Origin of the sequence: Aeromonas sp. 602658, from assembly GCF_049173005.1 — a bacterium.
Classification (GTDB): Bacteria; Pseudomonadota; Gammaproteobacteria; order Enterobacterales; family Aeromonadaceae; genus Aeromonas; species Aeromonas veronii_A.
Genome location: NZ_JAAKRF010000011.1, coordinates 1 through 55,757 on the forward strand (window position 1 = coordinate 1; position 55,757 = coordinate 55,757).

The window sequence follows — 55,757 nt, forward strand, 5'->3', positions numbered from 1 at the left end:
AACATCTGCGGCGTCAGGGCATGCCAGAGCTGCTCGCGCTCGACGGTGGCGATGATATTGCCCTCCCCATCGGAGCGTTTCATGGTATCGCGCACCCGGCTGCCGAGAATGGCACCGCCGCAGTTCATGGCCGCGGCAATCAGCGCATCGAGATCGCCGTGAGTCAGACAGGGGCGGGCCGCATCGTGCACCAGCACCCACTTCCCTTGCGCCACATGGAGACCATTGAGGACGGAAAAGGCGCGCTCGGCGCCTCCCTCTACCCGCACAATGCGCGGGTCGGCCGCCACGGGCAGTGCCTCGAACCAGCGATCATGGGGCGCCAGCGCCACGATCACCTGGGCGATGGCCGGGTGGGAGAGCAGCCTCTCCAGGGTATGTTCGAGAATGGTTTTACCCGCCAGTTGCAGGTACTGTTTGGGGCAATCGGCCCCCATTCGGCTGCCGATACCGGCGGCAGGGACGATCGCCGTCAGGCCGGATACCCGGCTGGCATCAGTCATCGTAGGGCTCATCGTCCGGCGCTGTCTCTTTGTCTTTCTCTTTGGGGATGATCCGGTAGAAGGTCTCCCCCTGCTTGATGTAACCCAGATCGTTGCGCGACAACTCCTCGATGGCCTCGAGGCCAGAGGTGAGATCATCTATCTCGCGGTAAATGAGGTCGTTACGATCCTTGAGAGTCTGGTTGTCCCGCTGTTGCTGCGAGATGGCCTCCGACAGGTTCTGATAATCGGATAGCCCGTTCTTCCCCAGCCAGAGGTCATATTGCAGTCCCCCCAGCAGGAGGATCAGGATCAGGGTGAATAGCCGCATGCACTAGGTCTCCTTCAGGCGGCCTAGTGTCCCATATTCGGTGCCAAGACAAAAGAAAGCGAGCACACGGGAGCCACCGGCCGAACATAAAAAAGTGCCCAAGAGTGAATCAGATAGCACAAAGCCCCGCCAAACCGGTGCAAGGATGGCCAACCAGGGCGCTCCTTGTCCGGGGGCGGGGCTCTCAATCAGAAAGCGGTAAGGGGGATCAGTTCACCGCGACCGGCTCTCCCGCGCTCTCGGCCGGGGTGTTGTACTCCTCCTCGGCATCGCGGAAACGCTCCAGCATCGCTTTTGAGGGCGCTTCGCCCAGCAGACTGCCCACCACGATGGCCAGCAGCGCAAACAGGAAGCCCGGGATGATCTCATACAGCCCCAGCCAGCCGAACTGCTTCCAGACGATGACGGTGATGGCACCGACCAGCATGCCGGCCAGCGCGCCGTTGCGGGTCATCCGCGGCCACAGCACGGAGAGCAGCACCACGGGGCCAAAGGCGGCACCGAAACCGGCCCAGGCGTAGCTCACCAGCCCCAGCACCCGGTTTTCCGGATTCATGGCGACGGCGATGGCAATCACCGCGATCAGCAGCACCATCAGGCGACCCACCCACACCAGCTCACGCTGAGAGGCGTTCTTGCGCAGGAAGGGCTTGTAGAGATCCTCGGTGATGGCGCTGGAGCAGACCAGTAATTGACAACTTAGAGTGCTCATCACCGCCGCCAGAATGGCGGAGAGCAGTACACCGGCGATCCAGGGGTTGAACAGGATCTTGGAGAGCTCGATAAAGACCCGCTCCGGGTTGCCGGTCACCCCAGCCGCCACTTCTGGGAAGCGGGCGAAGTAGGCCAGCCCGAAGAAGCCGATGGCCACCGCGCCTGCGAGGCAGAACACCATCCAGGTCATGCTGATGCGACGGGCATTGGCCATGGAGTGGTGGGAATCCGCCGCCATGAAGCGGGCCAGAATGTGGGGCTGGCCGAAGTAACCAAGGCCCCAGGCCATCAGCGAGACAATGGCGATCACATCCAGATTCTTGAACATGTCGAGGTTGGTGGCGCTCTTGGCGGCCACCTCGATCATGGCGCTGTCCACCCCGCCGACGGCGATGATGACGAAGACCGGGGTCAGGATCAGGGCGAAGATCATCAGGGTCGCCTGCACCGTATCGGTCCAGCTCACCGCGAGGAAGCCGCCGAAGAAGGTGTAGGTGATGGTGGCGGCGGCACCGACCCAGAGGGCGGTGTTGTAATCCATGCCGAAGGTGCTCTCGAACAGACGAGCACCGGCCACCACGCCGGAGGCGCAATAGATGGTGAAGAACAGCAGGATCACCAGCGCCGAGAGAATGCGCAGCACCTTGCTGTGATCTTCAAAGCGATAAGTGAAGTAGTCCGGCAGGGTCAGTGCGTTGCGGTTCTTCTCGGTATGTACCCGCAGGCGGCCCGCTACCCAGCGCCAGTTGAGGTAGGCACCGATGACCAGACCGATGGCGATCCAGCTCTCGGAGATGCCGCTGACGAAGACGGCGCCGGGCAGCCCCATCAGTAACCAGCCGCTCATGTCGGAGGCGCCGGCAGAGAGAGCGGTAACCCAGCTCCCCATCCGGCGACCGCCCAGAATGTAGTCATCAAAGTTGCGGGTGGCGCGATAGGCGACGAAGCCGATCAACACCATTCCGAGGATATACACCAGGAAGGTGATTAACATGGGTGTGCTAGCTGTCATGCAAAACTCCGTTTTGTGTCATTTTCTGCCCGCTCTGGTGACGGGCTCATCCCTAAAAAACCGGCCTAGCTTAATCAGCCGTTCGCGCCAGCTCAACCACTTTTAACAAACACAAAACACAATAAAAACCTTTGCGCATCAAATCATCTGCCGCATCAAGAGGATGGCGCCAGATTTCCTGCCGTGGCCGTGACGGCCATCTCGCAGCGCCAGCCGCTATTGAGCGTTATGTTTTCACATTTTGTTACTATCCATTTTTTTACAAGCCAGCGCCCCGCTCCTACACTCCCCGCCCTGTCTCATCACACCAGTCAGAGGTCGGCACCATGTCATCTCATCTGTCACACCTGCGAACCCTCGCCCGCCGCCTTCATCCGGTGGAGGAGTCGGGTCATCTCATCCGACGGGCCAAGTATGTGGGGCGTCTCTGGCTCAATCCCAGCGCCCGCGCCCTCTATCGCCAGCAGCAGGAGCAACCGCTGCTGGCGCAGGCGATCAGCCGCTTCCCCGATATTCTGGAAAAGCCGATCCACCCCTATCGCCACAAGGGGCTCAGCAAGCGCCTGCGAGCCGGGCTTATCAGCGGCCACTACCAGCAGCTGGCACGTCAGCTGCCCAAGGCGCAACAACTGGCAATCTACAGCGGGCGCGGCCTGCTGCTGGCCCAGTGGCAGAGCGACAAGCTAACGGCACCGCTGACCCTGCAACTGGATTACCAAACCCACATGGGCAAAGAGGGGGAGATGAGCCTGACCCTCAAGCTGGGTGACGCGGCCCTCTATTACATGGCCCTCAATCTACGCCCCGCGCCGAACCCGACCCTCGAGATCTGCTCGCTGCAGGGCGGCAAGGGGCAGAGCGAGGAGATCAAGCAGGTCACCAAGGCGTGCGGCGGGCTGCGCCCCATGTCCCTGCTGGTCTATATGGCCGCCGAGCTGGCCCGGGGGTTGGCGTGCAAGAGCCTGCTCGGGATCCGCACCCAAAGCCACGTCTATCAGAGCAGCAAACGCACCGCCGATCGGGTCAAGTTCGACCTCGACGGCTTGTGGCAGGAGCATCAGGGCTGTGTGCAGGATGAACTCTGGATGAGCCTGCCGCTGGAGGTGCCCCGCAAGACGCTGGAGGAGATCCCCTCCCGCAAGCGGGCCAGCTACAAGGCGCGTTATCAGCTGCTCGATCAGCTCGGCAGCGAGCTGCAGACAAATCTGCTGCGAAGCTGAGTCAACCTAGCAGAAACAAAAAGGGCGAACAGCATGCTGTTCGCCCTTTGTCGTGACGGGGATTTGCCGTTAGCGGTTGATCGCCATCGGCATGCCGTTGCGCTGCTCCAGCGCCTGCTTCACCAGTTGGGAGTCGCTGTCGGCGTGGGCAATGAAGCGGGTCACCGCCGGGGTCATCGGCAGCGGTGCCGGCAGCCTGGAGTTGAACTCCTCTTCGCTGCGTGACAGCGGCTGATGCACTTCCAGATAGCGGACACCGTTGGGCTCGAGAGAGGCCTTGATCGGCTGGTTGACGAACTGGACGCGAGTACCGACCGGTACCTGCTTGAACAGGTAGGCGATGTCGTCGTTGCGCAGACGCACACAGCCGTGGCTCACCCGCAGGCCGATGCCGAAGTTGGCGTTGGTACCGTGGATGGCGTACATCTTGCCGATGTAGAGGGCAAACAGACCCATGGGGTTGTCCGGACCGGCCGGCCATACCGCAGGCAGGCTCTCGCCACGGGCGGCATATTCGGCATGCATCTTGGCGGTCGGGGTCCAGGTCGGGCCCGCTTTCTTGCGCTGCACGCTGGTCACCCAGTTCTCCGGGGTGTCGGTGCCCAGCTGGCCGATGCCAATGGGCAGCACTTCCACCACTTTTTTACCCTTGGGGTAGTAGTAGAGGCGCATCTCGGCCACGTTCAGCACGATCCCTTCACGGGGTGCATCCGGCAGGATCAGTTGCTGGGGGATCACCAGCTTCTCGCCGGTCTGTACCAGCAGGGGATCCGCATCGGGGTTGGCTTCGGTCATGTTGGTGAGCCCCAGCTGGAATTTGGCCGCAATGGCCTCCAGCGGCTGGCCGTTCTCTTCGGCCGGAACCACGTATTCCAGATTTTCCCCTACCAGACGGCTGTTGGCCGCAGGCAGAGCATATTCAACAGCGAAAACCGGCGCAGCGGTCAGCAGCAGGCTGTAGCAGAGTGTTGCCACACTATTGCGAAGGAGCTTCATAACTTTCCCATGATGATGACTTGAAGTGACGTCTCTGGGCTGGCAGCTGATCAAGAGGGGATCAGGGGCGCGAAGAGAAGGCCGCCATTTTTCTCCTCTGCACGGCAAATTTCAACTGACAAGTGGCGACGGGTCGATGATTAATATGCGGTTTTTTCCACGTCCTCGACCCGCCCCATTTCCCTGTTTATCCCCGTTGCCAGGCACGCATGTCGTAACCTGTGGGAGATTGGTGCAACCGCAGATGAAATTGCTCAATGATGGCGAAGATATGGTCGAAAATATCGGCCTGGATCCCTTCGTAATCGGCCCATGCGGTAGTCGCGGTGAAGCAGTAAATTTCCAGCGGCAAACCGTCTGAGGTGGGCGCCAGCTGACGCACCATCAGGGTCATGTCCTTGCGAATGCCGGGGTGGGCGCGCAGGTAGGCATCCAGATAGGCGCGCAGGGTGCCGAGGTTGGTGAGGTGACGACCGTTGATTGGACAGCTCAGGGCATCGCTCAGCTGCTGGTTGTAGGCACTCAGCTCCTGCTCCTTGCGACTGAGATAGGGTGCCAGCAGTTGGGCCTGCTTGAGCTGCAACTGCTCATCGGCCGTCAGAAAGCGCACACTGGTCATGTCGATATTGACGCTGCGCTTGATGCGGCGGCCGCCCGACTCGGTCATCCCCTGCCAGTTCTTGAAAGAGTCGGAGATCAGGGCATAGGTGGGAATGGTGGTGATGGTCTTGTCCCAGTTCGACACCTTGACCGTGGTGAGGCCGATGTCGGTCACCTCGCCATCGGCGCCGTACTTGTCCATCTGCAGCCAGTCACCGACGCTCAGCATCCGGTTGGCGGAGAGCTGGATCCCCGCCACCAGCCCGAGGATGGGGTCCTTGAACACCAGCATCAGCACTGCGGTCATGGCGCCCAGACCGCTGAACAGAAACAGCGGCGACTTGCCGAGCAGCAGGGCGATCATCAGGATGCCCACCAGAATGCTGCCTACCAGCTTGGCCCCCTGGAAGATGCCGCGCAGGGGCAAATCCCGACCAAGGCGGGTATAGCGGCTCACCGACAACAGGCAGTCGAGCAGGGCGAAGAAGGCCAGCAGCAGGAACAGCAAGATCCAGAGCTGGGCCACCATCTCGATAAGTTTGAGGCTATCCGATTGACGGGGCAGCCAGATCTCCGCCTGACCAAGCAGCACGGCCCCTTGCAGCACGAAGGCGAGCCGGTTGAAGAGGCGCTGTTGCAGCTGGGGCGGCAGCCACACCTGCTTGGCCTTGCCGAGGATCCCCACCAGCCGGACCAGCAGCACCCGGTGCAGCGCCATGTGCAGCAGCAACGAGGTGATGACGATAAAGCCCAGCGCGATCACCAGCGCCATCATGCTGGTCACTTCCACCCCAAGGCCCGACAACCAGTTAAAAAACGCCTCTTTCATTGCTCTCTCCCGAACCGGGCAGCCCGCTGGCTGCAAAAACAGTGGTGGTCAGGGTACCGCTCCCCTCCCCCATGTCAAATCGGCGTACGCCAGAAATGACAACGCCCGGCACAGGCCGGGCGTTGTTTCAAAGCGAGGCTGACTTAGCAGACCAGGCTCAGGGCATCGCGGGCGATGACCAGCTCTTCGTTGGTCGGGATCACCATAGCGCAACGGCTGTCGGCGGTGGTGATGCGACCTTCGCCACCCAGTACCGCGGCGTTGTTGGCCTCTTTGTCCACCTTGAAGCCGAACAGGGCCAGACGGTTCAGCACCATCTCGCGCACCATGGCGGCGTTCTCACCGATACCGCCGGTGAAGACCACGGCGTCCAGACGACCGTCCATCGCAGCGGCATAGGCGCCGACATACTTGGCCACACGGTAGGTGAAGACATCCAGCGCACGCTTGGCACCGGCGTCGGTGGCGTAGTTGGTGGTGACGTAGCGGCAGTCGCTGCTCGCTTCGGTCAACCCCAGCAGACCGGACTCACGGGTCAGGGTGTGGTTGATCTGCTCCACGCTGTAACCGAGCTGGTCGTGCATGAAGAAGACCACGGCCGGATCGATATCACCGGAGCGGGTACCCATCGCCAGACCTTCCAGCGGAGTCAGACCCATGGAGGTGTCAACGGATTCGCCGTTCTTGATGGCGCAGACAGATGCACCGTTACCCAGGTGGCAGTTGATGATGTTCAGCTCATTCAACGGCTTGCCCAGCTCTTTTGCCGCTTCTTCCGCGATGTAGCGGTGAGAAGTACCGTGGGCACCGTAACGACGGATGCCGTGTTCACGGTAGAGCTTGTGCGGCAGCGCATAGAGGTAGGCCTCTTGCGGCAGGGTCTGGTGGAAAGCGGTGTCGAACACGGCCACGTTCTTCTCGGACAGCTGCGGGAACACTTTCAGCGCGGCGCGAATACCGATGAGGTGGGCCGGGTTGTGCAGCGGGGCGAACGGGATAGCGGCTTCGATGCCGGCGATCACGCTGTCATCGATGCGAACGGAGCGGGAGAACTGCTCGCCACCGTGTACGATGCGATGGCCGATGGCCACCAGCTGACCGGCCAGAGACGGATCCTGCGGCAGGATGTGGCCCACGATGTGGTCGAGCGCTTCCTGGTGAGCGGCACCCGCTCCCAGCATGGCTTCGCCCTTGACCCCGTGGAGTTTCCATTTGATACGTGCATCATCCAGATTGAAGCATTCGGCCAGGCCGGACAGCATGTCCTCACCTGTTTCGGCGTCCATTACGGCAAATTTCAGGGAAGAGCTACCGCAGTTAAGGATCAGTACCAACTTGCTCATTTTCTACATCTTCCTGTGCTTCGGCTTTATGCCGACAGTGTCGTGTCATCCAAAAGAGGATGGGATTCCCCTGCCGGGGGCTTATGGTCGCAGGAGGGTGCGTCCAATTTTTCAATTCTTGCTCTTGAAAGAGTGATCGCAACTTGTGGTGCGTATCACTGGTTTCAATGCTTGCGAGTCTCAACGCATCAGCTGCGCAGGGCTCGCCTCAATGGGAATGCTCAGGCGATAGCCAGCAGATCCTTGTGTACCTTGACCACCAGCTTCTTCACCTTGGCGGGCTGGTTGAAGGTACAGAGCGGGCGGTGCAGCTCGCCCGGCCAGAAGATGGCGAAATCGCCCGGTTGCAGCGCCAGATAAGTGGTCTGCTCGTCATCGACAAACCAGAGGTCGGGATGGGGATGGTCGGCGTCGTCGCTCACGTAATTGTGGGGGCCCACACCAATCCACTCTTCACCGCGCAGCAGCAACTGGATATCGAGATACTGCTGATGGAATTCGCCACGGCGATCCGCGGCTGGCTCGGTCAGATCCTCGCTCACCAGACAGAACAGGTTGAGGCCATCGATCTCGGTCTTGCCGAGCGGAGCGTCACCCCAGTGAGCCACGCTCTTCACCACCTCGGCCATGATGCGGGCCAGCGGGGCGGGCAGCGGCGTCCGCTGCAGGGTGTTCAGGCTACCGGTGATCATGGCGTCTGTTTCCTGTTAGGTATATCTGGGCGGCATCTTTTCCCGCCAATGAAAAAGGACCTGTGACAGGTCCTTCAATAATGCCGTCTGCAATCCGTGCAAACCGGTTTAGAGCTTTTGCTCATGTTCAGCTATATGGGCACTGTTACACACTCGTCAGCACCTTGCCAAGAGACATAATCCCATTTTCATAGTGATCGTACCAGCTGAAACCATATTATTCACCACCCTTTCCCCCTCGACTTTGACCAGACGCAAAAACGGGCGCATCAGCGCCCGTTTTTTTCGCAAAACCGTTTAACAACCGGTTTCATTCAAGCCTTCTTGGCATTTTCCACCGGTTTGGCGTACATGGCCCGCCAGATCGCCTTGTGCTCTTCCGGCACCTCTGACTGACGGGTCAGGAAGGCCGCCTGCTCGATGGTATTGGCCTTGCCGGAGACATCTGCCGCCAGATAGTTGCTGGGGAAGAGGTGGTAGCTGCTCCAGATCGCCTTGTCGATCAGCGCGGCCAGTTCGTCCGGATCGCTGAAGCCCTCGGTGATCGGCGCACCGAAGGAGACATGTACCCGCCCCTTCATGCCGACGATACCGGCGACGATACTCTCGATATCCTCGAACTCTCCCTTCTCGTAGCTGCCGTTGACCGACTTCTCGTAGAGCTCGCGCGCCTTCGCTTTGTCGGTCGGGTCCAGCTCATAGCTGATGCTGACCGGCACGATATTGAGGCTGCGCATGTAGTCGACGAAGTCGATCTTCTGCTTCTTGCCGTCGACGTAGAACATCTTGAGGATGGCGGGATCTGTCTTGTCATCACCATTCTTGGCGCGCCCTTCCTTCTGGGCGATCCAAATGGAGTGACCTTCGTGGACCGAGTTGCCAATATAGGCAGACAGCTCGCCGAGCGCCTTCATCATCTCTCGCGGCCCCTTGGCGGAGCGTTTGACGATAAAGCTCTTGTTGAGCTTCATCAGCTCGGTGGCACAGGGTTTGCGCAGCAGGTTGTCACCGATGGCGATACGCACGGTATCGAAACCGTGGGTGTGCAGCCCCCAGTTGACGAACGCCGGATCCATAGCGATGTCTCTGTGGTTGGAGACAAACAGATAGCCCTGCTCTTTCTTCAGATGCTCGATCCCGGAGAAGGTCACCCCCTTGGTGGAGGTGGCGATCATGCGGGACATGTACCGGGTGACCCCCATCTGGACCTGATGCACAGTGGTCACTTTTGACCATTTGCGGCGCAGGAACAGGCGGATCATCGGGCGGATGGCCCAACCCAGCCAGCTCATCAGGGAACCGAAACGATACTTGGCGATGGCGCCGATAAATTCATCATCCTGGATCAGCCGTTCGATGGCTGCCGGCACTTCTTCATCGCGGTAGGGGCGAATATCCGCGAATCTATCTACTTCAGTCACAATGTCAGCCTTGCATGCTAGGAAACCGCAGCCAACCCGCGTTGGCCGGGGAAAATTCAGGGCGCAATTTTACACGCTTTTATGGCAAGGGGTATGAGACAAGCATGAATAGTGAGATCTGACCAGTTTATTAATCGGATGCCAGTGCCTGCGCGACCGCCGCCTCGGCATGGATGGCAGTAGTGTCGTAGAGCGGCACCGCCGCCCGGGCATCCCCCACCAGTAGGGCAATCTCGGTGCAGCCGAGGATCACCGCCTCGGCGCCAGCGGCCGCCAGCCCCTCGATAATGGCCAGATACTCGGCCCGCGACGATGCACGGATCTCCCCCAGACAGAGCTCGTCATAGATGATCCTGTGTACCCGCTCCCGCCCGGCCTCATCGGGTACCAGCACCGCCAACCCGAAGCGCTCCTGCAAGCGCCCCTTGTAAAAATCCTGCTCCATGGTGAAGCGGGTGCCGAGCAGGCCGACCCGGGTTATCCCGTCCGCCCGCAATTTGGCCGCGGTAGCATCGGCGATATGGAGCAGCGGGATATCGATGGCGGCCTCAATCTCGGGGGCGACCTTGTGCATGGTGTTGGTGCCGATCAGCAAGAAATCGGCACCGCCATCCTGCAACTTGCGCGCCTCCGCCGCCAGCAGACGGGCGGTAGCGGGCCAGTCACCGGCATGCTGCAACCGCTCGATACCGGCAAAATCGACGCTGTTGAGCAGCACCCGCGCCGAGTGCAAACCGCCGAGCTGCGCCCGCACCCCGCGATTGAGCGCCTGATAGTAACTGACGGTGGACTCCCAGCTCATGCCACCCAGCAGACCGATACATTTCATAGGAACTCCTTTCATCCCAAGGGAGGGCAGAACCACGCCACCTTGCAGGCAAGGCCACGCGGACGAGATAAAAAAGGCCCCGCAGGGCCAACAAGACAGCCGGTAAAGGCCCGAGTCAACCCCGGGCTAAATCCAGATCATCCCGACACAGGCGGCCGTCGCCAGCCCCATGCCGAGATTGAAACGCCGCCAGCCCCGGGTTGTGCGAATGATTTGCCGCACCTGGGCGCCAAAAAGCACCCAGAACGCCCCGGTATAGAGGCCGGTAATAAAGAAGATCACCAGCACCCAGAGCGCGGAGGGCCAGTAAGCCTCCCCCGCCAAGGTGAAACCGCTGATGGCGGAGAGCGCCATCATCCATGCCTTGGGGTTGAGCAGTTGCAGCATGGCCCCCTGATGGGCGGGAATGAGCGGCCGGTTGCCCTCGGCCGGGCCGCTGGCGGTCGCCACCTTCCACGCCAGCCAGAGCAGATACGCCGAACCGATAAGCTTGAGGCCATCGTGCAGCAGCGGCACCTTCTCGAACACCACGCCAAGCCCCAGCGCGGTGGCGAGGATCATCAGATTGATCCCCCCCACCACCCCCACCAGCAGCGGCAGCGTGCGGCGAAATCCCTGCGCCGCCCCGGCGCTGGTGAGCAGCATATTGTTGGGCCCCGGCGTGCCGCAGGTAACCAGGGCAAACCCCGCCAGGGGCAGTAACCAGTTCAGATCCATCTCAACCTCTTGTCGATACAACGCGCCCGTTATGGGGAAAGCCTTCTAATATGCAGAGCCAGCCCCGTGGCGACAAGTCAGAAATGCCTCTTTCTAGGCCACCTCACCAATCAGCGCAGCACGGTTCAATACCAGAGCATCACCACACAGAGTGCCGTCAGCAGGCCGAGGGATCCGTTGAGTCGCCGCCAGCCCCGATCCGAACTGATCCAGTTGCTCAGCTGATGGCCGAACAGTACCCAGACAAAGCAGACCGGCAGGGCCACCAATACAAACATGACCATCACCGCCAGCTGACTCGGCCAGTAACTGGCGCCGGGCAGGCTGAACAGACTGATGGCGGAGATCCCCATCATCCACGCCTTGGGGTTGAGAAACTGAAAGCCCAGCCCCTCCAGCATGGTTAGCGGACGGGCACGTCGGGCCGGATCACTGGGCGCACCGGCCACCGCGATACGCCACGCCAGCCACAGCAGATAGAGGCTGCCGAAGATCTGCAAACCGAGGCGCAGCAAGGGCCAACGCTCGAACAGCGGATAGAGCCCCAGCGCCAGCACCAGTTGCAGCACCGGCTGCCCCAATCCGACCCCGAGCAGATGTGGCAGGGTGCGACGCACCCCGAAGTTGGCGCCGGAGGCCGTCAGCATCAGGTTGTTGGGCCCCGGCGTACCGCAGGTGAGTACGGCAAAACCGAACAGGGTGACATACCACTCCATCGTCATATTGTGACTCCTTGCTTGCCACATTGTATCGATACAATGTGTGCTATTTGGTTGTTATCAGGTTGAAATTCACGCTATATTGACAACAAATTTTGATCAATGGATTTATTGTCACCATGACAATCTGGACACCCGACCTTGCTCCCTTCGATGGCCCCCTCTACCTCAAGCTGGTCAAAGCGATCGAACAGGGGATCGCGAATGGCGAGCTGCCACCGCAGACCCGATTGCCAACCCACCGATCCCTGGCGGATCGTCTGGGTGTCACCGTCGGCACCGTCACCCGCGCCTACAGCGAGGCGGAGCGGCGTGGCCTGCTGGCCGCCCGGGTGGGACACGGCACCTGGGTCAAGGGAGCGAACACGGATCCCGCCAATGAGTGGGTGATCCGCCAGGAGGAGGGGCACCGCATCGAGCTGTGGCAGAACCTGCCGGTGCAGCTGGATCGGGCGGCCATCATTCGCCCCATGCTGGGGGAAGTGGCGGACGGGGATCTCAACGCACTGCTCGGCTACGACAAGGAGGCGGGACGACCGGATCAGCGCCAGCAGTTTGTCGACTGGCTGGCGGAGCAAGGGGTGGCCTGCAGTGAGGATCGCCTGCTGTTCAGCCACGGCGCCCAGCACGGCATCATGCTGGCGCTGCTGGCTACCAATTGCGTGGGGGAAACCATCCTGTGCGAAGGGCTGAGCTACCCCGGTATGCTGGGTAACGCTCGCCAGCTGAAGAATCAGGTGGTGGGACTGGCGATGGACGAGGAGGGACTGCAGCCCGAGGCGCTGGACGCCGCCTGCCGCACCCGCCGGGCCAAGCTGCTCTACCTCACCCCGACCCTGCAAAACCCCACCACCGCCATCATGAGTCTGGCGCGGCGGGAGGCCATCGTCGCCATCGCCCGTCGCCACGATCTGCTGATCATCGAGGATGACGTCAACGGCCTGCTGCCCCAGCAACCTGTGATCCCTCTGGTCAATCTGGCGCCGGAGCGGGTCATCTATCTGGGCAGTCTGGCCAAGATCGCCTGCGGCGGCCTGCGGGTGGGCTTCGTGCTGACGCCCCCCGCCCTGCGCAGCGCCTTCGCCCAGACCATGCGGCTGTCGAGCTGGATGGTGAGCCCGCTGCTGATAGAGCTCGCCTGCAAAATGGTCAGTCAGCGCCAGATCATGCCGCTGGTCGAGCAGCAGCGGGAGATCCTCAAACGCCGTGGCGAACTGCTGCGCCACCTGCTGCCTGCCGCCCGCTGGCAGCCGGGCAGCATGCACGCCTGGCTGCCACTGCCTGAGCCCTGGCGCAGCCAGCAGTTTGCCGCTGCCGCCGACGCCCTTGACGTTGGCGTGGCGAGCGGGGAACACTTCGCCGCCGGTCAGTTTGCCGCTCCGCAAGGGGTGCGCCTGAGCCTGAGCCAACCCGCCACCGACGCCCGGGTCGGCGAGGGGCTGGCCCGTCTGGCCCAACTGCTGCAGGGGACGCCCCCGAGCAATCCCCTGCTATAGTCAGGGCCAACCGACCTGACCATCACGCTTCATCGTCATTGCCAAGGAGATGCCGTGCCCCCCATCAGAGCCACCCTGCTGCTTGCCACCCTGTTGCTGGGTGGCTGCGCCTCGTCAACGACCCACCAGCAGCTGGGGGCCGCGCTCAATGGACTGGAAGGGGAGTTGCAACGACTGGAAGAGGAGCTGGCGGCCATGAACTGCCTGCACTATCAAAAGGCGATCGATGCACCGCTCAGTTTGCACCGCGCACTCGGGGCGCCGCAGCCCACGCCAGAGGGGCTGGTGCCGGTGGCCAGCAAGCTGGAGGATGGGCCAATCCTGCGCTATCAATATCGCCTGCCTGCGGGTATGGCGAGTCTGCCCCAGGACAACCTCTGCCAGCGCTACGAGTTCGAGCTGCGCCATCTGGGCCGCCTCGGCAAGCTCGAAGTCAGCTGGCAAGGGAAACTAGGGAGTGGTTCACACCTGATCCGTCAAACAGAGTGTGTCTTTCTCACCGGGGTACATGGCTCCCGGTAACCACCTATAGTGCCCTCTCCCTTCCCGCGCTGACTACTGTCACTTTTCCTCCCTCCGCAGAGTTGTCGCTATGTTCCTCTTGGGTCTACTCTGATCTACTCGTGGAGTATTGAAAGGACGCGTGCATGACGATACTGCTGCTCGAAGAGGATCCCCTGCTCCGTAGCGCCATCACCAGAGAACTGACCGAACAGGGTATTCCTGCTGAACGGATCCACCACCACAGCCATCCGGGTCAGGAACGCAGCGGTCTGCTCACCCTGCTGCAACAACAGCCATTCGATGCCATTGTCTGCCAGCAAAATAGAAAACTGGGCCATGACGGCGCCCGCCTGCTGCATGAGGCACACTACCTCGGCCTGCTGCAACCCGCCTGCGTCCTGTTGTTGCTGGATGCGGACCAGAACGAGCAGGATTTTCTCCCCTCGGACCTCTACTTCTCCCTCCATCTGCCACTCCCCTTCATGGCAGGAGAGCTCACGACTGTGCTCAAGCAGTTGGCACAACTGAGCAAAATGACCCACACCCTCGCCCCTCCGGCCCTGCTGCGGGAGTGGAAACTGGCGACCGCACTCTGTGAAGACCTGCTCTATCAACGGGACAACCGCCCCCTTGCCCCCTGGCTGGATCGGTTCAAGGGCTACCTGCTGCTGCAATCCAGCGAACAGCTCACTGCCGCTCAGCATTATGCCCTCTGCGCCAACGAGTATCGGGCAAGCTGGCCAAGGGTCGGACTGTTTTACGCCATGTTGGGATTGGGCAAACTGCAGAGTGCCGAAACTGACTTGCAGCGTCATCAGGCCATATTGCCGACCGCCACCCGACTGGAGCTGCAACTCGCCAGCCAGCTGCACCAACATCAGTGGCAGGCAGCCTGGGAGACCATGGTGCAGCTGCAGCAAGTCCGCCCTCATCAACCACGCTGGCATCAGCTGGCCATGATTCTGGGACTGTTACAGCAAGACGAGAGGAAGGTACTGGAACAAGCCAGCACCCTGAATCTTCACTATTTCAGTGAGCTGCGCGTCCGGTTGGCCATCGACCACTTCATGATCAATGCCATGCTGGCGGTACTGTGGCATGCACCGTCCAGCAACCGGATCCGCTCCCTGAAACAGGAGTGGACCCACCTGCAGCGAACAGTGAACCTGCCTCCCCAGGAGTACGAGCTGTTGCAAGCACTGATGCAGGGACTGGATTACTGCTTCGACGAGGCGTTGATCCTGATCGCCCACCATCAACCCAACCAGGCGAGCGAGAACCATCTCACCCTGTTGTTGGGCTTTGCCGTCTGTCAGTTTTGTGGCCTGCCCCATCATGCCCAGCGTTATCTCGCCCAACTGGCACACTACCGTGACCGTGTCGCGCCCCACCCACTGACCCGTAAACTGTTTCACCATCTGCTAACGGAACTGGGCCAACGGTTGACGACGCGGGAGCAGCGCCTGACCAGCTTGCGCCAGACCCGCCATCAGGGGATACAAAAAGGTGATTATCAACTGGCTCTGCAGGCCGGCTTGCAGTTGCTGGAGGAGTTCCCTGCCCTGCCCGGCGATGCCTGGCAATTGCTGGAACTGCTGCAACACAGCTGGCCGACGGGCATGGCTGCCCCTAAGGTAGCGCTGCTGGTCGATACCCTGGAGCGGCGCCTCAAGCACAGCCCTGCGTTTCTGGATCAACATGCCCAGCAGTACCAGCGTACTCTGCAGGAGATCCGCACCCACTTGCAGCCGCACCTCTCCGGCAGTGGCCCATCCAGCCTGGCCAAGGGGCCCCCGGAGTCATGATGAAGCAGCAGGGGGTGCACTTACCTGCGCCACCAGCCACCACATAGAGAGAGGGGAGCCTTGGCTCCCCTCTATTCATTTCGTGTACCCTTATGGCCCTCAAGGACGGGCACAAGCAGCTACGGTGACAGATGACTGTTATGTACCCGGGCTCAGCCCAGTGCATCACTCTCCAGCGCCGCCTTGAGAAAATCTTTCCAGCTGATAATGCCGACCAGGGCGCCATTCTCCAGCACCGGCAGGCAGGATACCCCCTTCTCCAGCATCAGCTTGACGCCGTCGCGCACGGTGAGATGGGGAGCGATGGTGACGAGCTGACGACTCATGATCTGGTGGGCCCGCTTGTTGAGGGTTTCGGTATCGCGGCTCATCTCGGCTTCGGAGTCGAGATAGGGGCTGATGGCACGGAACAGATCCCGATCCGAGATGACCCCCACCAGCTCCTCCTCTTCCATCACCAGCAGGTGGCGAAAGTGTGCCTGCTCGAAGATATCCCTGATGACTCGGAGTCGATCATCCATTGAAACGGTGGCGACCCGGGTCGTCATAATATCCCTGATATGCATGCTAACCTCCCGTAACCAAACTGGTTTCTCTGTTATGGCATGTTTTTGCAGCGCCAGCCAGTGGCCAGCCCTTCGCTACAGTGCAAATCAGCGTCATTTCACGTAAGATCCGCGCCAGTTTTTCTCCTCCATTTTGAGCAAGCAGATCCCACCCATGATAGTTGCCAGTCAAATCGAACTGATCCGCGGCGGCCGCAAGCTGCTGGACAACGCCTCCGCCACCATTCACCCCGGCCACAAAGTGGGTCTGGTGGGCAAAAACGGCTGTGGCAAGTCCACCTTTTTTGCACTGGTACGGGGCGAGCTGGCCATCGACAGCGGCACCTTCAGCCTGCCCGCTGGCTGGCAGATTGCAGGCGTCGCGCAGGAGACCCCGGCGCTCGACTGCTCCGCGCTCGAGTATGTGATCGACGGCGACAAGGAGTTCCGCTCGCTGGAAGCTCAGCTGGTGCAAGCCGAGCGGGATGACAATGGTCTGCTGGTGGCCGAGCTGCACGGTCGCCTCGATACCATCGGCGCCTACAGCATTCGCGCCCGCGCCGCCGAACTGCTGCACGGCCTCGGTTTCAGCGACGAGCAGCTGAGCTCGCCGGTGCGCAGTTTCTCCGGTGGCTGGCGCATGCGTCTGAACCTCGCCCAGGCGCTGCTCTGCCGCTCCGATCTGCTGCTGCTCGATGAACCGACCAACCACCTGGATCTCGATGCGGTGATCTGGCTGGAGAAGTGGCTCAAGGGCTATCAGGGCACGCTGGTGCTCATCTCTCATGACCGCGATTTCCTCGATTCGGTCATCAGCCGCATCATCCATATCGAGAATGGCAAGCTCAACGAATACACCGGCGGCTACTCCGACTTCGAACTGCAGCGCGCCGAACAGCTGGCCCAGCAGCAGTCGATGTACGAGAAGCAGCAGCGGGAGATGTCCCACATGCAGGCGTATGTGGACCGCTTCCGCTACAAGGCCTCCAAGGCCCGTCAGGCCCAGAGCCGCCTGAAAGCGATGGAGCGGATGGAGAAGATCCTGCCCGCCCACGCCGACTCCGAGTTCAGCTTCGAGTTTCGCGAGCCGTCGGCCCTGCCGACCCCGCTCATCGCCATGGAAAACCTCTCTGCCGGTTACGGTGACAAGGTGATCCTGGAGAAGATCAAACTCAATCTGGTACCGGGTTCGCGCATCGGTCTGCTCGGTCGCAACGGCGCCGGTAAGTCCACCTTTATCAAGATGCTGTCGGGCTCCAACCCGCCGCTCTCCGGCAAGCTCGAAGTGAGCGCCGGGGTGAGCATCGGCTACTTCGCCCAGCATCAGCTGGAGACCCTGCGTCTCGATGACTCCCCGCTCGATCATCTGGCCCGCCTCGCGCCGGACAAGACCGAGCAGGAGCTGCGCAACTATCTGGGCAGCTTCGGTTTTCACGGTGACAAGGCGCTCGACAAGGTGGCCCCCTTCTCCGGTGGCGAAAAAGCGCGGCTGGTGCTGGCGCTGATCACCTGGCAAAAGCCGAACCTCCTGCTGCTGGATGAACCGACCAACCACCTGGACCTGGAGATGCGCCACGCCCTCACCATGGCGCTGCAAGGCTTCGAAGGGGCCATGGTAGTGGTCTCCCACGACCGTCACCTGCTGCGTACCACCACAGATGACTTCTATCTGGTGCACGGTGGCCGGGTCGAGCCGTTCGACGGCGATCTGGACGACTACCACAAGTGGCTCGGCGAGCAGGAGAAAGAGGCCAACGCCAAACCGGCGGATGGCCCCGTCTCTGCCAACTCGGCAGTGGCGCGCAAGGATCAGAAGCGGCGCGAGGCGGAGTTCCGCCAGCAAACCCGTCCGCTGCGCCAGAAGCTGGAAAAGCTCGAAGCGAGCATGGAGAAGCTGCAAGGCAAGCTTGGCGACATCGAGAGCCAACTGGCCGACCCCGCCATCTACGAAGAGAGCGCTAAAACCAAGCTCTCCGAACTGCTCAAATCCCAGGGCCCCCTCAAGGAGCAGCTGGAAGAGGTAGAGCTGGAGTGGATGAGCCTCTCCGAAGAGCTGGAAACCATGGAGCAAGCCTTCTTTGCGTGACGAACAGCTGATGGCCAGCGAGCGGGTCGCGGTCCACGAATTGCCGACGCCGATCGGCTTCTGGCACTGGAGCGGCAAGGTCTACGGTGAGCGCAGCCAGGATTGGCTCACCGTGCAGGAGCAGGGGGGCAACGTCAATCTGGCGCTGCTGCTGCACCGGCTCGATCAACTCGGCATCGTGGTCGATCTCACCGACCTGCAACCGGCGCTGGTGCAGACCGAGGCGGTGCTGACCCCGTGGCGCGCCCTGCGCCAGAGCGCCAAGACGCGACTCGACGAGCAGCAGTATCAGTCGATGCTGGCCCACGAACTGGAGCTGGAGCGGCTGCAACAGGGCGTCCTGTTGCAGACCCTGCGCAGCCTCTCCCTGTTTCGCGGCAACAGCCGCAATTTGTTGAACTATCTATCGTTACTGGGTGCCCAGCAGGGCCCCCTCAGAGATCTAATATGCTGAGCTATCGCCACGCCTTTCACGCCGGCAACCATGCCGACGTGCTGAAACACGCCGTTCAGGCCCTGATCATCGAGTCCCTCAAGAAGAAGGAGAAACCCTTCATCGTGCTGGACACCCATGCCGGTGGCGGTCTCTACGACCTGCGCGGCGACTGGTCCCAGAAGAAGGCCGAGTATGCCGACGGCATCGGCCGCCTGTGGGACGAGCGAGCACAGTGGTCTGCCATGGCCCCCTATCTAGGCGTCATCGAGGAGATGAACCAGAACGGTGAGCTGCACTACTACCCCGGCTCGCCGGAGCTCTCCCGTCGCCTCACCCGCGAGCAGGACAAGCTGGCGCTGATGGAGCTGCACAACAACGAGGTCGAAGATCTGCGCGCCAACATGGGCTATGACCCTCGCGTGGCCGTGCACCACCGTGATGGCTTCGAGGGGCTGATCGCCCTGCTGCCGCCCACCCCGCGCCGCGGGCTGGTGCTGATCGACCCGCCCTATGAGCTCAAAGAAGATTACTTCGCCGTGGTCGATACCCTGAAAAAGGCGCAGAAACGCTGGGCGACCGGCATTTATGCCCTCTGGTATCCCATCCTTGGGCAAGAGGCGGACAAATCCCGCGACATGCTGCGCGCCATCAAGCGCGAAAACTTCGGCAACGTGCTGGTGGCCGAGCTGGAAGTTGCCGGTCAGACTGCCGACTGGGGCATGAACGGCTCAGGCATGCTGATCATCAGCCCCCCCTGGATGCTGGACGAGCAGATTGAAGCCTTCTTGAAGCCCCTCTGTGCCAAACTGGCGCAGGGCGCCGGCGCCCAGTACAAGGTGGAGTGGCTCAACAAGGCCGAGGGTTAATCCCCCGCCCCGCTGCGCTCACCGAGTGCAATAGCAAAAGCCCCATCACGGGGCTTTTTCTATTGGTGCGGCCAGTGTGTGCGGCAGCCTGAGCCTGCGCCCCCTATGAGCGGACAGGCAGATCCTGTTTCAGCGCAACCAGCAACAGGGCCAGCAGGCCAAAGGGCGGAAACAGACAGAGCAAGGAGCAGATTAGGGTGATCAGCGCCGGATGCTCGCTCTTGCGGCGCGCCAGTCGCCAGGCGATGACGCCGACGATGACCATCAGCAACGCAATGAACTGACCAAGCAGGGTGGCATTGATATTCATGAAAGATCCTTTTTCATGGGCAAGTGTGAAGAACCTGTACTTTATCGCCCTGGTTGCGATTGGCAACCGCTGAACCGCACCGGCCGCTCGCCCGTTGATAGGTTTTCCCTATCTGGGCAATAGATGAGAATAGTTTTCATTTAGTCTTATTTTGGCGGATACTCTCATCATCAACAGAGGGAGCCGCCATCATGAAAAAGACCATCAGCTTTGCCATCCTGCACTTCGGTGTCGCCTTTACCGTGGCTTACCTGCTGACCGGTGAGCTGCTGACCGCCAGCCTGATCGCCCTGATCGAGCCCGCCGTCAACACGGTCGCCTTCTACTTTCATGACCTTGGCTGGCACAAGCTCAAGCCAAATCACAGCCTGCAGGCCAAGACCAGCAGCTTCGCGGTGGTCCACTTCTCGGTGGCCTTCGGTGTGGCCTTCCTGCTGAGCGGCGAGCTGCTCACAGGCGGCGTGATGGCGATGATCGAACCGGCCATCAACACAGTGGTGTTCTTCTTCCACGAGCGGCTGTGGCGCGCCCGCAGTCAGCAACTGGCGCTGGCTTGATCAACCGGGCAAGCCGCCTCCCCCTTTATCGCGGCCACAAAAAACCCGATATTCCGGCCAGGAGTGTCGGGTTTTTCCGCTTTGCAGCCATTCAGTTGTGCAAGTGCGCTCGGCTCCCCTGCTGCATTGCCCTGTAGAGTGTGCTGTAGTAGGCCGATACACCCTCCTCATTGCTGGAATCTATCGATGAACAAGACCTTGCTTGCCACCCTGCTGTTTGCCCCTCTGCTGGCCAGCGCCGCAACCCCCTCCTTTGACTGCACCAAAGCGTCCGGGTCGGTCGAAACCCTGATCTGCAAGGATGCCGGACTGGCCGCCCTTGATAACGAACTGGCGGCCCTCTACCCCAAGGCGATTGCTGCGCTCTCTCCCGAACAGCTCAAGACAGAGCGCGCCATGCAGCGAGGCTGGATCAAGGGTCGCAACGACTGCTGGAAGGGGCAGGATCTGCGCCAGTGTGTGGAGGATAACTACCTGCTGCGGATCACCGAACTGCAGATCAGCGGCGGCCAGCTGATGGTGCCGGCACCGGTCAACTACCAGTGCGGCAAGAACGTCACTCTCTCTACCTACTTCTATAACGATGCCAAGCTGCCCGCCGCGGTGATCAACCTGAGCGAGGGCGACAAGCAGCAACAAGTGCTCGCCTATGAAGCCCCCAGCGCCAGCGGCGCCCGTTATGAAGGACAAAACCTCACCTTCTTCACCAAAGGGGACGACGCCACGCTGGAGCGCTACGGCCAGCCAACCCTCACCTGCATGGAAAATCCGACCAAGGGCTGAGGCTCATAGGGGCGGCTAGTCTTGCCGCCCCACCTTGACTAGATGGCGATATCCAGCGGTTTTCCTTCCCGCACAATTCGCAACTTGAGCGACCCCGGCTTGCCGGTGCTGAGCAGTTCACGCACCTTGTCGATCTCGAGGGGACGATAAGCCACCCCGTTGATCTGCTCCAGAATGTCGCCGTTGGCCAGACCATAGGGGGCAAGATCCCGTTCGTCGCTGTAGTAGACCTGCAGATGCTCGCCATCAAAACGCACCCCGATATTGCGCAGGATTGGCGGCACTTTGCGCGCCAGGCTGTCGGCGTCGTAGCAGAGCATCATCCGCCCGGGCATGATCGCAAAGCGATTGAAGCGGTTAACAAAATCCAGCCCCAGACCATACTGCTCATTGCTGTTTTCCGACACGCGCAGTTCACCGAGCTGGCGCTCATCAAAGTGCAGGCCGGTGAGGATATGTTCACGCCCCTCCACCATACCGCTGGCATCCACCCCTTTGCGTGGCATCGCATCTTCGCCAGAGATCGCCTTCTGGCTCGCCATAAAGTCGATAAAGGCATGGTCGGCATAGCTCTGGTCGGCCCCGGTATCCAGATACATGCGCACGCTGCTCTCACCGTGGGTCAGATAGACTGCCGGGGAGCGGTTGTAGCTATCTTCATAGCCGATGCAACGCTCGAAGGTGGCTGCCGACGGTGCCGTCAGCAAAGCCGTGAGCTGATGCTTGTCGCGATCAAACACCCAGTTGAAACGGCGGATGGTGTCGATCCCGAGGATGCCATCGATACGGCTACCAAGAGACTGGGAGAAGAGATCGAAATCAACGGTTGCCCACAGATCGCTGTCATCAATAGTGACCGACCCCACCGAGAAGGGTTGCGGCTCAACAAAACCAAGCTGCTCGCTGCCCAATTGGCTCGAAACGCTGTTCACACTGGCAAAATCAGCCTGATAGGACCTGGGCAATTCGCTTAAGGTCAGCGCCTTGAAGCGGCTGGCCAGACGACGATCGATAAAGGTGATACTGGCCCCGGTATCCAGCAAAAACTGGTACTGCTCATCTGCGATGGTGACGGGGATCAGGGGGGCGCTTTCGTAATGCACTGTCAGCACCGGGCCGGGTGCATTGCGTTTGGCGGATGAATCCGGGGCTGTGCAGCCTTGGACGACGAACAGGGCCAACATGGCCAGCGCCACTTTGAACTGCGACTTCATAACTCTCCTTCCCGATAGCAGATGCCCCCGCAACGCCACCGCATAATGCTATCTTGTTGATTTATAGATAAATAAGCTATTTCAGCGGGGGATACGGACAATAACAAAGAGTTTTATGCTGGTTCAAGCCAGATATGACCATGAATATTCTATGGAGATAGTTCAAGAATGGTTGTTCACGCTATCTCGGCGCGTCATCAATCGTGGGTGACACTTGATTAATTTATTGATCTTGCACAGAAATTCTAAATATTGAGTTTTCTCTCCACAGCGCCATGGTTAATATTGCCATTTGGCAACACTTGCCTCGTCGGAGTCTCCCATGAGCCATGCCAACCCCATCCCGTTGGTGAAACGCAGCAGACTGGAGGCTGTAATTCAGGGGCGGTAGCCATGCCATATCTCGCCCGGTCCCTTTTTGATCCAAACAAACTGACCGGCAAGCCGCTGACTCATCCACAACATGCAAATCAAGGTGGTGTATGGAAACACAAACCCTGCATCGTGGTCGCTTGATCGACCATATCCAGCTGGTGGTCAAAGATCTTGTCGCCAGCCAGCGCTTTTATACGGCCATTCTCACCACCCTCAATATTCCGCTGGGCGGCACAGGTGAGGGCTACTTCTGGGCGGACGAACTGTTTGTTACCGCCATCGACAGCCCCGCCGCGCTGGGGGCACTGACCGGCCGCCACCATCTCGCCTTTCAGGCAAAAGATCGCGCCATGGTGGATCGTTTTTATCAGGCCGCATTGGCTAACGGCGGCAAAGACAACGGCGCCCCCGGTGAGCGTAATTATCACCCCGGCTATTACGCAGCTTTTGTCCTCGACCCGGACGGCAATAATATCGAAGCGGTTTATCACGGTGAGGCAAAGCGTAGTGTGGAGTCGGTGGAGATTCAGTTTTAGAAGAAGAATGAAACACTAGTGACGTGGCCGTTGTTGTGGTGCAATGATGCGCTACGCCTAGCAAAATAGTATTTCCATAATTTTTATTACGGCGCTTTACAGCATTCAAATCTATACGGAATTGCGCGATCAGTGCCGTATTCCATCTAACTACTGTGAAGCTAAAAGGAACATTAAAATGCATGAACAAGAAACGGATGATAATTGCGCATTACTTTGTTCAGATTGTTTTGAGGATGAAGGGCTTAGAATCGATTCATACAAAATTGGCCTTGAGTCATCAGAAGAATGCCCACAATGCAAAAGTAAAAGCGGAAAAAACTTACTAAAGAGCTTATCTTGGGATTAGCTTGGCGTTTCTTTGTCAGTGGAACAACTATTCGCTGTGACTATGGCGCAGCGCCAGTAATTCAGACTAATGAGTATCACTATGGAAAAAGTGATATCCGACCATCGCCTTGGCTGGAAAGAGATATAACACTGATTGAAGATGCAGCTAAAATTGGTTTTTTTCACTACGGACCACGATTGTGGATGGTTGGCGAGGTTGAACCACTGAAGGATCTGCAACTAGATGGCAGTCGAGCGAGAATTATTCAGCGTGTAATCAAGGAGTATCCTGAGAGATTGATTCCTGGTGGAATGAAGTTTTATCGACTCAGAATTAACCCTAAAAATCCTGCTAATCATACCGAATATGACAGTCCTCCTATTGAGTTCTCGGGAAATGGACGTTTAGATTCTGTTGATTTATCAGTTATGTACGGTTCCCAGGATATTGATGTTTGCATACATGAATGCCGTGCTTCCACAGAGGATGAAATATATGTTGCAACGTTTGAAACCACTAGAGACCTACACCTTTTAGATCTGACTCATGTTTTAGAGGAGGATGTTACGGAGTTCGAAAGCTTAGATATGGCTATACATATGTTGTTTCTTGCCAAATCTCACTCTTATGAAATATCCAGAGATATAGCTAAGGCGGCACTGGCCGCTGGTTTTGATGGGGTTATTTACCCTTCATTTTTCAGTCTAATTAGAACAGGTGGCCACCCATTTGAAACGAGCTATGGCCTATCCTTACGACGTTACCACCCAGAGCGAGAAAAATATGCAAATGCTTTCACTGTAAAAAACTTCGCACTGTTTGGGTATCCCTTACAGTCCGGCTTGGTGAAAGTAAAATCTATCAATAGGCTTATAATTACCCAAGTCGGGTATCAAGGCCATTTTGGTCCAATAGAGTATTAAGTTAGAATCAAGCCCGTAGGTTCGATTAGCGAAGCGTAATCGGACGTTCGCGATAGAAATATTTCGTGATAGTACCAGTTGCCTTTAGAGACCAACTTTCACGCTGTCTCATTTTTCACCTGTATCTTTGCTGGCTAACCCCCGCGCCAAGGAGATTTATGAAGCCAGACTTAACCGGCACTCGGATTGTACTGCGCACCATTGGCCCGCAGGATACCGCCGATCTGTTCGAGATTTATGGCAATCCGCTGACCATGGAGTTTGCCTCTGATCCCTGCTTTACCTCCCCCGCCATGGTGGCGCAGATGATGGCGAGCGTAGCGCGGCTGGAGCACACGGGTGAGTCGCTGGAGTGGGCGATTGTCGAGCGGGAGGGCAACAAGGTGATCGGCACCTGCGGCCTGCACAGTTTCAGCGAGGCGGGTCACAGCTGCGAGGTGGGCTGCCTGCTCAATGCGGCCTATTGGCGCAGAGGGTTTATGTCAGAAGCGCTGGGATTGCTGTTCGCCCACGCCAGCACGTTGGGAGTCACCCGCCTCACCGCAGATATCGATGCAGATAACGTCCGCTCTATCGCCCTGTTTGAAAAGCTGGGCTTCAAGGCGCATGCAGGGCGCTATCAGCGCATGCTCCCCTTTGTCTGACCCGAGCCCCTCACCTCTCAGGCCGTTGTGGCAAGGATCAGGCATAAAAAAACCGGAACCCAAGGGTTCCGGTTTTTTTCATTCCAGTCGAAGCTGGCAAACCAGCAAATTAAGCCTGGTTTTTAACTTCTTTCAGACCGCGGAAAGGAGCTTTGGCACCCAGAGCTTCTTCGATACGGATCAGCTGGTTGTACTTGGCAACACGGTCAGAACGGCTCATGGAACCGGTCTTGATCTGGCCAGCAGCGGTACCAACAGCCAGGTCGGCGATGGTCGCGTCTTCGGTCTCACCGGAGCGGTGGGAGATGACGGCAGTGTAGCCAGCGTCTTTGGCCATCTTGATGGCAGCCAGAGTTTCGGTCAGGGAACCGATCTGGTTGAACTTGATCAGGATGGAGTTGGCGATGCCGTTGTCGATACCGCGCTTCAGGATCTTGGTGTTGGTTACGAACAGGTCGTCACCCACGATCTGGATTTTCTTGCCCAGTTCAGCAGTCTGGTAGGCGAAACCTTCCCAGTCAGATTCGTCCAGGCCATCTTCGATGGAGACGATCGGGAACTTGGTGGTCAGGTCAGCCAGGAAGTCGGAGAAACCGTTGGAGGTGAAGACACGACCTTCGCCTTTCAGGTTGTACTCTTTCTTCTCTGCGTCGTAGAACTCGGAAGCAGCGCAGTCCATAGCCAGGGTGATGTCGGAGCCCAGTTTGTAACCGGCAGCGGCAACGGCTTCAGCGATAACTTCCAGCGCTTCGGCGTTGGATTTCAGGTTCGGAGCGAAACCACCTTCGTCACCAACTGCAGTGTTGTAGCCCTTGGACTTCAGCACTTTGGCCAGGTTGTGGAACACTTCTGCGCCCATGCGAACGGCTTCTTTCAGGGTCTTGGCGCCAACCGGCTGGATCATGAACTCCTGGATGTCGACGTTGTTGTCGGCGTGCTCACCACCGTTGATGATGTTCATCATCGGCAGCGGCATGGAGTAAACACCCGGGGTGCCGTTCAGCTCGGCGATGTGGGCGTACAGCGGCATGCCTTTGGCAGCAGCGGCAGCTTTGGCGTTAGCCAGGGAAACAGCCAGGATGGCGTTGGCGCCGAACTTGGATTTGTTCTCGGTACCGTCGAGGTCGATCATGATCTGGTCAACGGTGGCCTGGTCCTTGGCATCTTTACCCAGCAGAGCTTGAGCGATCGGGCCGTTTACGGCTTCGATGGCTTTCAGCACGCCTTTACCCAGGAAACGGCTCTTGTCGCCGTCACGCAGTTCCAGCGCTTCGCGGGAACCGGTGGACGCGCCAGACGGAGCGGCTGCCATACCAACAAAACCACCTTCCAGGTGAACTTCGGCCTCAACGGTCGGGTTACCACGGGAGTCGATGATTTCACGACCGATCACTTTAACGATCTTGGACATGTGTATTTCCTCAGGTTTCGTAAAAAAACAACAAAAATATGCCAAAAAAAGCGGCTGTGGCACAGTGCCCCAACCGCATTTATTTTCAATTACTTCAAATTACGCTTCTGATACTCGCCTGCCGCCTTCACAAAACCGGCGAACAGAGCGTGGCCATCACGAGGAGTAGAGGTGAACTCCGGGTGGAACTGCGCAGCCACGAACCAGGGGTGATCCGGGATCTCGATGATTTCCACCAACTTCTTGTCGGCGGAGAGACCGGTCACTTTCAGACCTGCCGCTTCAATCTGCGGCAGAAGCTTGTTGTTGACTTCGTAACGGTGACGGTGACGCTCGTAAATGGTCGGGCTGCCGTACATCTGACGCACTTTGGAATCTTCGACCAGGTGGCAGAGCTGGGAACCCAGACGCATGGTACCGCCCAAATCGGACTTCTCGGTACGGGTCTCGACGTTACCCTCTTCATCCACCCACTCGGTGATGAGGCCGACGACCGGGTATGCGCAATCTTTCTTGAATTCGGAGGAGTGAGCCCCTTCCATGCCCGCCACGTTGCGAGCGAATTCGATCATGGCAACCTGCATGCCGAGGCAGATACCCAGGTAGGGGACCTTGTTCTCGCGGGCATACTGGGCAGCCAGAATTTTGCCTTCCACACCGCGCTCACCGAAGCCACCCGGCACCAGGATAGCGTCCAGACCTTCCAGCAGCTCGGCGCCACGGGTCTCGATATCCTGAGAGTCGATGTACTTGATGTTGACGGAGTGACGGGTCTTGAGACCACCGTGCTTGAGCGCCTCGTTGACGGACTTGTAAGCGTCCGGCAGGGAGACGTACTTGCCGACCATACCGATGGTTACTTCACCAGTCGGGTTGGCCTCTTCGTAGATAACCTGTTCCCACTCGGAGAGATCGGCCTCTTTGCACTCCAGACCGAAACGCTCGGTGAAGTAGGAGTCCAGATTCTGGGACTTGAGCAGTGCCGGAATCTTGTAGATGGAGTCGACGTCTTTCATGGAGATGACGGCGCGCTCCGGCACGTTGCAGAACAGGGCAATCTTGGCGCGCTCGTTGGCCGGAATGGCACGGTCGGAGCGGCAGATCAGCACATCCGGCTGGATACCGATGGAGAGCAGCTCTTTAACGGAGTGCTGGGTCGGCTTGGTCTTCACTTCACCGGCAGCAGCCAGGTAAGGAACCAGCGTCAGGTGCATGAACATGGCGTTGTTGCGGCCCACTTCGGCAGCCAGCTGACGAATGGCTTCGAGGAACGGCAGGGACTCGATGTCACCTACGGTACCGCCCACTTCGACGATGGCAACCTGATGGCCTTCGGCACCGGCAATCACCCGCTCTTTGATGGCGTTGGTGATGTGCGGGATAACCTGAATGGTGGCGCCCAGATAGTCACCACGACGCTCTTTACGCAGTACGTCGGCGTAGATACGGCCGGTGGTAAAGTTGTTGCGACGGGTCATCTTGGTGCGGATGAAACGCTCGTAGTGGCCCAAATCCAGATCGGTTTCGGCCCCGTCCTCGGTTACGAACACTTCACCATGCTGGGTCGGGCTCATGGTGCCCGGATCCACGTTGATGTACGGGTCCAGTTTCATGATGGTCACATCCAGACCACGGGCTTCCAGAATGGCTGCCAGAGAAGCTGCGGCAATGCCTTTGCCGAGGGATGAAACAACGCCACCAGTAACAAAAATATATTTGGTCGTCATGCTGAACCTGAAAGAAGTTTAGGGAATTTTAAGGGGTGCTTCGGGGATGAAGCAGGACGGGGAAACAGTATACCAAAAACCCCTCTCCCAAACAATGAGCAAAAATCTATCAGGCTCACCGCCCCCCCATCTTGCGCCAAATCAACTTTGCTCGGTTTCCTTCGCCTTATCCCAGGCAGCATCGAGCTTTTCGAGGGTGCAATCGGTCATTTTCAAGCCTTCTGCGGCGATTATCTGCTCAACCTGACGAAAACGACGTTCGAACTTGGCGTTGGCGCCGCGCAGCACCTGCTCCGGATCCTTGCCCAGATGACGCACCAGATTGACGGTGGCAAACAGCAGGTCGCCGAGCTCATCGCTCACCCTCGCCTCGTCCACATCGGCCATCAATGCCTCTTCCATCACCTCGTCGATCTCTTCGTGGATCTTGTCCACCACAGGCCCCAGCGTCTTCCAGTCAAAACCGACGGTGGCGCAGCGTTTCTGAATCTTGGCGGCGCGGGTCAGGGCAGGCAACGCCTGCGGGATGTCGTCCAGCACGCTCTCTTTGTCGAGGGCAGCGCGCTCTTTGGCCTTTTCCGCCTCCCAGTTCGCTTTTACCGCTTTCTCGTCGCCAAGGTCTGCATCGGAAAAAACGTGGGGATGACGGCGAATGAGCTTTTCACTCACCGTATCGACGATATCGGCAAAGTCGAACAAGCCCCGCTCTTTACCCAGCTGGGCGTAAAACACCACCTGAAACAGTAAATCCCCCAGCTCCCCTTTCAGCCCCTGCCAATCCTCGGTCTCGATGGCATCGGCCACCTCGTAGGCCTCTTCCAGGGTGTGCGGCACTATAGTCTGGAAGTTCTGTTTCAGATCCCAGGGGCAGCCGTTTTGCGGATCGCGCAGGCGAGCCATGATATCGAGCAGTTGGGGCAGATCGTAACGTTGGGACATGGAATATTCGCTTTCGATTTGTTCAAAAAGGGTCGTAAATGCAGACCGGCCACAGGGGCCGGTCGGTTCGCTATCAAAGCCGCTTGGCGCTAATTACGTCATTGAGCTGACTGAGCTTGGCCAACGCCCGGTTGAAGGCGTTGATGTTGTAAATCTCCAGCTCCATGTCGATCTCTGCGGTCTGCTCGCGCACGTTGGAGCGTGAGCGCACCCCCATCACATTGATCTTCTCGTTGGCCAGCACGGTAGTGATATCGCGCAGCAGGCCGGAGCGATCGTTGGAGATGATCCGGATGGTGAGGCCGTAGCCGCCGGAGTAGTTCTCCCCCCACACCGCATCGATCAGCCGCTCCGGGTTGCGACGGGAAAGCTCTTTCAACTGCTCGCAATCTTCCCGGTGGATCGAAACGCCACGCCCCATGGTGATAAAGCCCTGAATGGAGTCCCCCGGAATGGGCTGGCAGCAGCGGGCGATATGGGTCATCAGGTTGCCAACCCCTTCCACCACTATGTGGTCTTTGGGCTTGTGGCGCATCGGCGCATTGGCCTTCTGCTCCAGCTTCTCCAGCAATCGGCGATCTTCCTCTTCCGCCGTCGGCTTGTTGTAGCAGGTGTCGAGATAATTGAGCACCTGGTTGATGCGGATATCGCCGCTGCCGATACCGGCCAGCAGATCGTCGGTGCTCTCCAGATTGAAGCGGCGCAGCATGTTGCCCTTGTCGATCTTGGACATGCTGAGGTTGTGGCGATCCAGCTCCTTCTCGAACAGCTCGCGACCGGCCACGATATTCTTGTCCCGATCCAGCTTTCTGAACCAGGTTGCTACCTTGGCCCGCGCCCGGCTGGAGCGCAGGAAGCCGGCGTTGGGGTTCATCCAGTCGCGGCTCGGGTTCGGCTCTTTCTGGGTGATCACCTCCACCTGATCGCCGGTCTGCAGCGCGTAGGTAAACGGCACGATGCGGCCGTCAATCTTGGCGCCGATGCAGCGGTGACCGATCATGCTGTGGACGTGATAGGCAAAATCGAGCGGGGTGGCGCCAGCTGGCAGGTCGATCACATCCCCTTTCGGGGTGAAGACGTAGACCCGGTCCTCGAACACCTGACTGCGCAGATCTTCGAGCAGCGAGCCGCTCTCGGAGAGATCTTCCTGCCAGGCGAGCAGCTTGCGCAGCCACTCGATCTTGTCTTCGAAGGTGTTGGCCTTGCCGCCAGCCTGCGCCCCTTCCTTGTAGCGCCAGTGCGCCGCGACGCCGAGTTCGGCATCCTGATGCATCTGGTCGGTACGGATCTGGATCTCGACGGTCTTGCCCTCCGGCCCCACCACGACGGTGTGGATCGACTGATAGCCGTTCGGTTTGGGGTTGGCGACATAGTCGTCAAACTCGCGAGGAATGTGGTGGAACTGGGTATGCACGATACCGAGCGCCGCATAGCAATCCTGCAGCCGCTTGGTCACTACCCGCACCGCGCGCACGTCGAACAACTCGTTGAATTCGAGGTGCTTCTTCTGCATCTTGCGCCAGATGCTGTAGATATGTTTCGGGCGGCCGTACACCTCGGCGTCAACTCCCGCCTCTTTCAACCCATTACGCAGGGATTGCACAAACTCGCGGATGTAGCGCTCGCGGTCGAGCCGCTTCTCGTCGAGCTGCTTGGCGATCTGCTTGTAGGTATCCGGGTGCAGGTAACGGAAGGCGAGATCTTCCAGCTCCCACTTGAGCTGACCGATGCCGAGACGGTTGGCGAGCGGTGCATAGATGTTGGTGATCTCCTGGGCCATCAGCACCCGGGTCTCTTCATCTGCCGTCTTCGCTTCCCGCAGGCAGGCGATGCGCTCCGCCAGCTTGATCACCACGGCGCGCACATCCTCGACCATGGCAAGCAACATGCGACGCACGTTGTCGACCTGCTCCGGCGAGGTTTCGCTGCGATGGAGGGTCTGCAGGGAGCGGATGGCTTCCATCTCCAGCACCCCTTCCACCAGCTTGGCGATCTTGGAGCCGAAGTCCTCGTCCATCCGCTCCTGGCTGATGAGACCGGCTTCGACGAAGGGGTAGATGATGGCCGCTTTGAGGGTGCCGATATCCATGCTGAGCATCTGCAGGATGCCCACCATTTCGATGCCGCGCACCAGCAGCTTGCTGGTCAGCGCCTCGTCACCGAGCGTCAGACAATACTGGTAGACGGTTCGCAGCTGATCCTTTTCACTGTCACTCAAGGAGAGCGAGCTGACCCACTCTTCCAGGGTGAAGTTGTCTTTCAAATGAATATCGCGAACCGCAACCATGGTATCAATCCTTTAAATTATCGGGCCGAAAGCTGTCACTTTCTCCCCTCATGAGATTGCCTCAAATGGGGATATCCAGCGCACTTTTCAAGGCATATTGTCCAGAAAGACAATAGAGCGCGCCAACAGGCCCTGCCGAACGACGAGGGTCTAGATTACCCCAATCACACCAGCTCAAACAGCCGCAGACACGCCAGATTACATATCTGCATCGCCGAACTGATGAGTCATTTACTCCCGTTCAAACAGCGCCATTGACTCCAGATGACCGGTGTGAGGGAACATGTCGAGCATGCCGAGGCGCACCAGACGGTAACCCCCTTTCACCAGCACCTGACTGTCCCGCGCCAGGGTGACCGGGTTACAGGAGACGTAGACCACCCGCTTGGGTGAAAGTTTCACGACGTGTCCCATCACTTCCAGCGCGCCGGGACGAGCCGGATCCAGCAGTACCAGATCAAACCCTTCACGCGCCCAGGACATGCCGACTATGTCATCGCTCAGGTCTGCCTTGTAGAAACGAGCATTGGTGATGCCGTTGCGACGGGCGTTCTCTTCGGCCCGCTGCACCATGGCCAGTTCACCTTCGACACCCACCACTTCGCGAGCCTGACGGGCCAGCGGCAGGGTGAAGTTGCCGATGCCGCAGAAGAGATCGAGCACCTTGTCATCCTTGCTCGCCCCGAGCCATGTCAGCGCCTGCTCAACCATGCTCTGGTTGATGGGGCCGTTGACCTGAATGAAATCACCGGGAGCAAATGCAAGAGACAGGCCATCCAGCGAGTAGGATGGGGAAAATTGTTGCTGCAGCGCTTCGATGCGATCATCCGCCGCCTGCAGATAGAGGTCGATCCCCTGCGCTTTTGCAAACTCCACCAGCAGGGCGCGGTCCGCCTCATTGGGACGGCCGGTGTGACGCAGCAGCATCATGATCCCCTGCTCGGCCTGGATAAGCTCGGCATGGCCCAGCTCGCGCTGGCTCTTCAAGCGATTGAGGCACTCACGCAGCGGGGCAATCAGCGCAGAGAGCGGCTCGGCCAGCACAGGGCAACTGTCGATCTCCACCAGATCGTTGCTGTTGCGGCGGCGGAAACCAACCCGGGTGCAGCGACCGTTCTTGTCAAATTTGATGGCCAGACGACAGACCCGGCGGTAGGCACGATCTTCACCGGTCAGTACCGGCTCCAGCGCAGGCGCCTTGATGTTGCCCAACCGCTCGAACAGGCTGACCAGTCCGGCCGCCTTGGCGGCTTGCTGATCGGCAACCGACATGTGCTGGGCACTGCAACCGCCGCACTCGCGATAATGGCTGCAAAAGGGAGCGATACGATTGGCCGCCGGGGTCACCACCTGTTGCAAGGCGGCGTGACCATACTGCTTTTTCTCTTCGGTGATACGTGCCTTGACGGTCTCGCCGGGCAGAGCCCCTTCGACGAAGATCGCCTTGCCCTGATGGCGACCGATACCGACGCAGTGGTGATCGAGGGTGTCTATCGTAAATTCAATGCGTTGGAGCTGGGTGGACTTCTTTTGGGGCTTGAAAAACTGGGCCATAAAACTTGGTGCCTATAGGTGGCTATGTCATGATTGTGGAATCTGCTGCCGGGTATTGTCCCACAAGAATAATAGTATGACCAAATACGGCCACAGAGCCCGTGTATTGCCATCAACCCTATCGCCAACCCTGTTCACTGGTGGCCTGTTCGTATGACCAAATATGGCCTGAGAGCACGCGTTCTCGCCTTCACCATCCTGCCAACCCTGATCATCGGTGGCCTGATGGCCGGTTACTTCACCTTCCACCGCTACCAGCAGCTGGAAAACAATCTCATTGATCAGGGGATCAACATTATCGAACCGCTGGCGATCGCCAGTGAATACGGGATGACCCAGCACAGCCGAGAATCCCTCAAGCGGCTGATTGGCCTGACCCATCGCAAGAACTCCCCCTTCATCAAGTCCATCGCTGTCTTCACCCAGGACAACCAGCTGTTCGTTACCTCGAACTATCACCGGGATTTCACCCGACTCAGGCTGCCCGATGGCGAGCCCATTCCGGATTTGACCAGCGTGACGTTTCAGGGGGACGACATCATTTTGCGCACCCCGATCCAGGCTGAAACCAGTCTGGATGGCTTCCCGCTGCCCAGCGATGTAGAGCCGCCGATGATCGGCTACATCTCGATGCAGATGGCGACCGATCGGGCCATGCTGCTGCAGTACCGCGATACCTTCTTTGCGGTGATCATGGTGCTCATCGGGGTCGCATTCAGTACCCTATTTGGTTTCCGGCTGGTCAAGAGCGTGACCCAGCCCATCACCAACATGGTGCAGGCGGTGCACAAGATCCGGGAGGGGCGGCTCGATACCCGGGTCAGCGGCCAGCTCACCGGCGAGCTGGATATGCTGAAAAACGGCATCAACGCCATGGCCAAGGCGCTCTCCGAATATCACGAAGAGATGCAGCAGAATATCGATCAGGCAACCTCTGACCTGCGCGAAACCCTGGAGCAGATCGAGATCCAGAACGTCGAACTCGACATGGCCAAGAAGCGGGCGCAAGAGGCCGCGCGGGTCAAGTCGGAGTTTCTGGCCAACATGTCCCACGAATTGCGTACCCCGCTCAACGGGGTCATCGGTTTTACCCGCCAGTTGCTGAAAACCAGCCTGACCCCGAGCCAGACCGACTACATGCAGACCATCGAGAAGTCGGCGCGCAACCTGCTTGGCATCATCAACGACATCCTCGACTTCTCGAAGCTGGAAGCGGGCAAGCTGCAGCTGGAGCATATCCCGTTCAGCCTGCGCGACACTCTCAACGAGACCATGCACCTGCTCGGCCCCAGCGCCCACGACAAGCAGCTGGAGCTCTCCTTGCGGGTGGATGCCGATGTGCCGGACTACCTCACCGGCGACCCCATGCGTCTGCAACAGGTGCTGACTAACCTCACCGGCAACGCCATCAAGTTCACCGAGCAGGGTAACGTGGATGTCCATATCGAGCAGACCGGCAGTGGCAACCACAAGGTGAGGCTCAACGTCCAGATCCGCGATACCGGCATCGGCATCTCCCAGGAGCAGCAACATCAGCTGTTCCAGGCCTTCAATCAGGCCGACTCCTCCATCTCCCGCCGTTATGGCGGCACGGGCCTGGGCCTCGTCATCACCCAGAAGCTGGTGCAGCAGATGGGCGGCCAGATCCGCTTTGAATCGGAGCTTGGCAAGGGCTCCATCTTCTCGTTCAGTCTGGATGTGGAGGTCTCCCCCCTGCCCCAGACCGATCAACTGCCGCTGGATCGGATCCGTGGCAAACGGCTCTGGCTGCTGGAGCCGGATCCCTTCGCGCAAGCCTCCCTGCTCGCCCTGCTGGCGGAGTGGCACCTCGACGTGCACCCACTGACCAGCGATGATCCCTGGCCCGAGATGCGCGAGCAGGAGATGGTGATCATCGGCAGCAGCACCCTGCATACGCCGCAGCAGGTGCTCGGCCGTCTCGACAGACTGAACGGCCAGCAGCAGAACACCATAGTGCTGCTCAGCAGCCACGAGCCGGCGCTCTATGAAGCGATGCTGGCCCATGGCGCCCAGCACTGTCTCTCCAAACCGGTCAACCACCGCAAGCTGCTGCACGCCCTGCTCTCGCCGGAATCGAGCCGCCAGAAGCTGCCTGCGCAACCTGCGCCGCGCCAGTTGCAGCCCATCAAGGTGCTGGCGGTGGATGACAACGCCGCCAACCTCAAGCTGATCGCCGCCATGCTCAAGGAGATGGTGAGTCAGGTGGTGGTGTGCAAAAACGGCAAGGAAGCGGTCAAGCAGGCCCAGAGCCAGCCGTTCGACATCATCTTCATGGATATCCAGATGCCGATCATGGATGGCATCAGCGCCACCCAGGCAATCCGCAACCAGTCCCTCAACACCACCACCCCGATCGTGGCGGTGACCGCTCACGCCATTCCCGGAGAACGGGAACGGCTGATCCGGCAGGGGATGGACGACTATCTGGCCAAGCCCATCGACGAGAGCATGCTGGCCCAGCTCATCACTGACTTTGCCCATCGCCGCCACCAGAATAATGGTGCCCAACAGATCGACTGGGCACTGGCGGTGCGGCAGGCGGCGGGGAAAGAGCATCTCGCCAGAGAGATGCTGACCATGCTGCTGGCCAGTTTCGACGAGGTGGAACCAGTGCTGGATAGCGCGCTGGCTGGCGAAATTGAAGATAGCGAGGTGCTGGCCCAGCTCCATCGCCTCAACGGTGGCTGTGCCTATTCCGGGGTGCCGGGACTGCAACGGCTGCTCTCCCAGCTGGAGCAACAGCTGCGTGACGGCGTGCCGGTGAGCGAACTGGAACCCGAGCTGCTGGAGCTGCAAGATGCGCTGGAACTGGTGCGCCAGGAGGCGCCCCGCTATCTCGGCAAGGCTTGATGAGCTTGACCTGAACTGTATCGGCCCCCGCTTTTTCTGACGCGAGGGCTGCCAGATGGTAAAGTTGCGCCGTTTACACAGGAGTCAGCATGACCAACAACGATATTCTGCGCCGTCTGCGCTACGCCCTCACCATCAGCAACGACCAGATGGTCGAGATGTTTGCCAAGGGCAACCTGACGGTCACTCACGCCCAGCTGCACAGCTGGTTGATGAAAGAGGCAGCGGAAGGTGAAGAGCAAGAGGCAGGCTATGTCGCCTGTCCCGACTCGGCCCTGAGCCAGTTCCTCGACGGTTTCATCATCGCCCGCCGCGGTGTGCGGGAAGATGCACCGGCCCAGGTGATCCCGAACCGGATCAACAACAACATGATCCTGCGCAAGCTGCGCATCGGTCTCAACTTCAAGGAAGAGGACATGCTCGGCACCCTCAAGCTCGCCGACTTCAACCTCTCCAAGTCCGAGCTCAGTGCCCTGTTCCGCTCCAAGGATCACAAGCACTATCAGGATTGCGGGGATCAGATCCTGCGCAACTTCCTGATCGGCCTCACGGCCAAATACCGCGGCTGACCAGCCGCGCGACTGACCAGACTGGGCCTTCGACATGTGCCAGCGACTCACACCTCCCACGTTCAGCAGCCTAGCTGCGGCAGGGGGATGGCGCTGGCGCTGTCTTCTTCCCCTCTTCTTTCTGCCACTGGTTCTGCTGCTGGGTGGTTGTACCCCGTCCGAGTACCAGCTCTCGACCCGCTATCAGAGCGCCAACCAGAACGAGCGGATCGCCTTTCTGATCCTCCACTACACCGACGAAGATGATGCCAACTCCTTGCGCCTGCTGACCGAGCCGGAGCACAAGGTGAGCGCCCACTACCTGATCCCCCGCAACAGCCACGAGACCCCGCTACCGGTCTATCAGCTGGTGCCGGACAGCGCGCGCGCCTGGCATGCCGGACGCAGCCGTTGGCACCAATATGCCGGGCTCAATGCCAGCTCCCTTGGCATCGAGATCGTCAACCTCGGCTATCCAGCAGAAGATGAGCCGCTGGCCCCCGATGCCCGCCGCTGGCAACCCTATACCCCGCAGCAGATTGCCGCCGTCGGCGCCCTCAGCCGGGAGCTGGCCGCCCGCTACCAGATTCCACCGACCCAGGTGCTGGGCCACAGCGATGTCGCTCCCGAGCGCAAGCAGGATCCCGGCCCTCACTTCCCCTGGCGCCAGCTCTATCTGACGTACGGAGTCGGCGCCTGGCCAGATGAAGGTCGGGTGGCCGAGTTACTGGCCAGCCCCTTGCCCGATTGGGATGCAGCCATGTGGCAACAGCAACTGGCCCGCTATGGCTATGGCCTGCCCCAGACTGGCCAGTGGGATGAGCAGAGCCGCGCCGTCATGGGCGCCTTTCAGCTCCACTTTCGCGCCAGCAGGGTCGATAGCAAACCGGACCGCGAGTGTCAGGCCATCCTGATGGCGCTGCTCGAAAAATACTTCCCCTAATACTCATCCATTGCCCCTGTTGCTGCGTACTGTTTGATAGCGTTTAGCTATCAAACAGTTAGGCACAAGCAATTGTCCCTGCATTTTGCAAGGCGTTACTCTGACTGCGTTCCGAAAGAGAATTTCAAACCGATTTCCAAATCTGGAGGTGAATGATGAAAAGCCCGATTGGTCTTGATACTGCTCAATCACAAGCCCTGGCAGCCGAGTTGAACAAATTGCTGGCCAGCTACCAGATCCTCTACATGAACGTGCGCGGCTTCCACTGGAATATCCGTGGCAACCAGTTCTTCGAACTGCACCTGAAATTTGAAGAGATTTACAACGACCTGCTGTTGAAAGTCGATGCACTGGCCGAGCGGATCCTGACCCTGGATGGCGTGCCAATGCACAGCTTCAGCGACTATCTGAAAGTCTCTGCCATCCCGGAGCAAAAAGGGCTGCACGATGGCCGCGCCTGTGTCGAATCCCTGCTGGATAGCTTCCGCGAACTGCTGGTCGCCCAGCGCCGTATTCTGGGTCAAGCAGCCGAAGCTGGTGATGAGGGCACTGCCTCCATCCTCTCCGACTATGTGCAGCAGCAGGAAAAACTGGTCTGGATGCTGCGCGCTTATCTGGCCTGATAGTGAACCAAGCCGACTACAGCGTACGTATGCTGGGTTGAGTAAGTTCCGGGCCGAAAGCTCCTGACCAGACCACGGCCCAATCCGTCTGATTGTTATGTTCTGTTGCAAACCTGAGTTGTCTCTCCTTTTATCCACCCGCTTGCCGCCCTGTTTGGGCGGCTTTTTTTGTTTTTGATCTGCATCAAGGGAATCTTAATTGGCAAATTGAATGCCTATTAAGTTTTTCGCAAGAGGAATAGAATCGCCACAAAATAGACAACTGAAATGTCCAATTAGGAGAGGCATGATGTTTTGTGTGCAATGTGAACAGACAATTCGTACCCCGGCTGGCAACGGCTGTGCCTACGCACAAGGTATGTGCGGCAAGACGGCTGAAACCTCGGATCTGCAGGATGTGCTGATCTACACCCTGCAGGGGCTCAGCGCCTGGGCGCTGGCCGCCCGCGAGCAGGGCATCATGGATCGCGAGATCGATGCCTTCGTGCCCAAGGCCTTCTTCGCCACCCTCACCAACGTCAACTTCGACTCGAATCGCATCGTGGCCTACGTCAATCAGGCCCTCGCCTATCGCCAGCAGTTGGCCGATCGTCTGACCGCTATGGCGGTGCAGGTGAACGATTTGCCACAGTCCGCTTACTTCGAACCCGGTGCCGAACTGCTGGAACAACTTGCCCATGCCGCACCAGCCGCACCCAATCGGGGCAAGAGCGAAGTGAACGAAGACATCATGGGGCTGCGTCTGCTCTGTCTTTACGGCCTCAAGGGCGCCGCCGCCTATATGGAGCACGCCCGGGTGCTGGATCAGCAGAGTGACGAGGTGGCCGCCGAATTCCACCGCATCATGAGCTGGCTCAGCACAGACCCGAGCGAAATGGGTCGGCTGTTCAGCTGTGCCATGGAGATCGGTCAGCTCAACTTCAAAATCATGGAGATGCTGGATCTCGGTGAAACCAGCGCCTTCGGCCATCCGGAACCCACCCAGGTACGCGTAACCCCCATCTCCGGCAAGTGCATTCTGGTCTCCGGCCACGACATGATGGATCTCAAGCTCATTCTGGAGCAAACCAAGGGAACCGGCATCAACGTCTACACCCATGGTGAGATGCTGCCTGCGCTAGCCTACCCCTTCTTCAAGCAGTACCCCCATCTGGTGGGCAACTACGGATCCGCCTGGCAGAACCAGCAGAAAGAGTTTGCCAACTTCCCGGGCGCCGTGGTGATGACCTCCAACTGCATCATCGACCCGAATGTGGGCAACTACTCGGATCGCATCTTCACCCGCTCCATCGTCGGCTGGCCGGGCATAACCCATCTGGAGGGGGATGATTTCTCCGCCGTGATCGCCAAGGCGCAAGCGCTGGAAGGCTTCAAGCACACCGAGCTCGAGCACTTCATCACCATCGGCTTTGCCCGCAACGCCCTGATGCAGGCCGCCCCCGCAGTGATTGAGAAGGTCAAAGCCGGAGAGATCAGCCACTTCTTCCTGGTAGGTGGCTGTGACGGCGACAAGGCCGAGCGCGCCTACTTCACCGAATTTGCCAAGGCGGCGCCGCGCGACAGCCTGCTGCTCACCCTGGGCTGCGGCAAGTACAAGTTCAACAAGCTCGACTTTGGCGACATCGGCGGCATTCCGCGCCTGCTGGACGTGGGCCAGTGCAACGATGCCTACTCCGCCATCCAGTTGGCGCTGGCACTCTCCGAGGCGTTCGAGTGCGGGGTCAACGATCTGCCGCTGACGCTGGTGCTCTCCTGGTTCGAGCAAAAAGCCATCGTCATTCTGCTCACCCTGCTCTCCCTCGGGGTGAAGGACATTCGTACCGGCCCGACCGCCCCCGCCTTCCTCACCCCGGCGCTGCTCAAGGTGCTGGAGGAGCAATTCGGCCTGAAAGGGACCACCACGGCCGAAGCTGACTTGGCCGAGATCCTGGCGGCCTGATCGGCACCTCATGTTGTAAGCGTTTGGCGAGCCGCCCGGCTCGCCTTTTTTCTGGATCCGGCTTTTTCACCAGACGTTTTTCAACCCGTTTCAAACCTAAGGAGCCTTGTGATGACCTCTCTCACGCTCACCTGCATTGGTCGCCAGCAGAACACCCACGACGTAGTGAGCTGGCAGCTGGTGCCGCTTTCCGGCAGCCTCCCTCCCGTACTGGCTGGCCAGTGCATCACCCTGCACACCGAGATCGACGGCCAGCCGGAGTGCCGCGCCTACACCCTCTCCTCAAGCCCGCAGGATGCGTGCTGGCAGGTCACCATCAAGGATGTGGGGCTAGTCTCCCACCATCTGCACCAGACCTTGCAGGTGGGAGACAAGATCCGGGCTGATGGCCCGTTCGGCGATTTCAACCTGACCGCCCTGCCCTGCGAGCGGCCGCTGCTCTTGAGCGCTGGTTCCGGCATCACCCCCATGTGGGCCATGTTGCGGGACGAGCTAGCCAAACGGCCGGATGCCGATATCCGCTTTATCCATAGCGCCCGCTCGCCAGCAGATGTGATCTTCGCAGATGACTTGGCTGCATTGGCCGAAGCCCATCCCGGTGTACGGCATGCCCTGATACTGGAAGAGGCGCCAACGGCTCATCCCTGGGTGGGCCGACTCACCCCCGCCATGCTGGCCGAGCTGGCCCCGGATCTGCGCGAACGCCATGTCTATCTCTGCGGCCCAGCCCCCTATATGGCGGCGGTCAAAACCATGCTGACAGAGCTGGGACTGCCGCCGGAGCAGCTGCATCAGGAGTCTTTTGGCCTTCCTCCAGCAGAGCCTGCCACCACCACCAGCGACCACTTCTGGCTGACCCTGAAAAAGAGCGGCAAAAAGGTGAAGATCCTGCCGGGTCAGACCCTGCTGGCGGCGCTGGAAGCGGCGGGCGAAACCATGATGGCTGCTTGTCGCGCCGGGGTATGTGGCAGCTGTCGTTGCACCACCACAGGTGACATCGAGCGCCAGAGCGTGATGACCTTGAGTGCGCAGGATCTGGAGAGCGGCGTTGCTCTGGCCTGTTCCTGCACTGCGAAAGGGGATATCAGTCTCGATTATTGAGGCGTGGTGCAGGCTTTTGTGAGGTGCGGTGAAGGCGTCATCGGTATCCCAACCTTTTCCCAAGTAGACAGGGGCGCTAGACTCTGCCCCAGTTTCACCAGAACACGGGATAAAAAAATGACAATACTGGTCACAGGCGGCGCTGGCTATATCGGCTCCCACACCCTGGTTGAGCTGCTGGGCGCGGGGCAGCAGGTCGTGGTACTCGACAACCTCTCCAACTCCTCACCGGAGTCACTCAAGCGGGTCGAGCAGATCACCGGCAAACCGGTCACCTTCGTCGAAGGGGATGTGCTGGACAGAGCCTGCCTGCAGCAGCTGTTCGCCAACCACCAGATCGAATCGGTCATCCACTTCGCCGGTCTCAAGGCGGTCGGGGAGTCGAGCCAGATCCCACTCACCTACTACCAGAACAACATCAGCGGCACTCTGGTGCTGTGCGAAGAGATGGCCAGGGCTGGCGTTTTCCGGCTGGTATTCAGCTCCTCGGCCACCGTCTATGGCGATCCCGCTTCGGTACCGCTGCGGGAAGATTTCCCCACCAGCGCCACCAACCCCTATGGTCGCTCCAAGCTGATGGTGGAGGAGATCCTCCGTGATCTCGCCAAATCCGATCCCCGCTGGGCTATCGTACTGCTGCGTTACTTCAACCCGGTCGGCGCCCACGAGAGCGGCCTGATTGGTGAAGATCCCAACGGCATCCCCAACAACCTGCTGCCCTATATCAGCCAGGTGGGTGTCGGCAAGCTCAAGGAGCTGGGGGTATTTGGCAACGACTACCCGACCCCGGATGGCACCGGCGTACGTGACTACATCCATGTGGTGGATCTCGCCATCGGCCACCTGAAAGCACTGGCGCGCATCAAGAGCGACACCGGTGTCTTCACCTACAACCTGGGCACAGGTCAGGGCTACTCGGTACTGGAGATGGTCAAGGCGTTTGAAGCTGCCAGCGGCCGACCCATTCCCTACCAGATCAAACCCCGTCGCCCGGGCGACATCGCCGAGTGCTGGGCAGAGCCGACGCTGGCCCGTGCCGAGCTGGGCTGGCAGGCAGAACGCGGTCTGGAGCAGATGATGGTCGATACCTGGCGCTGGCAAAGCAACAACCCGAACGGTTATCAAGGCTGATGATCTAGCGGGTGGATAACAAACGCCCCGACATTTTCATGTCGGGGCGTTTTATTTTGCGACGTTCAATCAGTGGGTCTGACTGCGCAGCAGCGGCACACGGGCCAATCGGGGGGAAATGCGCTCTATCAGCCGATCCGCCAGCGGGGTCAACAGCAGCCAGGGCAGACAGAGGGTCGCCAGCCCCAGTGCACCGACGTAGACATCGGTAAACCAGTGGGCGCCAGCCAGAATGCGCGGAGTGGAAAAGATCGGCACCATCAGCAATGCGGTGACTCCCGCCCAGCGCGGCAGATAACGCAAGGCGTAGCCGGCGAAGATCATCAGAAACAGGGCGTGATCCCCGGGGAAGCTGTCACCGGAAGAGTCCTTGGTCGGAATAGCACTGATCTGGGTCACCCGCAGCGCATCGGCCACCATCAGGGTCGGGCTGGGTCGCTCCACCGGCAATCGGTGGCCAAGCTGGTTGATCACCAGTGCACTCAGCAGCATCACTATCCCCATCGCCACCAGTTGGCGACGACCTGCCAGATCCCGTGCAAAGAAACATCGGGCCAGGATCAGCCCCATACAGGCCAACACCGCCAAATCGAACAGCCGGTTATTGGTGATAGCCACCAGATCGGCCCACAGAGCCGACTGCCCGAGCCAGCCGTTAACGGTGTGAAAAATCGTGAGGTCCCACTGATCCCAGGGACCATGAGCGGGCAGCGCAGCCCAACTGATGGCCACCAGACCACCGACCAGATAGCAAAGCAGGAACTTGCCCATGGGGACTCTCCTTTGGAAAAGGGCGATATCGTAAAACTGTAGCGTGCGTCACAAAACCGAAGAATTGTAAGAAAGTGCGACACAACATCAAGTCTCAAATAAAGCCTTTCAGCCCATTCCAATCTCGCATATCCCAACAGCGCCAAGATTTCTGCCTCCAGTGCTGCATCTGTAGGCCTCTCACCATGAGTGCGGCTTGTGCCACCACCGCAACACACCCTAGAATGCGCACTTCCCTTTACTGCGAAAGGAAGCGGTATGCATATTCACATTCTCGGGATCTGCGGCACCTTTATGGGTGGTCTGGCGGTGTTGGCAAAACAGCTTGGCTATCGCGTTACCGGCTCCGATGCCAACGTCTATCCCCCCATGAGCACCCAGCTCGAGCAGCAAGGCATCGAACTGACCGAAGGCTATGACCCCTCCCAACTCGATCCGGCGCCGGATCTGGTGGTGATCGGCAACGCCATGAGCCGCGGCAACCCCTGTGTTGAATATGTGCTGGACCGCAATTTGCCCTACATCTCCGGCCCCCAGTGGCTGCTGGAGCACGTGCTGCTGGATCGCTGGGTGCTGGCCGTTGCCGGCACCCACGGCAAGACCACCACCGCCAGCATGCTGGCCTGGGTGCTGGAGTACGCCAAACTGGAGCCCGGTTTCCTTATTGGCGGCGTGCCGGGCAACTTCCCGGTCTCCGCCCGTCTCGGCTCCGCCCCCTTCTTTGTCATCGAAGCGGACGAGTATGACTGCGCCTTCTTCGACAAACGCTCCAAGTTCGTCCACTACCATCCGCGCACCCTGGTGATGAACAATCTGGAGTTTGACCACGCGGATATCTTCCCGGATCTCGCCGCGATCCAGCGCCAGTTCCACCACCTGATGCGCACCGTACCGAGCAACGGCCGGGTGCTGTTCCCGCAAGCCGATGACAACCTCACCGCCGTGCGCAAGATGGGCTGCTGGAGCGAAGTGGAGCTGGTGGGTCAGAACGACGCCAAGTGGAAGGCGGTCAAGCTGGCCGATGACGGCTCCGCCTTCGAGGTGTGGCTGGATGGCGAAAAACAGGGCGAGGTGCACTGGGAGTGTATCGGCGAGCACAACGTCAACAACGGTCTGATGGCCATCGCTGCCGCCCGCCACGCTGGCGTGATGGTGGATCATGGCATCGCCGCCCTCTGCCAGTTCAAATCCCCCAAACGGCGGATGGAGCTCAAGGGCGAAGTGGCGGGCATCAGCGTCTATGACGACTTCGCCCACCACCCCACCGCCATCGACACCACCCTCGGCGGCCTGCGCGCCAAGGTAGGCGGCTCACGTATTCTGGCGGTGCTGGAGCCACGCTCCAACACCATGAAGTTGGGGGTTCACAAGGAGGAGCTGGCTGGCTGTTTCGATGGTGCCGACGAGGTGTTCTTCTTCCAGCCCCCCAACATCGGCTGGGATCTCGGCGAGGTGACGGCCCATATGACCCGACCGGCCAAGGTATTCAACGATCTGGAGACCTTGATCAACCGGTTGGTAGCCGAGAGCCGCGATGGCGACCATATTCTGATCATGAGCAACGGCGGCTTCGGCGGTATTCATGACAAGCTGATCGCCCGCCTCAAGGATTACCACGGCGAACTATGAACAAAGCAATCACCCTGGCGCTGACCGGTGCCTCCGGCGCCCCCTACGCCCTGCGCCTGCTCCAGTGTCTGGTGCAGGCGGACTATAGGGTCTATCTGCTCGCCTCATCGGCGGCTCGTGTGGTACTCAAGACTGAGCAGCAGCAGGATTGGCCCGGCTCGCCGAAAGAACTGTCGGCGTACCTCTGCCGCCAATATGGCGCCAAGGAGGGGCAGATTGTCGCCTGCGGCAAGGAGGAGTGGTTCTCGCCGGTCGCCTCCGGTTCGGCCGCCCCCAAACAGATGGTGGTCTGCCCCTGCTCCATGGGCACCGTCTCGGCCATTGCCAACGGCACCTCCGACAACCTGCTGGAACGAGCGGCGGATGTGGTGATCAAGGAGCGCGGCCAGCTGATCCTGGTGCCCCGCGAAACCCCCTTCTCGGCGATCCATCTGGAGAACATGCTGAAACTGGCACGGCTCGGGGTGACCATCATGCCTGCAGCGCCCGGTTTCTATCATGAGCCGAAAAGTATCGAGGATCTGGTGGACTTTATGGTGGCCCGCATCCTCGATCATCTGGGTGTCGAGCATGAGCTGACCCACCGCTGGGGCTATGGCCACCATTGAGGTGACAGCCACATTCGGCCATAAAAAAACGGCGCCACTCAATGAGTGACGCCGTTTTTTCGTTAAGTCGTGTTAGCGAGCCTGAATTGGCGCCGTCACGTACTTGAACAGGAAATCAGTCACCTCTTGGCGCGCCGGGCGCTGAGGTTGATTGATCATCTGCATCATCACATAGCCAAAACCGGTCAAAGAGCGGGCCAGATCCTGTGCTGACAGCACGCTGGTGATCTCCCCTGCATCCATGGCGGTTTGCAGCTCGCTGGCGATCAGCTCAAGGCAGTGATCGAGCAGCCGGGTATAGCGGGGCCATACCTCTTCCCGAACCGATGAGCTCCACTCCAGCCAGATACCGGCATAATCCGGTTGATCGTAGGCGGCATCGACAGAGAGGCGTACATGACGCTGGATCTTGTCGAAAATGGAGCCCTGGTCACCGTATGCCTGCGACAGCATCTGGTTCACAAAGCGTTCGATCTCGGCCAGCACCTCATCTACCAACTCCTCGCGGGTGTTGAAATAGTTGAAGACGGTAGCCACAGAGACCTTGGCCTGTTCGGCTATCTCGGCGTGACCTGCACGGCCAATGCCGCGACGGGAGAACACCTCGATGGCACATTCCATCAATTGGGAGCGACGAGCTTCCGGCGACAGCCGGGTACGACGTCTTATTTCTGCGCGTGGTTCCATAGTTTTTATCATCTAATAGTTATTGATTATGGTGTTTATAGTATTTTAACTAATCATGCCTGAGTGCCTGCTAACTCTATCAATTAAAATAAGCCGATAAAAGCACCACGTATCTCTAGCACCCTTCAACATGAGTGGTAGAATCATCGGTTTTGATATTCATGAACGGCCAAATCCCCTTTGGCCTTATGGGAGTAAGTGATGAAACACACCGTCGAGGTGATGATCTCCGAGGCTGAAGTAGCCGCCCGGATCGCCAAATTGGGTGAAGAGATCACCGCCCGCTATCAGGGTTCTGACGAAGTCGTGATGATTGCGCTGCTGCGCGGTTCCTGCATCTTCCTGGCCGATCTCTGCCGCCAGTGCCAGCTGCCCATCACCCTGGACTTCATGACCGCCTCCAGCTACGGCTCCGGCATGCACAGCACCCGTGACGTCCGCATCCTCAAAGACCTGGACGACGACATCAAGGGCAAGGATGTGGTGATCGTGGAAGACATCATCGACACCGGTTACACCCTCAACAAGGTGCGCGAGATCCTCTCCCTGCGCGAGCCAAAATCCCTGGCCATCTGCACTCTGCTGGACAAACCCTCCCGCCGCGAAGTGCAGGTGCCGGTCGACTGGATTGGCTTCGCCATTCCGGACGAATTCGTGGTCGGCTGTGGCATCGACTACGCCCAGAAGTACCGCAACCTGCCGTTTATCGGCAAAGTGGTACCCCAGGAGTAAGCCAGGTTCAGGAATATCACGGGTGAAGCGGCCTTGCGCCCTTTACTCTGTGCAGGCGGCCTTGGCCGCCTTTTCTGTATCGAGCCGGATTCAACCATCACAGAGGTTGCAATGAACGCACTGGAAATCAGCGGCCTGAAAAAGACCTATCAGGGGGGCGTCGAAGCCCTTAAAGGCATCGATCTTACCGTCAGGCAGGGGGATTTCTTCGCCCTGCTCGGCCCGAACGGCGCGGGCAAGTCCACCACCATCGGCGTCATCAGCTCGCTGGTGAACAAGAGCGCCGGGAAGGTGAAGGTGTTTGGCTACGACATCGACAGCGATCTCGAACAGGCCAAGGCCCAGCTCGGACTGGTGCCGCAGGAGTTCAACTTCAGCCAGTTCGAGAAGGTGATCCAGATTGTCACCCATCAGGCCGGTTTCTACGGCGTGCCCAAGGCGGAAGCCAAGATCCGCGCCGAGAAGTACCTGCGCCAGCTCGATCTGTGGGAGAAGCGCGACATGCCTGCCCGCACCCTCTCAGGCGGCATGAAGCGCCGTCTGATGATCGCCCGCGCCCTGATGCACGAACCCAAACTGCTGATCCTCGATGAACCGACCGCCGGGGTCGATATCGAGATTCGCCGCTCCATGTGGACCTTCCTCAAGGATCTCAACGAGCAGGGCGTCACTATTATTCTCACCACCCACTATCTGGAAGAGGCCGAGATGCTCTGCCGCAACATCGGCATCATCGACAAGGGTCGTCTGATCGAGAACACCAGCATGAAGAATCTGCTGGGCAAGCTGGGTCGCGAGACCTTCCTGCTCGACCTTGCGCCAGGTTCTGCCGTACCCGAGGTGCCAGAGTTCAACGGCCGTATGCCGGATGAGCGCACTCTTGAGGTGGATCTCGACAAGAGCCAGTCACTCAACAGCTTGTTCGAGCAGTTGTCGAACCAGCAGGTGCAGGTCGTGAGCATGCGAAACAAAGCCAACCGGCTGGAAGAGCTGTTCGTCAATCTGGTCGAAGAGGGGAGAAAAGCATGAATCTGGCCATCTATTACATCGCCTTCAAGAGCATTCTGGCCAAGGAGGTGAGCCGCTTTACCCGGATCTGGATCCAGACCCTGGTACCACCGGCCATCACCATGAGCCTCTACTTCGTCATCTTCGGCAACCTGATCGGTTCGCGCATCGGTGACATGGGTGGCTTCACCTACATGGAGTTCATCGTGCCCGGCCTCATCATGATGTCGGTGATCACCAACTCCTACTCCAACGTCGCCTCCTCCTTCTTCAGCGCCAAGTTCCAGCGCAATATCGAGGAGATGCTGGTGGCGCCGGTGCCCAACTACGTCATCATCGCAGGTTACGTGGGCGGAGGCGTGGCACGCGGCCTCTGTGTAGGCCTCATCGTCACCCTGGTGTCGCTGTTCTTCGTGCCGCTGCAGATCCACCATCTGTTCAGCGTCTGCTTCACCGTGCTGCTCACCGCGGTCCTCTTCTCGCTGGGTGGCCTTATCAACGCGGTGTTTGCCAAGACCTTCGATGACATCAGCATCATCCCCACCTTCGTGCTGACACCGCTCACCTATCTGGGCGGGGTGTTCTACTCCATCAGCCTGCTGCCCCCCTTCTGGCAGGGTGTCTCCCAGGTGAACCCCATCATCTACATGGTGAACGCGTTCCGTTACGGCTTCCTCGGCATCTCCGACGTGCCGCTCGGCACCGCCTACCTCATCATCATCGGCTTTATCGTGGCCCTCTACGGTATCGCCTGGTGGCTTATCTCCCGCGGCACCGGCCTGCGCCACTGATGACCAAAACGGGCACCTCGCGGTGCCCGTTTTTTATTCCCCCTGTAGCCCCTTCAACCTGCCAGCCCCCTTCTCAATAACCTGCCTGTTATTAAGGATTTACCTGACACCTTGTGATCCACCGCAATTTTCGAATTACCCCCAAAGGTATAATTCTCGCGGTTGGATGTGCCGTCACGGATGGCTCGTCCGTCTCTTCATTTCTCTCATCAGGGCAGGATCGCCTATGTCACTTATCACCGAGTTGCCAGCCATTTTCGATAGTTTTTCAGATGCCCGTCGTCAGGGCTTTCTGGCTGTGATGGCACTCAAGGAGCGACAGATCCCCCTGGTCGGCACCTACTGCACCTTTATGCCGCAGGAGATGGCGATGGCCGCCGGCGCGGTGGTGGTATCGCTCTGCTCCACCAGCGACGAGACCATCGAGGAGGCCGAGAAAGACTTGCCCCGCAACCTCTGCCCGCTGATCAAGAGCAGCTACGGTTTCGGCAAGACCGACAAGTGCCCCTACTTCTACTTCTCCGATCTGGTGGTGGGGGAAACCACCTGTGACGGCAAGAAGAAGATGTACGAGTACATGGCCGAGTTCAAACCGGTGCATGTGATGCAGTTGCCCAACCGCGCCGATGACGAAGCCTCCCGCACCCTGTGGCGCAGCGAAATCGTCCGCTTCAAGGAGTTGCTGGAGCAGCAGTTCGGCAAGCCCATCAGAGAGCAGGCATTGCGAGACGCCATCGTGCTGAAAAACCGCGAGCGCCGCGCGCTGGCCGATTTCTACCGGCTGGGCCAGCTCAATCCGCCGGCACTCAGCGGTACCGACCTGCTCAAGGTGGTCTATGGCGCCACCTTCCGCTTCGACAAGGAGCAGCTCATCAGCGAGCTGCAGGAGATGACCCGCCGCATCAAGGTCGAGTATGCCGAGGGCAAGCGGCTCGATGCCCGCCCGCGCATCCTCATCACCGGCTGCCCCATCGGCGGCGCGGCCGACAAGGTGGTGCGCCTCATCGAGGAGCTCGGCGGCTGGGTGGTGGGTTACGAGAACTGCACCGGCGCCAAGGCAACCGAGCAGTGCGTCAGCGAAGAGGGCGACCCGTTCGATGCGCTGACCGACAAGTATCTGGCCATCGGCTGCTCCTGCATCTCTCCCAACCACCAGCGCATGAATCTGCTGAGCCAGATGGTGGAGGAGTATCAGGCGGACGGAGTGATCGATGTGATCCTGCAGGCTTGCCACACCTATGCGGTGGAGTCGCTCGCCATCAAGCGCCATGTGCGCGAACGCCACGGTATCCCCTACATGGCAGTCGAGACCGACTACTCCAGCGCCGACAAGGGACAACTGGCGACCCGGCTGGCCGCCTTTATCGAGATGCTGTAAGGAGGCGCCGTGTCACTCTCCATCGGGATTGACTCGGGCTCCACCGCGACCAAGGGGATCCTGTTCGACAGCCGGGATGGCGGGCGTATCGTCCGCCGTTTTCTGGTGCCGACCCCCTTTCGTCCGCTGGCTGCCATCGAGCAAGGCTGGGAGGAGCTCTCGTCCGATTTGCCCCAACGACCTTATCTGACGCTGACCGGCTATGGCCGGGATCTGGCGTCGTTCGCCGATCGCCGAGTCACCGAGATCTCCTGCCACGGGCTGGGCGCTCGCCTGCTCTGCCCATCGGTACACACCGTCATCGACATCGGCGGGCAGGACAGCAAGGTGATCCAGCTCGATAGCGACGGCAACCTCACCGATTTTCTGATGAACGACAAGTGCGCCGCCGGCACCGGTCGCTTTCTCGAGGTGATCACCCGCACTCTGGGTGCCCGGGTCGAGCAGCTTGACGAACTGCTGCAAGGGGCCGAGCCCCACGACATCAGCAGCATGTGTACCGTGTTTGCCGAATCGGAGGCTATCAGCCTGCGCTCGGCGGGCATTCCGGCCGAGTCAATCCTGGCCGGTATCGTCCGCTCCATGGCCCGGCGCAGTGCCAACTTTATCGGCCGCCTCGGCGCCCGACCGAGCGTGCTCTTTACCGGCGGCGTCAGCCACTGCGCCACCTTCCGCCACTATCTGGCCGAAGGGTTGGGCTGCGAAGTGGCCACCCACCCGGACGCCCAGTTTGCCGGTGCGCTGGGGGCTGCCCTGTTCGGCGCGCGCGCCAGCACGGGAGGCAAATCATGAATCAGGAGTTTCTCTACCTGTTCCACTCCACCCTCGGCACGATCAGGATGCGCAAGCGGCTGGAGCAGCACGGTCAGTCGTTTCGGGTCTGCGATGTACCGCGCCTGCTCAGCGCCGGCTGTGGCCTCGCCATTCGCTTGCACTGCCCGCCAGACGAGTGGCAACAGTGGTGTCAGCACGGTGAAACCGCCGCTGTCTTTCACTGCGAAGCGGACGGCGACTATCAGGAGCTGGCACGCTACCCGGCCGATAGCCCGGACATGGCGAAGCAAACGCTTGTGGCTGGCAGTCGGAGTCATGGATGATAAAGATCTATCCCATGGCCGTTTATCTGCGCATGCTGGCCAATCTGGCGTTGGGGGGGTTCTTCCTCGCCTCCGCCGGGTTCAAGCTGGTCTCCCCCGCCCTGTTCATCGAGCAGATCGGCGCCTTTGGCCTGATCTGGCCGCCGCTAATCCCGTTCGCCGCCTGGGGGCTGATTGCCCTTGAGCTCTGCGCAGGGCTTGCGGTCATCGCCAACCGGCGCTGGGGACTCTGGCTGGTGATCGGGCTGCTCGCCCTGTTTATTCCGGTGTTGGGCTATGGCGTTGCCATCGGGCTCGACATCTCTTGCGGCTGTCTGGGCAGGGCTGATCTCAGCTCGCTGCCGGAGGCCATTGTGCGGGATCTGCTGCTACTGACGCTTGCGGGCGCCCTGCTGCGAACTTCCCGCCCCGTTTTTCCCGTACTGAAGGAGTAGTGACATGATGACATTGCGATCCCGCACTCTGGTGGCCTCGCTGATCGCCGCCAGCTTTGCCCTCGGTGGCTGTGGCGACAACCAGTTCGAGCAGGAGGTGAAGCTTGAGCAATCGGCTGTGCAGCTGGCACAGGAGGCGCAGCAGGGGGGCTATCAGCTGCTGACCGTGGCCGAGCTGAAGACCCGGATGGACAAGGGCGAGGAGCTGGTGATCATCGACACCATGCCCTATGAGGACTCCTACAAGAAAGAGCACATTCCGGGCGCCAAAAACTTTGTCTTCGTGAAGGAGGCCAAGTCCGGCGACAACTGGAGCGAGATCGTCGAGGGAAGCGGCACGGCGGAACAGTTCCAGACGCTGCTGGGTGAAGACAAAGCCCGCCCTGTGGCGATCTACTGCGGCTTCGTCAAGTGCGGCCGCAGCCACAATGCCGCCGCCTGGGCGGTGACTCAGGGCTATCAGCAGGTCTATCGGGTGCCGGGCGGCATCTTCGCCTGGAAAGGCGCCGGTTACCCCGTCTCTGCCGAGTAACCGCGTCTGCCCACAAGGCAACACAGCCGATATGAAAGAAGCCCGCAACTGCGGGCTTCTTTCATATTGGGCAACACTCGGAGTTAACTGGCGGCCTGCTCCAGTGGCTGCGGCTGCTCCGCTTGGGCCAGCGACTGCTTGCCCAGCAACCGCTTGGTGATCATCGCCGCCATGATGGAGCCGTTGACGTTGAGAGCTGTGCGGCCCATATCCACCAGCGGCTCGATGGCGATCATCACCCCCACCAGCGCGATAGGGAAGTTGAGGGTGGAGAGCACGATAAGCGCAGCGAAGGTGCCGCCACCGCCGACGCCAGCCACCCCGATGGAGCCCAGCGCAATCACCGGCAGCAGAGTCAGCAGGAACAGGGGTTCAAACGGGTTGATACCGAGCATGGGGGCAATCATCGCCACCATCATGGCCGGATAGATGCCGGCACAGCCGTTCTGGCCGAGGTTGGCACCGAACGAGGCGGCAAAGTTGGCGATGCTGGAGGGCACGCCAAGACGTTGCTGGGTCTCGATGCTGAGCGGGATGGAAGCCGCGCTGCTGCGGGAGATAAAGGCAAAGGTGAGCACACCCCACACTTCCCGCAGATAGTGCAGCGGGTTCTGGCCGATCAGCAGCAGGATCACCATGTGTACCGCAAACATCGCCAGAATGGCGACGTAGCAGACCAGAATAAAGCCGAGCAGGCTGAGGATCTCGCTCAGGGGATAGTGGGCCACCACCCGGGCGATCAGCGCCATCACGCCATAGGGGGTGAGCGCAATCACCACCCGCACCATCTTCATCACCCACAGTTGCAGGGTGTCGATGGCCACGGCGGCGCGAGCACCAGCCTCTGGATGCTCCACCTTCAACTGCAGCAGGGCAACCCCCGCCAGCACGGTGAAGATCACCACGCCGATCACCGAGAGACCGCGGCTACCCGCCATATCGGCGGCAAAGTTGGTGGGCACCAGCGAGAGCAGCAGGGCTGGTAGGGTCTGGGCACTGTCGATGGTGCTCATGCTCTGTTGCAGCGCTGCCGTGTCGCTGCCGTGGCTCAACAGCCCCTCGGCAGTGAGACCGCTCAGATGGGTCACCGTCATCCCCACCACACCGGCGATCATCACCAGGGTCAGCATGGAGCCGATCAGCACGGCGCTGATCTTGCCGAGGGACTGGGCCTGATCCAGCTTGTTGATGGCGGAGAGGATGGAGGTGAACACCAGCGGCATCATCACCACCTTGAGCAGGCTGACATAGCCGCCGCCGATGATATTGACCCACTCCAGGGTCTGCTGAACGCCGGCATCATCGGCGCCCCAGCCCAGTTGCAGCGCCAGCCCGAACAGGGCGCCAAGCAGCAGACCCGCAAGTACCTTGCGCGAGAGCGGCACAGTAGAGGGAATCCGGGTCAGGGCAAAACAGAGCAGACAGAAGAGCAACGAAGCAAACAAGGTAAACATAAATAAACACCTGTAGCGGCCATCAGGGCCGATTGTGGAAAGCGAAAACAGAGGGTGCGAGCGGGGTCGCGGGGGAGAACGCCGGATTGCAGGCGTGAAAAAGCAGCGGACGCCCAAGAGGGCGTCCGCTGGCAATTGGGGGTATTACTTCTTTACGGGGGTGTCGTACTGTTCGGGTTCGTCGCTATAAACGCAGACATTCCACTTCGCGGCCAAACCATCTTCCGCCAGACAGTAACGCTCGAAGAAAGCCTTGATCTCCGCGCGCTGGCAGTGGGCTTCGAAAGCCGCCATATCTTGCCAAATCTCGTTGAACACGATGGGGAAGCTCTCCCCCTCGGCAAACGGACTCGCGATGTGGCGGGTCACCCGATATTGCAGGCAGCCATCCTCACGCAGGGTGTTGGGCTCGAGCGCCTGCAGCACCTGAAACAGGGCCTGCTCCTGACCGGGTTTGGGCAGGAATTGGGCAATGCAGTAAACCTTCTTGGACATGGGGTCCTCCTGGTTGTGGCGGGCTCAGGCTTGCTGCAGCGTGACCACTTGATTGTCGATAAGACGGGCCTTGCCAAGATAAGCGGCCATCAGGATCACCAGCTGCGCGCTCTCGTCAGTGGCGGATTCGAGGGTGGCGGCATCGACGATGTCGATGGCATCGGTACGAAAACCGGCGTTGTCGAGACGCTGGCTGGCCTGCGCCACCAAGGAGGGCAGGTGGTGATCACCCGCTTCAATCTGCTCGGCGATCCAGTTCATGGTGCGCGCCAGCTCGGGGGCAATGGCCCGCTCGGCGGCAGTCAGGTAGCCGTTACGCGAAGAGAGCGCCAGCCCGTCTTCGGCCCGCACGGTGGGCACGCCAACGATCTCGATGGGCATCGCCATGTCGGCCACCATCTTGCGAATGAGCGCCAGCTGCTGGTAATCCTTCTGGCCAAAACAGGCCACATCCGGCTGTACCAGATTGAACAGCTTGGTAACGACAGTGCTGACCCCGCGGAAGTGACCCGGGCGCAGTGCCCCCTCCAGCAGATTGGAGAGACCCGGCACCTCGACGAAGGTCTGGCTGGCCAGCCCCTGCGGATACATGATCTCCGGGGTCGGGGTGAACACCATATCGACACCGGCCGCTTCCAGCGCGGCGCAATCTTGCTCCAGAGTGCGCGGATAGTTGGCAAGATCCTCGGCCTTGTCGAACTGCATCGGGTTGACGAAGATGCTGACCACCACCTTCTCGGCGTGGCTGTGCGCCTCTTTCACCAGCGTCAGGTGGCCCTGATGCAGATTGCCCATGGTGGGCACGAATGCGATGGCACGCCCTTCACGGCGCCATTGGCTGATCTGCTCACGCAGAACGACGGGATTATTTACGACCAACATCAGCAGTTCACCTTCCGATAAATCAAAAAGAGAGACGGGTTGCATCCACAGATAGCGCTCGGGCGGGATGGGGCACGAACATAGCTATCAGCAGTTCACCTTTAGATGAATCAATAAGATACGGATTAGCTATACAGATTAACTGTGCGAGGCTGACAAGCAGAGACGGGGGCCGCAGCCCCCATCATGCAACTGCCAGGATCAGTTGAAGCAGTGCTCCGGGCCGGGGAAACTCCCCTCGCTCACCTGCTGCACATAGAGGCGGATGGCGGCACGCACATCACCGGTCTCGGCCAGGAAGTTCTTGGTGAACTTGGGCACGTAACCGGAGGTGACGCCAAAGGCATCGTGCATCACCAAAATTTGACCATCGGTCGCGGGGCCGGCACCAATGCCGATCACCGGGATGCGAAGCGCCTTGGTGATGCGCTCGGCCAGCGCAGTGGGCACACACTCGAGCACCAGCAGCTGGATACCGGCCGCTTGCAGTTCGAGGGCCTGGCGGTAGATCTCCTGCGCCTGAAACTCGTCACGCCCCTGCACCTTGAAGCCACCAAAGACATGAACGGATTGCGGAGTGAGGCCGAGGTGACCGCACACCGGCACCCCGTTGCGGGTAAGGTGGCGGATGGAATCACACAGCCAGTCGCCCCCTTCCATCTTCACCATGCGGGCACCGGCCGCCATCAGGCGGGCGGCGTTCTGGTAAGTCTGCTCGGGGGTGGCGTAGCTCATGAACGGCATGTCGGCGACCACCAGTGCCTTGCTGGCACCGCGCGCCACACAGCGGGTGTGATAGACCATCTCATCCATGTTGACCGCCAGGGTATCCTGACCCCCTTGCAGCACCATGCCCAGCGAATCGCCGA

The 55,757-nt window shown here is 59.7% G+C and carries 55 protein-coding genes (1 of these 55 running past the window's edge); 30 read left to right on the forward strand and 25 right to left on the reverse strand.

Features of this window, described 5'->3' with window-relative positions; genetic code table 11:
* The 3 genes from G5253_RS10255 to putP all read right to left on the reverse strand — a co-directional run.
* Positions 1–503, reverse strand: a 503-nt coding sequence (locus tag G5253_RS10255) for a 2-C-methyl-D-erythritol 4-phosphate cytidylyltransferase (RefSeq protein WP_421203254.1), incomplete at its 3' end; no start/stop codon positions are given.
* On the reverse strand, positions 496–813 hold the full coding sequence (gene ftsB / locus G5253_RS10260) for a cell division protein FtsB (protein ID WP_005335520.1): 318 nt from the start codon (positions 811–813) through the stop codon (positions 496–498). The genes G5253_RS10255 and ftsB, both read right to left, overlap by 8 nt.
* Before the next feature lie 208 nt (positions 814–1,021).
* Positions 1,022–2,539, reverse strand: a complete 1,518-nt coding sequence (putP, locus tag G5253_RS10265; RefSeq protein ID WP_005354514.1) for a sodium/proline symporter PutP — start codon at positions 2,537–2,539, stop codon at positions 1,022–1,024.
* A gap of 326 nt (positions 2,540–2,865) precedes the next feature.
* Here putP and G5253_RS10270 point away from each other — a divergent pair, with 326 nt between their 5' ends.
* Complete coding sequence (locus G5253_RS10270; protein WP_266135275.1) at positions 2,866–3,759, forward strand: VirK/YbjX family protein; 894 nt, start codon at positions 2,866–2,868, stop codon at positions 3,757–3,759.
* A 69-nt stretch (positions 3,760–3,828) separates the two neighbouring features.
* Here G5253_RS10270 and G5253_RS10275 read toward each other — a convergent pair whose 3' ends face one another.
* The 8 genes from G5253_RS10275 to G5253_RS10310 all read right to left on the reverse strand — a co-directional run bounded on the left by G5253_RS10275 (position 3,829) and on the right by G5253_RS10310 (position 11,908).
* Positions 3,829–4,755, reverse strand: coding sequence for a L,D-transpeptidase family protein (locus G5253_RS10275; protein WP_266135274.1), 927 nt, complete (start codon positions 4,753–4,755; stop codon positions 3,829–3,831).
* 187 nt (positions 4,756–4,942) lie between these two features.
* A complete protein-coding gene (locus G5253_RS10280) occupies positions 4,943–6,184 on the reverse strand; it encodes a mechanosensitive ion channel family protein (protein WP_108542324.1) in 1,242 nt (413 codons plus the stop codon).
* Between the two features lie 143 nt (positions 6,185–6,327).
* A complete protein-coding gene (locus G5253_RS10285; RefSeq protein ID WP_266135273.1) occupies positions 6,328–7,527 on the reverse strand; it encodes an acetate kinase in 1,200 nt (399 codons plus the stop codon).
* 221 nt (positions 7,528–7,748) lie between these two features.
* Positions 7,749–8,219: a YhcH/YjgK/YiaL family protein gene (locus G5253_RS10290; RefSeq protein WP_266135272.1), complete on the reverse strand. Its 471-nt coding sequence runs from the start codon at positions 8,217–8,219 to the stop codon at positions 7,749–7,751.
* A gap of 314 nt (positions 8,220–8,533) precedes the next feature.
* Positions 8,534–9,640, reverse strand: a complete 1,107-nt coding sequence (locus G5253_RS10295; protein ID WP_005362790.1) for a 1-acyl-sn-glycerol-3-phosphate acyltransferase — start codon at positions 9,638–9,640, stop codon at positions 8,534–8,536.
* A 130-nt stretch (positions 9,641–9,770) separates the two neighbouring features.
* Positions 9,771–10,469 carry an aspartate/glutamate racemase family protein gene (locus G5253_RS10300; RefSeq protein WP_266135271.1) on the reverse strand — a complete coding sequence of 233 codons (699 nt, stop codon included), beginning with the start codon at positions 10,467–10,469 and terminating at the stop codon, positions 9,771–9,773.
* 126 nt (positions 10,470–10,595) lie between these two features.
* Positions 10,596–11,186: a LysE family translocator gene (locus tag G5253_RS10305; protein ID WP_203118538.1), complete on the reverse strand. Its 591-nt coding sequence runs from the start codon at positions 11,184–11,186 to the stop codon at positions 10,596–10,598.
* 125 nt (positions 11,187–11,311) lie between these two features.
* Entirely contained in the window at positions 11,312–11,908 is a 597-nt protein-coding gene (locus G5253_RS10310) for a LysE family translocator (protein ID WP_113739770.1), read from the reverse strand.
* Between the two features lie 116 nt (positions 11,909–12,024).
* Here G5253_RS10310 and G5253_RS10315 point away from each other — a divergent pair, with 116 nt between their 5' ends.
* The 3 genes from G5253_RS10315 (at position 12,025) to G5253_RS10325 (ending at position 15,710) form a co-directional block, all read left to right on the forward strand.
* Positions 12,025–13,401, forward strand: coding sequence for a PLP-dependent aminotransferase family protein (locus G5253_RS10315; protein WP_421203259.1), 1,377 nt, complete (start codon positions 12,025–12,027; stop codon positions 13,399–13,401).
* Positions 13,402–13,455: 54 nt separating this feature from the next.
* Positions 13,456–13,923 (forward strand): hypothetical protein, encoded by a 468-nt coding sequence (locus tag G5253_RS10320; protein ID WP_421203261.1) that lies wholly within the window; start codon positions 13,456–13,458, stop codon positions 13,921–13,923.
* Between the two features lie 125 nt (positions 13,924–14,048).
* On the forward strand, positions 14,049–15,710 hold the full coding sequence (locus G5253_RS10325; protein WP_216952011.1) for a hypothetical protein: 1,662 nt from the start codon (positions 14,049–14,051) through the stop codon (positions 15,708–15,710).
* 152 nt (positions 15,711–15,862) lie between these two features.
* Here G5253_RS10325 and G5253_RS10330 read toward each other — a convergent pair whose 3' ends face one another.
* Complete coding sequence (locus G5253_RS10330) at positions 15,863–16,276, reverse strand: CBS domain-containing protein (protein ID WP_421203263.1); 414 nt, start codon at positions 16,274–16,276, stop codon at positions 15,863–15,865.
* Positions 16,277–16,430: 154 nt separating this feature from the next.
* Here G5253_RS10330 and G5253_RS10335 point away from each other — a divergent pair, with 154 nt between their 5' ends.
* From G5253_RS10335 to G5253_RS10345, 3 genes are read left to right on the forward strand one after another with little or no spacing between them, the layout of a single operon-like run.
* Positions 16,431–18,341 (forward strand): ABC transporter ATP-binding protein, encoded by a 1,911-nt coding sequence (locus G5253_RS10335; protein ID WP_421203265.1) that lies wholly within the window; start codon positions 16,431–16,433, stop codon positions 18,339–18,341.
* Positions 18,334–18,795: a DUF2390 domain-containing protein gene (locus G5253_RS10340; protein ID WP_005343337.1), complete on the forward strand. Its 462-nt coding sequence runs from the start codon at positions 18,334–18,336 to the stop codon at positions 18,793–18,795. The genes G5253_RS10335 and G5253_RS10340 overlap by 8 nt, the downstream gene beginning before the upstream one ends.
* The gene (locus tag G5253_RS10345) at positions 18,789–19,643 is read left to right on the forward strand and encodes a 23S rRNA (adenine(2030)-N(6))-methyltransferase RlmJ (RefSeq protein WP_139437459.1); all 855 of its coding nucleotides are present in this window, start codon (positions 18,789–18,791) and stop codon (positions 19,641–19,643) included. Before G5253_RS10340 ends, G5253_RS10345 begins: the two co-directional genes overlap by 7 nt.
* A gap of 103 nt (positions 19,644–19,746) precedes the next feature.
* Here G5253_RS10345 and G5253_RS10350 read toward each other — a convergent pair whose 3' ends face one another.
* Entirely contained in the window at positions 19,747–19,953 is a 207-nt protein-coding gene (locus G5253_RS10350) for a hypothetical protein (protein ID WP_021229528.1), read from the reverse strand.
* Positions 19,954–20,144: 191 nt separating this feature from the next.
* Here G5253_RS10350 and G5253_RS10355 point away from each other — a divergent pair, with 191 nt between their 5' ends.
* Complete coding sequence (locus G5253_RS10355; RefSeq protein WP_042084552.1) at positions 20,145–20,510, forward strand: DUF2061 domain-containing protein; 366 nt, start codon at positions 20,145–20,147, stop codon at positions 20,508–20,510.
* Between the two features lie 186 nt (positions 20,511–20,696).
* Positions 20,697–21,293: an MliC family protein gene (locus G5253_RS10360; RefSeq protein ID WP_088868527.1), complete on the forward strand. Its 597-nt coding sequence runs from the start codon at positions 20,697–20,699 to the stop codon at positions 21,291–21,293.
* A gap of 38 nt (positions 21,294–21,331) precedes the next feature.
* Here the strand turns inward: G5253_RS10360 and G5253_RS10365 are convergent, their stop codons facing one another.
* Complete coding sequence (locus G5253_RS10365; protein ID WP_266135268.1) at positions 21,332–22,507, reverse strand: retropepsin-like aspartic protease; 1,176 nt, start codon at positions 22,505–22,507, stop codon at positions 21,332–21,334.
* 482 nt (positions 22,508–22,989) lie between these two features.
* Between G5253_RS10365 and G5253_RS10370 the strand changes: the two genes are divergently transcribed.
* The 4 genes from G5253_RS10370 (at position 22,990) to G5253_RS10385 (ending at position 25,316) form a co-directional block, all read left to right on the forward strand.
* Positions 22,990–23,418, forward strand: a complete 429-nt coding sequence (locus G5253_RS10370) for a VOC family protein (RefSeq protein ID WP_266135267.1) — start codon at positions 22,990–22,992, stop codon at positions 23,416–23,418.
* A gap of 178 nt (positions 23,419–23,596) precedes the next feature.
* Entirely contained in the window at positions 23,597–23,767 is a 171-nt protein-coding gene (locus tag G5253_RS10375) for a hypothetical protein (protein WP_266135266.1), read from the forward strand.
* Positions 23,758–24,672 carry an RES family NAD+ phosphorylase gene (locus G5253_RS10380; protein WP_266135265.1) on the forward strand — a complete coding sequence of 305 codons (915 nt, stop codon included), beginning with the start codon at positions 23,758–23,760 and terminating at the stop codon, positions 24,670–24,672. Before G5253_RS10375 ends, G5253_RS10380 begins: the two co-directional genes overlap by 10 nt.
* A 158-nt stretch (positions 24,673–24,830) precedes the next feature.
* Positions 24,831–25,316 (forward strand): GNAT family N-acetyltransferase, encoded by a 486-nt coding sequence (locus G5253_RS10385; protein ID WP_139432288.1) that lies wholly within the window; start codon positions 24,831–24,833, stop codon positions 25,314–25,316.
* Between the two features lie 109 nt (positions 25,317–25,425).
* On the opposite strand, the gene eno is transcribed toward G5253_RS10385, so the two are convergent.
* The 5 genes from eno to rlmD form a co-directional block, all read right to left on the reverse strand.
* Complete coding sequence (gene eno / locus G5253_RS10390) at positions 25,426–26,727, reverse strand: phosphopyruvate hydratase (protein WP_128834102.1); 1,302 nt, start codon at positions 26,725–26,727, stop codon at positions 25,426–25,428.
* Between the two features lie 89 nt (positions 26,728–26,816).
* Positions 26,817–28,454, reverse strand: coding sequence for a glutamine hydrolyzing CTP synthase (gene pyrG / locus G5253_RS10395; RefSeq protein WP_266135264.1), 1,638 nt, complete (start codon positions 28,452–28,454; stop codon positions 26,817–26,819).
* 141 nt (positions 28,455–28,595) lie between these two features.
* Positions 28,596–29,393, reverse strand: a complete 798-nt coding sequence (mazG, locus tag G5253_RS10400; RefSeq protein ID WP_236351245.1) for a nucleoside triphosphate pyrophosphohydrolase — start codon at positions 29,391–29,393, stop codon at positions 28,596–28,598.
* A gap of 73 nt (positions 29,394–29,466) precedes the next feature.
* Positions 29,467–31,680, reverse strand: a complete 2,214-nt coding sequence (relA, locus tag G5253_RS10405; protein WP_005335588.1) for a GTP diphosphokinase — start codon at positions 31,678–31,680, stop codon at positions 29,467–29,469.
* Between the two features lie 231 nt (positions 31,681–31,911).
* Positions 31,912–33,234 carry a 23S rRNA (uracil(1939)-C(5))-methyltransferase RlmD gene (gene rlmD / locus G5253_RS10410; RefSeq protein WP_100645155.1) on the reverse strand — a complete coding sequence of 441 codons (1,323 nt, stop codon included), beginning with the start codon at positions 33,232–33,234 and terminating at the stop codon, positions 31,912–31,914.
* Between the two features lie 153 nt (positions 33,235–33,387).
* On the opposite strand from rlmD, the gene barA reads away from it, so the two are divergent.
* The 7 genes from barA (at position 33,388) to galE (ending at position 42,390) form a co-directional block, all read left to right on the forward strand.
* Positions 33,388–36,105: a two-component sensor histidine kinase BarA gene (barA, locus tag G5253_RS10415; RefSeq protein WP_266135263.1), complete on the forward strand. Its 2,718-nt coding sequence runs from the start codon at positions 33,388–33,390 to the stop codon at positions 36,103–36,105.
* 89 nt (positions 36,106–36,194) lie between these two features.
* On the forward strand, positions 36,195–36,674 hold the full coding sequence (locus G5253_RS10420) for a DUF1456 family protein (protein WP_005335594.1): 480 nt from the start codon (positions 36,195–36,197) through the stop codon (positions 36,672–36,674).
* A 34-nt stretch (positions 36,675–36,708) separates the two neighbouring features.
* Complete coding sequence (locus G5253_RS10425) at positions 36,709–37,596, forward strand: N-acetylmuramoyl-L-alanine amidase (RefSeq protein WP_266135262.1); 888 nt, start codon at positions 36,709–36,711, stop codon at positions 37,594–37,596.
* Between the two features lie 155 nt (positions 37,597–37,751).
* The gene (locus tag G5253_RS10430; RefSeq protein ID WP_005362843.1) at positions 37,752–38,219 is read left to right on the forward strand and encodes a Dps family protein; all 468 of its coding nucleotides are present in this window, start codon (positions 37,752–37,754) and stop codon (positions 38,217–38,219) included.
* 289 nt (positions 38,220–38,508) lie between these two features.
* Entirely contained in the window at positions 38,509–40,158 is a 1,650-nt protein-coding gene (hcp, locus tag G5253_RS10435; protein WP_266135291.1) for a hydroxylamine reductase, read from the forward strand.
* Positions 40,159–40,269: 111 nt separating this feature from the next.
* Positions 40,270–41,259, forward strand: coding sequence for a hybrid-cluster NAD(P)-dependent oxidoreductase (locus tag G5253_RS10440; RefSeq protein WP_266135261.1), 990 nt, complete (start codon positions 40,270–40,272; stop codon positions 41,257–41,259).
* A 117-nt stretch (positions 41,260–41,376) separates the two neighbouring features.
* On the forward strand, positions 41,377–42,390 hold the full coding sequence (gene galE, locus G5253_RS10445) for a UDP-glucose 4-epimerase GalE (RefSeq protein WP_040097369.1): 1,014 nt from the start codon (positions 41,377–41,379) through the stop codon (positions 42,388–42,390).
* Positions 42,391–42,459: 69 nt separating this feature from the next.
* Here galE and G5253_RS10450 read toward each other — a convergent pair whose 3' ends face one another.
* A complete protein-coding gene (locus tag G5253_RS10450; protein ID WP_266135260.1) occupies positions 42,460–43,161 on the reverse strand; it encodes a phosphatase PAP2 family protein in 702 nt (233 codons plus the stop codon).
* 258 nt (positions 43,162–43,419) lie between these two features.
* On the opposite strand from G5253_RS10450, the gene mpl reads away from it, so the two are divergent.
* Together mpl and G5253_RS10460 are read left to right on the forward strand one after the other, a co-directional pair.
* On the forward strand, positions 43,420–44,790 hold the full coding sequence (gene mpl, locus G5253_RS10455) for a UDP-N-acetylmuramate:L-alanyl-gamma-D-glutamyl-meso-diaminopimelate ligase (RefSeq protein ID WP_266135259.1): 1,371 nt from the start codon (positions 43,420–43,422) through the stop codon (positions 44,788–44,790).
* Complete coding sequence (locus G5253_RS10460) at positions 44,787–45,398, forward strand: flavin prenyltransferase UbiX (RefSeq protein WP_047437825.1); 612 nt, start codon at positions 44,787–44,789, stop codon at positions 45,396–45,398. The genes mpl and G5253_RS10460 overlap by 4 nt, the downstream gene beginning before the upstream one ends.
* A gap of 72 nt (positions 45,399–45,470) precedes the next feature.
* On the opposite strand, the gene G5253_RS10465 is transcribed toward G5253_RS10460, so the two are convergent.
* Positions 45,471–46,085, reverse strand: coding sequence for a TetR/AcrR family transcriptional regulator (locus G5253_RS10465; RefSeq protein ID WP_042079938.1), 615 nt, complete (start codon positions 46,083–46,085; stop codon positions 45,471–45,473).
* 201 nt (positions 46,086–46,286) lie between these two features.
* Here G5253_RS10465 and hpt point away from each other — a divergent pair, with 201 nt between their 5' ends.
* The 8 genes from hpt (at position 46,287) to G5253_RS10505 (ending at position 52,057) form a co-directional block, all read left to right on the forward strand.
* Positions 46,287–46,817 carry a hypoxanthine phosphoribosyltransferase gene (gene hpt / locus G5253_RS10470; RefSeq protein ID WP_005335618.1) on the forward strand — a complete coding sequence of 177 codons (531 nt, stop codon included), beginning with the start codon at positions 46,287–46,289 and terminating at the stop codon, positions 46,815–46,817.
* 111 nt (positions 46,818–46,928) lie between these two features.
* Complete coding sequence (locus tag G5253_RS10475; RefSeq protein ID WP_005354634.1) at positions 46,929–47,846, forward strand: ABC transporter ATP-binding protein; 918 nt, start codon at positions 46,929–46,931, stop codon at positions 47,844–47,846.
* A complete protein-coding gene (locus G5253_RS10480; protein WP_266135258.1) occupies positions 47,843–48,616 on the forward strand; it encodes an ABC transporter permease in 774 nt (257 codons plus the stop codon). The genes G5253_RS10475 and G5253_RS10480 overlap by 4 nt, the downstream gene beginning before the upstream one ends.
* Positions 48,617–48,842: 226 nt before the next feature.
* Positions 48,843–49,994 carry a double-cubane-cluster-containing anaerobic reductase gene (locus G5253_RS10485; protein WP_266135257.1) on the forward strand — a complete coding sequence of 384 codons (1,152 nt, stop codon included), beginning with the start codon at positions 48,843–48,845 and terminating at the stop codon, positions 49,992–49,994.
* Positions 49,995–50,003: 9 nt separating this feature from the next.
* The gene (locus tag G5253_RS10490; protein WP_266135256.1) at positions 50,004–50,786 is read left to right on the forward strand and encodes an acyl-CoA dehydratase activase; all 783 of its coding nucleotides are present in this window, start codon (positions 50,004–50,006) and stop codon (positions 50,784–50,786) included.
* A complete protein-coding gene (locus G5253_RS10495) occupies positions 50,783–51,091 on the forward strand; it encodes a DUF3343 domain-containing protein (protein ID WP_149152221.1) in 309 nt (102 codons plus the stop codon). The genes G5253_RS10490 and G5253_RS10495 overlap by 4 nt, the downstream gene beginning before the upstream one ends.
* A complete protein-coding gene (locus G5253_RS10500; RefSeq protein WP_213389336.1) occupies positions 51,088–51,525 on the forward strand; it encodes a MauE/DoxX family redox-associated membrane protein in 438 nt (145 codons plus the stop codon). The genes G5253_RS10495 and G5253_RS10500 overlap by 4 nt, the downstream gene beginning before the upstream one ends.
* 4 nt (positions 51,526–51,529) lie before the next feature.
* Positions 51,530–52,057, forward strand: coding sequence for a rhodanese-like domain-containing protein (locus G5253_RS10505; RefSeq protein ID WP_266135255.1), 528 nt, complete (start codon positions 51,530–51,532; stop codon positions 52,055–52,057).
* Between the two features lie 83 nt (positions 52,058–52,140).
* Here the strand turns inward: G5253_RS10505 and G5253_RS10510 are convergent, their stop codons facing one another.
* The 4 genes from G5253_RS10510 to panB all read right to left on the reverse strand — a co-directional run.
* Positions 52,141–53,511 (reverse strand): cation:dicarboxylate symporter family transporter, encoded by a 1,371-nt coding sequence (locus tag G5253_RS10510; RefSeq protein WP_266135254.1) that lies wholly within the window; start codon positions 53,509–53,511, stop codon positions 52,141–52,143.
* Between the two features lie 144 nt (positions 53,512–53,655).
* Positions 53,656–54,006: a putative quinol monooxygenase gene (locus G5253_RS10515; protein ID WP_216979460.1), complete on the reverse strand. Its 351-nt coding sequence runs from the start codon at positions 54,004–54,006 to the stop codon at positions 53,656–53,658.
* A 24-nt stretch (positions 54,007–54,030) separates the two neighbouring features.
* Positions 54,031–54,888 carry a pantoate--beta-alanine ligase gene (gene panC / locus G5253_RS10520; protein WP_005335639.1) on the reverse strand — a complete coding sequence of 286 codons (858 nt, stop codon included), beginning with the start codon at positions 54,886–54,888 and terminating at the stop codon, positions 54,031–54,033.
* A 201-nt stretch (positions 54,889–55,089) separates the two neighbouring features.
* On the reverse strand, positions 55,090–55,757 hold the 3' portion of the coding sequence (gene panB / locus G5253_RS10525) for a 3-methyl-2-oxobutanoate hydroxymethyltransferase (protein WP_005335640.1). It continues 127 nt past the right edge of the window; only the last 668 of its 795 coding nucleotides appear in the window; its start codon lies beyond the right edge, outside the window; its stop codon occupies positions 55,090–55,092.

What these genes read in the sequence shown, in the direction of transcription:
- G5253_RS10360 (WP_088868527.1), top strand. Translation starts at nt 20,697, where the DNA reads ATGAACAAGACCTTGCTTGCCACCCTGCTGTTTGCCCCTCTGCTGGCC.
- G5253_RS10275 (WP_266135274.1), bottom strand. Translation starts at nt 4,755, where the DNA reads ATGAAGCTCCTTCGCAATAGTGTGGCAACACTCTGCTACAGCCTGCTG.
- G5253_RS10300 (WP_266135271.1), bottom strand. Translation starts at nt 10,469, where the DNA reads ATGAAATGTATCGGTCTGCTGGGTGGCATGAGCTGGGAGTCCACCGTC.
- G5253_RS10510 (WP_266135254.1), bottom strand. Translation starts at nt 53,511, where the DNA reads ATGTTTACCTTGTTTGCTTCGTTGCTCTTCTGTCTGCTCTGTTTTGCC.
- G5253_RS10440 (WP_266135261.1), top strand. Translation starts at nt 40,270, where the DNA reads ATGACCTCTCTCACGCTCACCTGCATTGGTCGCCAGCAGAACACCCAC.
- G5253_RS10425 (WP_266135262.1), top strand. Translation starts at nt 36,709, where the DNA reads ATGTGCCAGCGACTCACACCTCCCACGTTCAGCAGCCTAGCTGCGGCA.
- G5253_RS10330 (WP_421203263.1), bottom strand. Translation starts at nt 16,276, where the DNA reads ATGCATATCAGGGATATTATGACGACCCGGGTCGCCACCGTTTCAATG.
- mpl (WP_266135259.1), top strand. Translation starts at nt 43,420, where the DNA reads ATGCATATTCACATTCTCGGGATCTGCGGCACCTTTATGGGTGGTCTG.
- galE (WP_040097369.1), top strand. Translation starts at nt 41,377, where the DNA reads ATGACAATACTGGTCACAGGCGGCGCTGGCTATATCGGCTCCCACACC.
- barA (WP_266135263.1), top strand. Translation starts at nt 33,388, where the DNA reads ATGACCAAATATGGCCTGAGAGCACGCGTTCTCGCCTTCACCATCCTG.
- G5253_RS10345 (WP_139437459.1), top strand. Translation starts at nt 18,789, where the DNA reads ATGCTGAGCTATCGCCACGCCTTTCACGCCGGCAACCATGCCGACGTG.
- G5253_RS10485 (WP_266135257.1), top strand. Translation starts at nt 48,843, where the DNA reads ATGTCACTTATCACCGAGTTGCCAGCCATTTTCGATAGTTTTTCAGAT.
- G5253_RS10475 (WP_005354634.1), top strand. Translation starts at nt 46,929, where the DNA reads ATGAACGCACTGGAAATCAGCGGCCTGAAAAAGACCTATCAGGGGGGC.
- G5253_RS10460 (WP_047437825.1), top strand. Translation starts at nt 44,787, where the DNA reads ATGAACAAAGCAATCACCCTGGCGCTGACCGGTGCCTCCGGCGCCCCC.
- G5253_RS10285 (WP_266135273.1), bottom strand. Translation starts at nt 7,527, where the DNA reads ATGAGCAAGTTGGTACTGATCCTTAACTGCGGTAGCTCTTCCCTGAAA.
- G5253_RS10420 (WP_005335594.1), top strand. Translation starts at nt 36,195, where the DNA reads ATGACCAACAACGATATTCTGCGCCGTCTGCGCTACGCCCTCACCATC.
- G5253_RS10335 (WP_421203265.1), top strand. Translation starts at nt 16,431, where the DNA reads ATGATAGTTGCCAGTCAAATCGAACTGATCCGCGGCGGCCGCAAGCTG.
- panC (WP_005335639.1), bottom strand. Translation starts at nt 54,888, where the DNA reads ATGTTGGTCGTAAATAATCCCGTCGTTCTGCGTGAGCAGATCAGCCAA.
- G5253_RS10505 (WP_266135255.1), top strand. Translation starts at nt 51,530, where the DNA reads ATGATGACATTGCGATCCCGCACTCTGGTGGCCTCGCTGATCGCCGCC.
- G5253_RS10385 (WP_139432288.1), top strand. Translation starts at nt 24,831, where the DNA reads ATGAAGCCAGACTTAACCGGCACTCGGATTGTACTGCGCACCATTGGC.
- putP (WP_005354514.1), bottom strand. Translation starts at nt 2,539, where the DNA reads ATGACAGCTAGCACACCCATGTTAATCACCTTCCTGGTGTATATCCTC.
- G5253_RS10325 (WP_216952011.1), top strand. Translation starts at nt 14,049, where the DNA reads ATGACGATACTGCTGCTCGAAGAGGATCCCCTGCTCCGTAGCGCCATC.
- G5253_RS10305 (WP_203118538.1), bottom strand. Translation starts at nt 11,186, where the DNA reads ATGGATCTGAACTGGTTACTGCCCCTGGCGGGGTTTGCCCTGGTTACC.
- relA (WP_005335588.1), bottom strand. Translation starts at nt 31,680, where the DNA reads ATGGTTGCGGTTCGCGATATTCATTTGAAAGACAACTTCACCCTGGAA.
- G5253_RS10365 (WP_266135268.1), bottom strand. Translation starts at nt 22,507, where the DNA reads ATGAAGTCGCAGTTCAAAGTGGCGCTGGCCATGTTGGCCCTGTTCGTC.
- G5253_RS10450 (WP_266135260.1), bottom strand. Translation starts at nt 43,161, where the DNA reads ATGGGCAAGTTCCTGCTTTGCTATCTGGTCGGTGGTCTGGTGGCCATC.
- G5253_RS10350 (WP_021229528.1), bottom strand. Translation starts at nt 19,953, where the DNA reads ATGAATATCAATGCCACCCTGCTTGGTCAGTTCATTGCGTTGCTGATG.
- G5253_RS10355 (WP_042084552.1), top strand. Translation starts at nt 20,145, where the DNA reads ATGAAAAAGACCATCAGCTTTGCCATCCTGCACTTCGGTGTCGCCTTT.
- G5253_RS10515 (WP_216979460.1), bottom strand. Translation starts at nt 54,006, where the DNA reads ATGTCCAAGAAGGTTTACTGCATTGCCCAATTCCTGCCCAAACCCGGT.
- G5253_RS10310 (WP_113739770.1), bottom strand. Translation starts at nt 11,908, where the DNA reads ATGACGATGGAGTGGTATGTCACCCTGTTCGGTTTTGCCGTACTCACC.
- mazG (WP_236351245.1), bottom strand. Translation starts at nt 29,393, where the DNA reads ATGTCCCAACGTTACGATCTGCCCCAACTGCTCGATATCATGGCTCGC.
- G5253_RS10290 (WP_266135272.1), bottom strand. Translation starts at nt 8,219, where the DNA reads ATGATCACCGGTAGCCTGAACACCCTGCAGCGGACGCCGCTGCCCGCC.
- hpt (WP_005335618.1), top strand. Translation starts at nt 46,287, where the DNA reads ATGAAACACACCGTCGAGGTGATGATCTCCGAGGCTGAAGTAGCCGCC.
- G5253_RS10370 (WP_266135267.1), top strand. Translation starts at nt 22,990, where the DNA reads ATGGAAACACAAACCCTGCATCGTGGTCGCTTGATCGACCATATCCAG.
- G5253_RS10465 (WP_042079938.1), bottom strand. Translation starts at nt 46,085, where the DNA reads ATGGAACCACGCGCAGAAATAAGACGTCGTACCCGGCTGTCGCCGGAA.
- G5253_RS10500 (WP_213389336.1), top strand. Translation starts at nt 51,088, where the DNA reads ATGATAAAGATCTATCCCATGGCCGTTTATCTGCGCATGCTGGCCAAT.
- pyrG (WP_266135264.1), bottom strand. Translation starts at nt 28,454, where the DNA reads ATGACGACCAAATATATTTTTGTTACTGGTGGCGTTGTTTCATCCCTC.
- G5253_RS10375 (WP_266135266.1), top strand. Translation starts at nt 23,597, where the DNA reads ATGCATGAACAAGAAACGGATGATAATTGCGCATTACTTTGTTCAGAT.
- G5253_RS10280 (WP_108542324.1), bottom strand. Translation starts at nt 6,184, where the DNA reads ATGAAAGAGGCGTTTTTTAACTGGTTGTCGGGCCTTGGGGTGGAAGTG.
- ftsB (WP_005335520.1), bottom strand. Translation starts at nt 813, where the DNA reads ATGCGGCTATTCACCCTGATCCTGATCCTCCTGCTGGGGGGACTGCAA.
- G5253_RS10315 (WP_421203259.1), top strand. Translation starts at nt 12,025, where the DNA reads ATGACAATCTGGACACCCGACCTTGCTCCCTTCGATGGCCCCCTCTAC.
- G5253_RS10270 (WP_266135275.1), top strand. Translation starts at nt 2,866, where the DNA reads ATGTCATCTCATCTGTCACACCTGCGAACCCTCGCCCGCCGCCTTCAT.
- rlmD (WP_100645155.1), bottom strand. Translation starts at nt 33,234, where the DNA reads ATGGCCCAGTTTTTCAAGCCCCAAAAGAAGTCCACCCAGCTCCAACGC.
- eno (WP_128834102.1), bottom strand. Translation starts at nt 26,727, where the DNA reads ATGTCCAAGATCGTTAAAGTGATCGGTCGTGAAATCATCGACTCCCGT.
- hcp (WP_266135291.1), top strand. Translation starts at nt 38,509, where the DNA reads ATGTTTTGTGTGCAATGTGAACAGACAATTCGTACCCCGGCTGGCAAC.
- G5253_RS10495 (WP_149152221.1), top strand. Translation starts at nt 50,783, where the DNA reads ATGAATCAGGAGTTTCTCTACCTGTTCCACTCCACCCTCGGCACGATC.
- G5253_RS10480 (WP_266135258.1), top strand. Translation starts at nt 47,843, where the DNA reads ATGAATCTGGCCATCTATTACATCGCCTTCAAGAGCATTCTGGCCAAG.
- G5253_RS10430 (WP_005362843.1), top strand. Translation starts at nt 37,752, where the DNA reads ATGAAAAGCCCGATTGGTCTTGATACTGCTCAATCACAAGCCCTGGCA.